We start from the raw sequence: 44,271 nt of genomic DNA, 5'->3' as shown, positions 1-44,271 counted from the left end.
CATGTAGATGAGTATCAAGATACAAATAAAGCACAATATACACTTGTTAAATTACTTGCAAGTAAATTTAAAAATTTATGTGTTGTAGGTGATTCTGATCAATCAATATATGGATGGCGTGGTGCAGATATTCAAAATATATTATCTTTCGAGGAAGACTATCCTGAAGCAAAGACTATTTTCCTAGAACAAAATTATCGATCAACAAAAACCATTTTAACAGCTGCAAATGAAGTGATTAAACATAATACTGAACGGAAGCCTAAAGGGTTATGGACCGCAAATAATGGTGGAGAAAAAATTAAATATTATGAAGCGATAACTGAACGTGACGAAGCAGAATATGTAGTTCGTGAAATTATTAAACATCGTAAATCTGGAAAAGACTATAATGATATGGCAATTTTGTATCGAACAAATGCACAATCACGTGTGTTAGAAGAAACATTTATGAAATCAAATATTCCTTATACGATGGTTGGAGGTCAAAAGTTCTATGATCGTAAAGAAATCAAAGATCTGTTAAGTTATTTAAGAATAGTGGCAAATAGTAATGATGATATTAGTCTTCAAAGAATTATTAATGTTCCTAAAAGAGGGATAGGGCCATCATCAGTTGATAAAATTCAACGATATGCGCTAGATAACAATATTAGTATGTTTGATGCATTAGGAGAAGTGGATTTTATAGGGCTCTCTAAAAAAGTAACTCAAGAATGTATACAATTTTATGAAATGGTTCAAAACTTAATTAAAGAACAAGAATTTTTAGAAATTAGTGAGATTGTTGAGGAAATACTTGAAAAATCAGGTTATCGTCAAATGTTAGAACGTGAACAAACAATTGAATCACGTAGTCGTCTTGAAAATATTGATGAATTTATGTCTGTACCTAAAGACTATGAAAAAGATACACCTTTAGAAGAACAATCATTGATTAACTTTTTAACTGATTTATCACTTGTTGCAGATATTGATGAAGCACAAATTGATAGTGGTGTAACGTTAATGACCATGCATTCTGCTAAAGGATTAGAGTTCCCAATTGTATTCTTAATGGGTATGGAAGAATCACTTTTCCCTCATATTAGAGCAATTAAAAGTGATGATGACCATGAGATGGAAGAAGAAAGACGAATTTGTTATGTAGCCATCACACGTGCAGAAGAAGTGTTATATATTACACATGCGACTTCTCGTATGTTATTTGGACGTTCACAAGCAAATATACCATCACGCTTCTTAAAAGAAATCCCTGAAGAATTATTAGAAACACCAGCAAGATCAAAACGACAAACAATCACTTCTAAGTCAACTACACCGTCAAAACGTGGTTTTAGTAAACGTACGACTTCTACTAAAAAACAAGTATCTGCTTCAGATTGGAAGGTAGGAGATAAAGTGACACATAAATCATGGGGCGAAGGTATGGTGAGCAATGTAAGTGAAAAAAATGGCTCTGTTGAACTAGATATTATATTTAAATCTGAAGGTCCTAAGCGTTTATTAGCTCAATTTGCGCCCATCGAAAAAAAGGAGGATTAGTAAATGGATAACATTCAAAATCGTGTCAATGAACTGCATGATTTATTAAATCAATATAGTTACGAATATTATGTGAAAGATAATCCTTCTGTACCTGATAGTGAATATGATAAATTATTACGTGAATTAATTGATATTGAAAATGCACATCCTGAACTAAAAACTGACGATTCTCCAACGGTTAGGGTTGGTGGAGAAGCTCAATCATCATTTGAAAAAGTAAATCACGAAACACCTATGCTTAGTTTAGGTAATGCTTTTAATGAGGAAGAACTAAGACGTTTTGATGAACGTATTCGAGAACATATTGGTAACGTGGAATATATGTGTGAGCTAAAAATTGATGGTTTAGCAGTCTCTTTAAAGTATGAAGATGGACGATTTGTGCAGGGATTAACGCGAGGAGATGGGACCACAGGAGAAGATATTACAGAAAATCTACGTACTATTCATGCGATTCCTCTTAAAATTAAAGAACCTTTAAATGTTGAAGTTCGTGGAGAAGCATATATGCCACGTCGTTCCTTTATGAGATTGAATGATGAGAGAGAAAAAAATGAAGAACAACCATTTGCTAATCCACGTAATGCAGCAGCAGGTTCTTTAAGACAATTAGATCCTAAATTAGCTGCTAAACGTAAACTAAGTGTCTTTTTATATAGTGTAAATGATTTTACAGATTTTAGCGCTACTACTCAAAGTGATGCATTAGATGAATTAGATCGTTTAGGGTTTAAAACTAATCATGAACGTGCACGCGTAGAAGATATAGAGGGTGTACTAGAATATATTAAAAAGTGGACTAAACAACGTGAACAGCTATCTTATGATATTGATGGAATTGTTATTAAAGTGAATGATCTTGATCAACAAGATGAAATGGGATTTACTCAAAAATCTCCACGTTGGGCAATAGCTTATAAGTTTCCAGCTGAAGAGGTTGTCACAGAACTTAAAGATATTGAATTAAGTATAGGACGTACTGGCGTCGTTACACCGACAGCCATTTTAGAACCTATTCGTGTTGCGGGTACTACAGTTTCAAGAGCATCGCTTCATAATGAAGATTTAATTAAAGAACGTGATATTAGAATCGGTGATAGCGTTATAGTGAAAAAGGCTGGAGATATTATTCCTGAAGTCGTAAGAAGTATTATTGACCGTCGTCCAAATGATGCAAAACCATACCATATGCCAACGCATTGTCCAAGTTGTGGTCATGAATTAGTGCGTATTGAAGGAGAGGTTGCACTTAGATGTATCAATCCAAAATGCCAAGCTCAACTTGTGGAAGGATTGATTCATTTTGTTTCTCGACAAGCGATGAATATAGACGGACTAGGAAATAAAATTATTCAGCAACTGTATCATCATCAGCTTATTAAAGATGTAGGTGACATTTTCTATTTAACTAAAGCAGATTTATTGCCTTTAGAACGAATGGGCACAAAAAAAGTAGAAAACTTATTAAGCGCTATTGAACATGCAAAACAAAATTCTTTAGAACATTTATTATTTGGCTTAGGTATACGACATCTTGGCGCCAAAGCAAGTCAAATTTTAGCAGAGAAATTTGAAACCATGGATCGTTTACTTAAAGTAACAGAAGAAGAACTGGTAGCGATTCATGATATTGGAGATAAATTAGCACAATCTGTAGTAACGTATCTAGATAATGAGGATATTAAAGCACTTATTGAAAAATTAAAAGATAAAAATGTCAACATGACATATAAAGGTGTTAAATCCTCTGAAATTGAAGGACATCCAGAATTTCAAAATAAGACTATTGTTCTTACTGGAAAATTACAACAAATGACACGTAAAGAAGCAACAACATGGTTAGAAATGCAAGGTGCTAAAGTAACAAGTAGTGTAACTAGAAGTACAGATTTAGTAATAGCTGGTGAAGATGCTGGCTCAAAATTGTCTAAAGCTGAACAATTTGGTACAGAAATATGGTCCGAATCACAATTTATTGAAAAACAAAATGAAATAACAGAATAGAGGAGAACGTAATGAAGCGGTTATTATTGTTAGTTATAACGTCGCTTATGATATTGACAGCGTGTGGCAATGGGAATGATAAAAATAGTCAGTCAAATAATAAGCAACAAGAACAAAATTCAAATAATGTGAAAACAGTTGCCACTGATCAAGAAGTTCAAGGAGATAATTATCGTACAATCTTACCATTTAAAGAAAGCCAAGCTCGTGGAGTATTACAAGATAATATGGCTAATAGCTATAACGGTGAAGATTTCGAAAATGGTTTATTACATCTAAGTAAGTCTGTATTTCCAACTGATAATTTTTTATATCAAGATGGGCAGTATTTAGACAAAGATACAGTTAACGCATATTTAAATCCCAAGTATTCTAAAGACGAAATTGATAACATGAGTGAAAGTGAAAAGGAATCAAAAAAAGCTACTGAAAATTTAGGTCTTAATCCATCACATGATGGCGAAACTAAACCAGAAAAAATAGCAGAAAGCTCTCCTGCTTATTTATCTAATATCTTAGAACAAGATTTTTATGATACAAATGATACAAAAGGAAAAAAAATTAAAGGCATAACAATTGGTCTTGCTATGAATAGTGTCTATTATTATCAAAAAGAAAAAGATGGAGAAACATATAGCAAATCGCTAGATAATAAGGAAATTGAAAAACAAGGTAAAGCAATGGCTCAAGAGTTACTTACACGCCTTAGAGCAAATAAAGATTTGAAAAATATTCCAATTCACTTTGCAATATACGTTCAATCGAGTCAAGATGCAATTACGCCAGGACACTTTATTGCTAATACTACTGTTGATGACAAACAAACTAAAATTAATAAATGGAATAAAATTGATGAGATTTCAGCACTTTTACCTTCAACAGAAGCAGAAAAATATGACAAAAATCTAAATAATAACTTTAAGCAATTTAATGACGATCTTCAATCTTATTTCTCTAATTTTACTCAAGCAATTGGAAAAGTGAAATTTGTTGATAAGAAACCTAATAGACTAGTGATTGATTTGCCAATCGATTACTATGGTCAAGCTGAAACAATAGGAATTACACAATATGTAACAGAACAAGCTAAAAAATATTTTGATAATATAGATAGTTACGAAATTCGTATAAAAGATGGTAACAATTCAAGAGCACTTATTAGTAAAACAAAAGATGACAAAGACCCACAAGTCCATATTTATAGTAATTAATTAAAAAGAGGTTGTGACACGTTGTGTCATAGCCTCTTTTTAATTTTCAATAAATTAATTTATTTTTCGCGAATAATTGTTTTAACTTGATTTAACTGTTGTTCAATAGAATAGTCTGATTTATAGGTGAAGATGCTAACAAGGTATGTAACGATCACACTACTAATAAAACCAGGTATAATTTCATACATGCCAAATAGTTCATTAATATTAGCAAGTGGTTTAACCCAGACAATCCAAATAATGACTACGAGAGCTCCAGCAATCATACCACTTATCGCACCTTCACGTGTTAGTTTTTTCCAATATAAAGAAAAAAGAACAAGTGGACTAAACGCTGCACCAAAACTTGCCCAAGCATTTCCGACTAGGTTTAATATGGTGTCATTAGGAGACCATGCAATAGCAAGAGCTACAATGGCCACAGCTAACACAGACAATCTGCCTACCAGTACAAATTCTTTTTGATGTGATTGAGCATGTTCTTCATCGCGAATGAGCTTATAGAAATCTTCTGTAAGTGAGCTTGAAGTCACTAATAGTTGTGAAGAAATTGTACTCATAATAGCAGCTAGAATGGCGGCAAGTAAGAATCCACCTACTAAAGGATGGAAAAGAACTTGGCTCATGATAATAAATAATGTTTCTGGATCGTCCATTTTAATATGATTTTTCGAAATAAAAGCAATTCCAGTTAACCCTATACCCACAGCTCCAAGTAAACCTACAGTCATCCAACTTATTCCTAAGCGTCGTGCTTTAGGTAAAAGTTTGTGAGATTTAATAGACATAAATCGTACAATAATATGAGGCTGACCAAAATAACCTAATCCCCATGCAAATAATGAAATCATACCTAAAAAAGTAGTACCTCTAAATAAATCCATATTAGTTGGTTTCATTTCAGCTACTTGATGGAATGTATCCCATCCACTAAGTTGCATCAAAGCAACTATTGGTACCATTACCATTGCGATAAGCATGATAACCCCTTGGAAAAAGTCAGTAATAGAAACAGCTAAATATCCTCCGAAAAAGGTATATAAAATAACGATAATTGCGACTGAAATCAGTCCCAAATGATAATTTAATCCAAATGCGCTTTCGAATAATTTACCTCCAGAAACAAAGCCAGAGTGCGTATACAAAGTGAAAAAAATAACAATAATAAGACCAGAAATAATTTTAATGATATTATGTTTATCATTAAGACGGTTTTTGAAAAAATCAGGGAGCGTAATTGCATCTCCAGCAACTTCTGTATATACTCTAAGCCTTGGTGCAACAACGAGATAGTTAACATAGGCACCAATAGTTAAACCAATCGTAATCCATATTGCCGATAAACCTGTGCTATAAACTGACCCTGGAAGTCCCATAATCATCCAACCACTCATATCTGAAGCACCGGCTGATAAAGCAGTAATATATGGGCCTATATTTCTCCCACCTAACATATACTCACTTAAATTGCCAGTTGCCTGTTTATAACCATAGTAACCAATCACCAGCAGAATAATAAAATAGATTGCAATCATAATATAAGTCTGCCAGCTTGTGTTAGCATGAGTACCTAAATTTGCACCTAATACAAACATTGTAATTACCCCCTTTAAAACTTTTAAATTTATGTTTTTCAACAACATTGTACTGAGAAAAAGAAGTGACGACTTTTAAATTAGTTACATGTAATATTATACAATGATATTTATAGATTAGAGAAGTAAAATTTTATCTATAAATAACAGTTTATTTCAATGTAATTATAAGCGTTAACAAGAATTAGAGTATAGATAAAAAATAATTCATTTTATTATATAACGTTAATATTAATAAATTATTAATAGAAATTAATGTATATTTATAGGTAACTATGTAAATGAGTTACATAAGAAAGTTGTTTTAATTCTTAACTTTGCTAAGAATAGTTAATACACCGAGTATCATAATAAATATTTAGATTTTTAACTGAAAATTTGATACAATTTTATGATGAATGAGTAATAAGGAGGCTTTTTTAATAATGACTAAAGTTACACGTGAAGAAGTTGAACATATAGCACATTTAGCAAGACTTCAAATTTCTCCTGAAGAAACTGAAGAAATGGCTAATACACTTGAAAGTATCTTAGATTTTGCAAAGCAAAATGATTCAGCAGATACTGAAGGTGTGGAACCAACATATCATGTCTTAGATTTACAAAATGTGTTACGTGATGATAAAGCAATCGAGGGTATTCCTCAAGAACTTGCATTAAAAAATGCGAAAGAAACAGAAGATGGTCAATTTAAAGTACCAGCTATCATGAATGAGGAGGACGCTTAAGATGAGTATTCGCTATGAATCTGTTGAAACACTTTCAGAAATGATTAAGAATAAAGAAATTAAACCTTCTGAAGTAGTTAAAGATATTTATGATGCTATTGAAGAAACAGATCCAACAATTAAATCATTTTTAGCTTTAGATAAAGAAAATGCAATTAAAAAAGCTAAAGAATTAGATGAGTTACAAGCTAAAGATCAATTTGAAGGTAAATTATTTGGAATTCCAATGGGAATTAAAGATAATATTATCACTAAAGATGTCGAGACAACTTGTGCAAGTAAAATGTTAGAAGGTTTTGTACCGATTTATGAATCAACAGTGATGGATAAATTACATCAAGAAAATGCAGTATTAATTGGTAAATTAAATATGGATGAATTTGCAATGGGTGGTTCTACCGAAACATCTTATTTCAAAAAAACTGTAAATCCATTTGATCATCAAGCAGTGCCAGGGGGATCTTCTGGAGGTTCAGCTGCAGCAGTGGCAGCAGGATTAGTACCATTTAGTTTAGGTTCTGATACTGGTGGATCAATCAGACAACCAGCTGCATATTGTGGTGTAGTAGGTATGAAACCTACATATGGCCGTGTATCACGTTTTGGTTTAGTTGCTTTTGCATCTTCATTAGATCAAATTGGACCAATTACTCGTAATGTTAAAGACAATGCGATGGTATTAGAAGCAATTGCAGGCGTAGACAAAAATGACTCTACAAGTGCACCGGTTGAAGATGTTGATTTTACTTCTGAAATTGGTAAAGACATCAAAGGTCTTAAAATTGCACTTCCTAAAGAATACTTAGGAGAAGGTGTTAACGAGGAAGTAAAAACTTCTGTAAAACAAGCAGTAGAAACATTAAAGTCACTTGGTGCAGAAGTTGATGAAGTGTCATTACCAAATACTAAATATGGTATTCCTTCTTATTATGTAATTGCATCATCTGAAGCATCTGCAAACTTAGCACGTTTCGATGGTATTCGTTATGGCTACCATTCAAAAGAAGCGCAAACGTTAGAAGAATTATACAAAATGTCTCGTTCGGAAGGCTTTGGAGACGAAGTTAAACGTCGTATCTTCTTAGGTACATTCGCATTAAGTTCTGGTTATTATGATGCATTTTATAATAAATCTCAAAAAGTTAGAACATTAATTAAAAATGACTTCGATAAAGTATTCGAAAATTATGATGTTGTTGTAGGGCCTACAGCTCCAACAACGGCGTTTAATTTAGGCGAAGAAATTGATGATCCTTTAACAATGTATGCAAATGACTTATTAACTACGCCTGTTAACTTAGCTGGTTTACCTGGCATTTCTGTGCCATGTGGCCAATCAAACGGACGTCCAATCGGTTTACAATTTATTGGTAAACCATTTGATGAGAAAACATTATATCGTGTGGCATATCAATATGAAACACAATTTAACTTACACGACGCATACGAAAAATTATAAGGAGTGGAAATAATGCATTTTGAAACAGTTATCGGACTTGAAGTTCACGTTGAATTAAAAACAGACTCAAAAATGTTCTCTCCATCACCAGCACATTTTGGGGCTGAACCTAACTCAAACACTAATGTTATTGATTTAGCTTATCCGGGTGTTTTACCTGTTGTAAATAGAAGAGCAGTAGATTGGGCGATGCGTGCGTCAATGGCTCTAAATATGGACATTGCTACAAATTCTAAATTTGATCGCAAAAACTATTTTTATCCAGATAATCCGAAAGCATATCAAATTTCTCAATTTGATCAACCAATCGGTGAAAATGGATATATTGATATTGAAGTTGATGGTGAAACGAAACGTATTGGTATTACTCGTCTTCATATGGAAGAAGATGCAGGTAAATCAACTCATAAAGATGGTTACTCTTTAGTAGACTTAAACCGTCAAGGTACACCATTAATAGAGATTGTATCTGAACCAGATATTCGTTCTCCTAAAGAGGCATATGCTTATTTAGAAAAATTACGTTCAATTATCCAATATACTGGTGTATCTGATTGTAAAATGGAAGAAGGTTCACTACGTTGTGATGCTAATATTTCATTACGTTCTTACGGTCAAAAAGAATTCGGTACTAAAACTGAATTAAAAAACTTAAACTCATTTAACTATGTGAGAAAAGGTTTAGAATATGAAGAAAAACGTCAAGAAGAAGAATTATTAAACGGTGGTACGATTGGTCAAGAAACACGTCGTTTTGATGAATCAACTGGTAAAACTATTTTAATGCGTGTTAAAGAAGGTTCTGATGATTATCGTTACTTCCCGGAACCAGATATTGTACCTTTATATGTCGATGATGAGTGGAAAGAACGTGTGCGACAAACTATTCCAGAATTGCCTGACGAACGTAAAGCTAAATATGTTAATGAATTAGGCTTACCTGAATATGATGCGCATGTATTAACACTTACTAAAGAAATGTCTGATTTCTTTGAAGGTGCGATTGAACATGGCGCAGATGTTAAACTAACATCTAACTGGTTGATGGGTGGCGTTAATGAATATCTTAATAAACATCAAGTAGATTTAGCAGATACAAAATTAACTCCTGAAAATCTTGCTGGAATGATTAAGCTTATTGAAGATGGAACAATGAGTAGTAAAATTGCCAAAAAAGTATTCCCAGAATTAGCTGAAAATGGTGGAGATGCTAAACAAATTATGGAAGATAAAGGTTTAGTTCAAATCTCAGATGAAGCTACATTATTAAAATTTGTTAATGAAGCTTTAGATAATAATCCACAATCTGTTGAAGATTATAAAAATGGTAAAGGTAAAGCTATGGGCTTCTTAGTGGGTCAAATTATGAAAGCTTCAAAAGGTCAAGCTAATCCTCAAAAAGTCAATCAATTATTAAAACAAGAATTGGATAAAAGATAATAGCTCATCTCATATGAGGTATTAAATATAAGTTTAAGCTAAACTGTTCACAAAGCGTTTAAGATTGTGAACAGTTTTTTATTCATATTTCTAGAGAAAAAGCTATTGGATTTCAATAGGATAGATAAGCACAGTATTTAGTTTGTTCCTAGTGTCAAAAGAATGAGATATGCTTTACTTCGGTTAGTTTCTTACAACAAATGATGCCCACAAAAATTTAAAAGAATTGGTATAAATACTTTTAACTCATTCATAAATCATTTAATATAGTGTTATGTAAAAAAAGTAGAGGGATAACTTATGAGAAAACGAGCAAGAATCATTTATAATCCAACTTCTGGAAAGGAGCTATTTAAACGTACTTTACCAGATGTTTTAATAAAATTAGAACGTGCAGGTTATGAAACAAGTGCTTATGCAACTGAACGAGAAGGAGATGCTACACTTGAAGCGGAACGTGCACTTGAACAAAACTATGATATTATTATAGCCGCTGGCGGTGATGGCACTTTAAATGAAGTTGTAAATGGAATTGCTGAACAACCCAATAGACCTAAATTAGGTATTATACCTATGGGTACAGTGAATGATTTTGGACGAGCTTTACATTTACCAAATGATATTATGGGTGCAGTAGATGTTATTATTAAAGGTCATACGACAAAAGTAGATATCGGAAAAATGAATAACCGATATTTTATAAATTTAGCTGCTGGAGGTAAGCTCACACAGGTATCCTATGAAACACCTAGTCGCTTAAAATCTATTGTTGGACCTTTTGCTTATTATATAAAAGGGTTCGAAATGTTGCCGCAAATGAAGGCAGTCGATTTGAGAATTGAATATGATAATGAAGTATTCCAAGGGGAAGCACTGTTATTCTTACTAGGGCTTACCAATTCAATGGCAGGCTTTGAAAAACTCGTACCTGATGCTAAGTTAGATGATGGGTATTATACTTTAATTATCGTTGAGAAAGCAAACTTAGCTGAATTAGGCCATATCATGACATTAGCTTCTAGAGGTGAACATACCAAACATCCTAAAGTAATATATAAAAAAGCAAAATCAATTAATATTTCATCATTTACAGATATGCAATTAAATGTAGATGGAGAATATGGTGGTAAATTACCTGCAAACTTTTTAAATTTAAAACAGCATATTGAAGTTTGTACGCCTAAAGATATTTATAATAGTGAGCTCTCAGAAAATAATTAAAGTATTTAAGAAATAAACGGATTAGGGAAAATGAAATAAGAAGTTAAAAAGAGGTTATCTATAATTTCGGGTTTGAAAAGGTAAGAAGTTATACGTACCTCTTTTTCATATGGAGTGAAAAAATAATTGTGATGATTAATAAAAATGATGTAATAAAAGGAAAAGTGATCGATTTAACACATGAAGGACATGGTGTGATTAAATTAGATCGTTATCCTATTTTTGTTCCTAATGTGTTAATTGATGAAGAAGTAGAATTTAAGGTAATTAAAGTAAAGAAAAACTTTGCTATTGGTAAACTAATAAAAGTACTAAAACAAAGTGAGCAAAGAGTAATACCTCCTTGTATATATTATGAGAAATGTGGAGGATGCCAGTTACAACATATGTCTTATGAATCTCAGCTAAAAATGAAAAAACAACAAGTTGTGAATTTATTTCATAAAAAGGCGAAATTAGAGGAAACAGTGATTCACGATACTATTGGTATGGACCATCCATGGCGATATAGAAATAAATCCCAGCTTCCTGTAGGTAAAGATAAAAATAATAAAACGATAATGGGATATTACCGTCAAAGAAGTCATGACATCATTGATATGGATAGTTGCTTAATTCAAGATGAAAAACAACAAGAACTAATGAATGATATAAAACAGTGGTTAAATGAATTGAATGTAAGCATTTATAATGAAAAAAATAAAAAAGGGTTATTACGTCATGTAGTCATTCGAACAAGTCATTATACAAATGAAGTTATGATTATATTTGTAACAAATGGTTCTAAATTTAAAGAAGCTGAAACCCTAGTACATAGACTAACAGAGGTATATCCTAACATAACAAGTATTAAACAAAATATTAATAATTCACATTCAAATGTCATAATGGGTAAGCAATCGATGACTTTATATGGAAAAGATAAAATTACAGATCAGTTAAGTGAAACTATTTTTGAAATTAGTGATCAATCGTTTTATCAAATTAATTCTGTTCAAACAGAAAAATTATATCAGAAAGCGATTGACTATGCTCAATTAAGTGGAAATGAAATTGTTTTAGATACATATTGTGGTATAGGAACGATTGGGCTTTACATGGCACCAGTGGCTAAACATGTATATGGTGTCGAAATTGTGCCATCAGCCATTCAAGATGCTAAACAAAATGCTTTAATTAATCATTTTGATAATACAACGTTCGAATGTGGTAAAGCAGAAGAAGTGATAATTGAATGGAAACAAAAAGGAATAGAACCTGATGTTATCATGGTCGATCCTCCACGAAAAGGATGCGATCAAGTCTTTATAGAAACATTATTAGAGTTAGCCCCTAAACGTATTATCTATATTTCATGTAATCCTTCAACACAACAAAGAGATGCTCAGCTTTTAGCTAATCTATATCATTTAAAAGAAATAACACCAGTCGATATGTTTCCACATACAACACATATTGAAACTGTGGCCTTATTCGAAAGAAAAACATTGTAATTAAATTAAAGTAAATGAGGAGAAGTTTATTAAAATAAGATTACAAAGGGTTTAAGTTATGTATAATCGCTTTCATTCTAACACTTCTACATGTATACTATGGAAGAGTTTTAGCGAAATGGGTGGAGGTTGACAGATGCACAAAATTGATTTATCACACAATCGAATCAAAATATCAAAATTACTTACCATTCAAGTTGTTATGATGTTATTTGCAATTTTAGTTACATATAAGTGGGCAATTAATTATGTTGATATTATTGAACAACGTTTTTTGACAAATGTCATTTATGGAATACTTGGTTTTATTGGAGTATTAATTATTCACGAATTAATACATAAATGTTTATTTTTTATTTTTTCTAAAGGGCAGAAACCACAACTTAAATATAAAAATGGAATTTTGCTCATTTATTTGTCATCTAAATACTTTAATAAATGGCAATTTTGTGCAGTCATGCTTGCGCCATTAGTGATCATTACAATAGGGTTAATGATTTCATTTTATCACTTTGCTTACTCTTCTATTATATTTATATCAAGCATACACATCGGGTATTGTTTGATTGATATTTATCTAACAGCTATAACAATTATTAACAAATTTAAATATATTCGTTCTACTGATGAAGGTATCTTTATGTATCATCATTTGCCTATATCTATAAATAATGACTATGAATAAACATCTGCATAAGTCTTAATATTATTATAAATGCATTTATAAAGTGTTTTCTTTTAGGGTGCAGTATAATAGTATTGAGGCTTATTTTATTTAAAAAGGAGTGAGACAATGACAGAAAGGAGAATCGTTCATATTGATATGGATTGTTTCTACGCTCAGGTAGAAATGAGAGATAATCCTAAATTACAAGGAAAACCTGTCATTGTAGGTGGAAAAGCAAGTCATCGAGGAGTCGTTTCAACCGCTTCATATGAAGCACGTAAATATGGAGTTCATTCAGCAATGCCTATGTCGCAAGCACATAAACTATGTCCGAATGGGTACTATGTTAGAGCAAGATTTGATGTATATCGGGAAGTTTCAAGTAAGATAATGGAAATTTTTAAACAGTATACTGAGATTGTAGAGCCTTTAGCACTAGATGAAGCGTATTTAGATATTACCCATTTAGTTAAACCTCATCGATCAGCATCAAAAATTGCTTCAAACATACGTAAAGATATCTTCAATAAAACAGGTTTAACGTCTTCTGCTGGTGTTTCTTATAATAAATATTTAGCTAAATTAGCTAGTGGAATGAATAAGCCTAATGGAATGATGGTTATTCATTATCAGAATGTGCATGACATACTAATGAACTTAGATATAGGCGATTTTCCAGGCGTTGGAAAAGCTTCTAAAAAAATCATGCATGAACATGATATTTATACTGGTAAAGATTTATATAGCAAATCGGAATTTGAATTGATTCGCTGGTTTGGAAAAAAAGGACGAGGACTTTATCAAAAAGTAAGAGGAATTGATGATAGTGAAGTAAAGGCAAGTAGGATTCGTAAGTCAGTAGGAACAGAACGTACTTTTTCAACAGATATTAATGATGATGAAGAGATTCTACAAAAAATATGGGAACTTTCTGGTAAAACATCTGAACGATTAACTCAATTGCAAAAGTCTGGCACAACAGTTACTGTCAAAATTAAAACGCATCGCTTTGAAACATATTCTAAACAAAGAAGTTTGAGAGAAGCGGTAAGTAAAGACATCGATATTTATAATATAGCTTATGATTTATATCATGAATTAAAAGACCCTGATGTACCTATCAGATTAATTGGTGTTACAGTAGGTCATCTAGAGCAATCAACATATCAAAATATGACCATTTATGATTTCATTTAAAGATAGAGATAGATAAGACGTTTTAAATTACCTATTTCTATCTTTTAAATTTTTACCATGAAATTGAAGCACACTTTGTAAGCTATCATAGTGTTTTAATAATCTATAAGTAATCATTGCGCAAGCTTTTGCGTCATTTAGGGCATCATGATGACCATGAAAATTTAAGTTGTAATGGTTCATTAGATGTTTTAATCCATATCGATAAGCTTTGATCGTACGTCTAGCAAGTTGATACGAGCAGAAATAGGTAAGTGAGGGAACAGCTATGTTTAAATGTTTTAAGCTTTGATATAATACACCCATATCAAAAGCAGCATTATGTGCCACTACGGGTAATTGATTTATAAATTGCAACATATATGGAAAGACTTCTTTAAAATCTGGCGCATCTTTAACGTCCTTAGGATGAATACCATGAACATGAATATGTGTTTCTGAAAAATAGTCATGAGGATTAACAAGCGTGTAAAACGTTTCGACTATTTCGTTATCTACTACTTTTACCATGCCAACAGAACAAATACTTGTTCTTTTTTTATTTGCAGTTTCAAAATCCAAAGCTATAAATGAATTTTTAACCATTCTATATTCCTTTCTAAATACTTAAATTGAATTATTCACAGTTTAACAGAAAGTACGGTTTAAATATAAATAATTGCTTTTTTTCATAATCTATAAATAACAAAGTAAAAAAATAAATACGGAATTTAAAGTGAAAAAGTTATAATTAGAAGTGTATTTAGTTACTTTTAATTGAGAATATTTTTTGTTACTTTAGATACATGGTATAATTACTCGAGTGAATTATGCGAGGAGGAAAGACATGAGACAATGGACAGCAACACACTTGGCTAAATTAGCACGCAAGATAAGTATCGTAGCAGGAAAAAAAGGAACTGATTTACCAGGTCAAATTGCTCGCAAAGTAGATCAAAATATTTTACGAAAGTTAGCTTCACAAGTTGATGATATTGTTTTTATCAGTGGAACAAATGGAAAAACAACAACTTCCAATTTGATTGGGCACACTTTAAAAGCAAATAGTATTGAAATTATACATAATAATGAAGGTGCTAACATGGCTGCTGGAATTACCTCGGCATTCATCATGAAAAATGTAAAAGGTATTAAAGTAGCGGTTATTGAAATTGATGAGGGTTCAATTCCAAAAGTATTAAAAGAAGTTACACCTTCAATGATGGTATTTACTAATTTCTTTCGCGACCAAATGGATCGATTTGGTGAAATTGATATTATGGTTAATAATATTGCAAAATCAATTAGTAATAAAGGGATTAAATTAATTTTAAATGCCGATGATCCATTTGTAAGTCGTTTGAAAATAGCGAGTGATACAATTGTATATTACGGAATGAAAGCCCATGCACATGAATTTGAACAAAGTACTATGAATGAAAGTAAATATTGTCCGAATTGTGGTAGATTATTAACTTATGATTATACCCATTATAATCAATTAGGACATTATCATTGTGAATGTGGATTTAAGCGTGAAACACCTAAATATGAGGTTTCACAATTTGAGGTACAGCCATTTATTGATATGGATGTGAACGATGCACACTTTGAAATGAAAATTGCTGGTGATTTTAATGCTTTTAATGCACTTGCTGCATATTCAGTATTAAAAGAATTAGGCTTAAATAATGATGCAATTCGTAAAGGATTTAAAACATACACTTCAAATAATGGCCGAATGCAATACTTTAAACGTGGTCAAAAAGAAGCAATGATTAATTTAGCTAAAAATCCTGCTGGCATGAATGTGAGTCTATCAGTCGGAGATCAACTTAAAGAAAAAAAAGTATATGTTATCAGTCTGAATGATAATGCAGCTGATGGCAGAGATACATCTTGGATTTACGATGCAGATTTTGAAAAGTTACGTAATCAAAATATAGAAAAAATTATTGTAACGGGTACAAGAGCAGAAGAATTACAACTTAGACTGAAATTAGCTGAAGTAGATGTTCCAATTATTTTAGAGAAAGATATTTATAAAGCTACAGCTTTAACTATGAATTATGCAGGCTTTACAGTAGCGATTCCAAATTATACGTCACTTTCACCTATGTTAGAACAACTTAATCGCTCATTTGCAGGAGGACGTTAGATATGTACGAATTAACAGTTTTTCATTTTATGTCGGACAAATTAAATTTATATAGTGATATAGGAAATATTATTGCTTTAAAACAGAGAGCAAAAAAACGCAATATTAATTTAAAAGTTATCGAAATTAATGAAACTGAGGGAGTTACATTAGAAAATTGCGATATTTTCTTTATTGGTGGGGGTAGTGATAGAGAACAAAGTATCGCTACTAAAGAGTTAAGTAAAATTAAAACAATATTAAAAGATGCAATAGAAGATGGAATGCCAGGTTTAACCATTTGTGGTGGATATCAATTTTTAGGTACTAAATATATTACTCCTGATGGTACAGAGTTAGAAGGACTTGGAATTTTAGACTTTTATACAAAATCAAAAACAGATCGTTTAACAGGGGATATCGTAATTAAAAGTGATACATTTGGAACAATAGTAGGTTTTGAAAATCACGGTGGTCGTACATATCATAACTTTGATACATTAGGTCATGTGGTAACTGGGTATGGAAATAATGATGATGATAAAAAAGAAGGTATTCATTATAAAAACTTATTAGGAACTTACCTGCATGGCCCTATATTACCGAAAAATCATGAACTTACTGATTATTTATTAGAGAAGGCATGTGAACGTAAAGGGATTCCATTTGCACCTAAACAGTTAGATAATACTGAAGAAGAAGCTGCGAAATATGTTATTATTGAACGTTCAGAAAAATAAAAAAACGTTGGATGAATTATTTCAATTCATCCAACGTTTTTTTTTTATGCTTTAACAAATCGATTATCTAGTAAATTATAGATAAGTAAAATTTCATAAATAACATGACTCTTAATTTGATTCTTATCGAATTCTTCTAATATTTTGACTGAAGATTTTAAAGTAGATACAGACTTAGATTCTCTTTTAAAAACTCCATCTAAAGGAATATTGTTGATACTATTACTAATTTTTATAATTGCCATTTTTTCCTCAGTAGTAAAACAAATATTTACATTTTTTGGTAAATAAATAATATTTGATAAATGTGTAGCAAGGAGTCTATCAATATACGCTCTATTTGACATATCTTTTAATTGTTTCCATTTATCTTCGTTATTTTTATGATAGTGTAATTCATCTCGTTGATAATTCATTAACGTATCTGTTTTTTTATTCATATTAGATAAGGTTGCTAATGAAGTATTACTATCATCTGAATCAAATTTTCCTAATAATAATTCATAACATCTAGAAGCGAATAGTTCATACAATTTATTTTCTGAATGAATTAAGTTCTCTTCGATTTGATGATAATATTTAGGCGGTAATACGAAAAAATTTACTAATCCAGCAGTTACTAGACCAATTAAAGCTGTTAAGAGTCTTGAGAAAAAATTAAAAAGATAGGCTTCATGAATACCAGGTATCATAGCAACTGAAGTTAATACTGCAACAGTTGTACCAACTTGGAGATTTAATTTCGTACACGCTAAAATAGTAAAAATAGCACTAAAGGTGTAAGTAAATGGAGATTGATCGCCGAAGATATACGTAAAAATAACTGCAAACAATGCACCAATGACGGTAGCAGGAAGTCGACGATAACCTTTTCGTAAAGAAGCTTTAGCAGTTGGTTCGATCGAAACAATTGCTGTTAAAATTGCAAATATAGGAGTTAAGTTTAATAGTAAACAAAATAAAGTTGTTAGAAAAGTAGCTAGCCCCGTTTTTATTGTTCTAGCGCCTATAATATGTTTATACCATTGATTCATATTGTTAAATCCTCTCAAAGAACGAACGTGATGATTATAATATTAGAATAAGTTTAATATCAAGTTTGATGTAGTGAGACATCAAGTCAGTAGATATTACATTTCTTATTTAGTATATCAAAAAATTTTTGGTATAATAAGGTGGAATATTTTTTAAAAAGGAACGGGATAATATGATTGTAAAAACAGATGAAGAATTACAAGCGTTAAAAGAAATAGGATATATATGTGCAAAAGTGCGAGATACAATGCAAGAAGCAACTAAACCTGGTATTACTACAAAAGAATTAGACAATATCGCTAAAGAATTATTTGAAGAACATGGTGCAATCTCAGCACCTATTCATGATGAAAAATTCCCAGGTCAAACTTGTATTAGTGTTAATGAAGAAGTCGCTCATGGAATACCTGGTAAACGTGTTATTCGTGAAGGGGACTTAGTTAATATAGATGTTTCAGCATTAAAAAATGGATATTATGCAGATACTGGCATTTCTTTTGTAGTAGGAGAAGCGGATAACCCTTTAAAACAAAAAGTATGTGATGTAGCACTTGAATCATTTGATGCAGCAATGGCTAAAGTAAAACCAGGTACAAAATTAAGTAATATTGGTAAAGCAGTACATGCTACAGCACGTAAAAATGATTTAACTGTCATTAAAAATTTAACAGGTCATGGTGTAGGACAATCTTTACATGAAGCGCCAAGTCATGTTATGAATTATTATGACCCTAAAGATAAGACGCTTTTAAAAGAAGGCGTAGTCATTGCAGTAGAACCTTTTATTTCATCTAAAGCAACATTTGTTACTGAAGGCAAAAATGACTGGGCATTTGAAACTAAAGATAAAAGCTTTGTGGCCCAAATTGAGCATACTGTCATTGTTACGAAAGATGGTCCGATTTTAACAACAAAAATTGATTAAGAAAAATGAAGTTGAAAAGAAGTCATTTTGATGTCGTCGTCCCACACTGACAATGATTCCCCAACATAGAAATGTTCCATAAAGAACATTTCTATGTTGGGATTTGGAGTCTCTGATGTTGAAAAAACTTGTGACAAAATGTATTTTCAAGAACTGGTAGCATATTAAAAAAGAATCCGGGACATAAAGTTTCTGAATAAGTGAAAAAAGATAATTTCTATGCCTAAGACAACAATGATGTCTTAGGCTTTTTTATGACCGACGTTGTTCTACTTTGCCAAATTTCCAAATAAGAGCGGACATAAAACATGTAATCAAAAATAAAGCTACCAAGAATATAGCTTAATTAGTCAAAATGAATCAACTGAACAATATTACAGAACACTCATTTTACTGAAACATCTAAAGGAACAGACTTTAAAAAACACAACACCAAATAATAAATAGTTAGTATCAGCGATAAATGAAAAACTAAATTCGAACATGTGAAGTGAAATAATGTTTAATATATATGGATATCACCTTAAATCACTCTTTTTAATGGTATTCAACTCATATGTCCTATTTTTAAATTAAAATTAATCGTACTTAAGTATGAGAAGAAAATGGTTCCTAGGACTATATTAAGTAAGCTTCCACTCATTTATAATAAAGTTTAGTAAACAACGAGGTGGTTCTATGAATTATTTAGATTTATATTTACAACACTTTTTAAAAATAATTATAAAAAATAATATTAATGATTATCGTTCATTATTAGATGATAAGCTTCAGAGTATGGAACGATATATAAAATATTTAAAAAATAAAAAAGAAAAAATCAATACATTAATTGACAGTTTATCTGCTACACTAGAGAATAAGTATATTGATATGATAAATATGTATAATATAAAGAATGCTCAGGAAGTTCATAATTATGAAATAGATTTATTAAAACAACGTTTAGATAAATTTGAAGCATATTATGCCAAAATTGAAGCTAATATTCATCGTTGTACGAAAGAACGTATTGCTGCAGAAGAACAATATGTAATAATTGAACAAATGAGTTATGTAGCTTAATTAAAATCAGGAGGGACACATTGACACGTAAATATATATCTACTGAATTATTAATTATTTTTACAGCGCTAATGATTATCGCTAACTTTTATTACATCTTTTTTGAAAAAATTGGATATTTATTTATTTTATTATTAGGGTGTATATTAATTTATGTAGGATACCTTTACTTTCATAAAGTAAGAGGGTTATTAGCATTTTGGATAGGAGCACTACTCATAGCGTTTACCTTGTTATCCAACAAATATACGATTATTATTTTATTTATATTTTTAGTAATAATCATTATTAGATACTTAGTTTTTAAATTTAAACCCTTGAAGATTGTGGCGTCGGAAGAAGAAGTGACCTCTCCTCAATTTATTAAACAACGTTGGCTAGGTGAACAACGTACTCCAGTATATGTATATAAATGGGAAGATGTGCAAATTCAACATGGGGTTGGAGATATTCATATTGATATGACAAAAGCAGCAAATATCAAAGAAAATAATACGATTGTAGTTAGACATATTTTAGGTAAAGTACAACTGATTGTTCCAGTTAATTATAATATTAATCTTCACATGGCAGCATTTTATGGTACAGCTTATATAAATGGAGAAGCATATAAAGTAGAAAATAATCATGTTCAAGTAGAAGAAAAACCTAAAGAAGAAAATTATAGTGTAAATATATATGTATCAACATTTATTGGTGATGTTGAGGTGATTTATCGATGAATCACTATTTAAGAGCAATAGGATCCATGCTTATTTTAGTGTATAGCATGCTAACTGTGTTTTTATTTATAGATAAAGTTTTTGTAAATATTATATATTTTCAAGGAATGTTCTATACTCAAATATTTGGTATACCTGTGTTTCTATTTCTTAATTTAGTGATTATTTTACTTTGTATTATCGTTGGCTCTGTATTAGCTTATAAAATAAATCAGCAAAATGATTGGATAAAGAATCAAATTGAACATGCCATTGAAGGTGAAACGGTAGGGATTAATGATAAAAACATAGAACTATATAATGAAACGATTGATATTTATCAAATGTTAGTGCCTTTAAATCAAGAATTACAGAGATTAAGAATTAAAACTCAAAATTTAACAAATGAAAACTACAATATGAATGACATTAAAGTTAAAAAAATCATAGAAGATGAGCGTCAGCGTTTAGCAAGGGAACTACACGATTCAGTAAGTCAACAACTTTTCGCAGCAAGTATGATGCTATCAGCGATAAAAGAAACAGAACTAGCACCACCTCTTAATCAACAAATTCCAGTACTTGAGAAAATGATACAAGAATCTCAATTAGAGATGCGAGCGCTATTACTACATTTGCGACCTTTAGGACTCAAAGATAAATCATTAGGGGAAGGTATTAAAGATTTAGTCATTGATTTACAAAAGAAAGTACCTATGAAAGTCATTTATGATATACAAGATTTTAAAGTTCCTAAAGGAATTGAAGATCATCTATTTCGAATTACACAAGAGGCAATTTCAAATACATTAAGACATTCTAATGGAACTAAAGTGACAGTAGAATTATTTAATCATCAAGATTATTTATTATTAAGAATTCAGGATAATGGTAAAGGTTTTAACGTAGATGAAAAAGTAGAACAAAGTTATGGATTGAAAAATATGAGAGAACGTGCATTAGAAATAGGTGCAACGTTTCATATCGTATCTCTACCAGATTCAGGAACTAGAATAGAGGTAAAAGCACCTTTAACGAAAGAGGAGGGTTAATATGACGATTAAAGTATTATTTGTAGATGATCATGAAATGGTTAGAATTGGTATTTCAAGTTATTTATCTACTCAATCTGATATTGAAGTAGTAGGAGAAGGATCATCAGGAAAAGAGGCAATTGAAAAAGCACATACGTTAAATCCTGATTTAATTTTAATGGATTTGTTAATGAATGATATGGACGGTGTAGAAGCGACGACACAAATAAAAAAAGATTTGCCTCATATCAAAGTAGTCATGTTAACAAGTTTTATAGAAGATAAAGAAGTATATAGGGCACTTGATGCAGGGGTTGATAGTTATATATTAAAAACGACAAGTGCAAGTGATATTGCAGAAGCAGTTAGAAAAACATATCGTGGAGAATCTGTATTTGAGCCAGAAGTTTTAGTAAAAATGAGAAATAGAATGAAGAAGAAAGCAGAATTATATGAAATGCTCACTGAACGTGAAATGGAAATATTGTTATTAATTGCTAAAGGCTATTCTAATCAAGAAATTGCCAGTGCTTCACATATTACAATTAAAACAGTAAAAACACATGTGAGTAATATTTTAAGTAAACTAGAGGTACAAGATAGAACACAAGCGGTTATTTATGCATTCCAACATAATTTAATTCAATAATAAAAAAGCTCCTTATAAAGAGGTCTAAAAATGACTATCTCATAAGGAGTTTTTTTGTTAGATATTTTCTTTTCTATAGCTATTTATTATTATCTTTATCAAATTTATCTTTAATTTTATCAACAAAAGATTCTTGTTTACTATGTGTGTCATTTGGTGTAGGATCCACATCATAATTTTTTTCATATTTAGATGATGCTGTAGAATCGTATTCATATTTTGTATTTTCATTGTAGTGATTTTCATTATTATCATCATGTTTTAAGGCAGCTTCTTCAGGTGTAGAACCTTTAATCACATGTCTTTGGTGGATAATTGCATTAATTTCAGCACCAATAATAATAATAAAACATGTAATATAAATCCATAGTAATAAAATGATGATTCCAGCAAGACTACCATATGTTTTAGAATAGTTGCCAAAGTTAGATAAATACCAACCAAATGCAAATGATCCTAATAACCATACAATAGAAGTAAAGATTGCACCAGGATATACAGATTTAAACTTAGTTTTAACGTTAGGTGCTACTGAATATAATGTTAAGAATAAAATAATAATAACGATAAGTGGTAACAATATACGCACTAAATCAAATATCCAAGCGACTTGTTGATCTAAACCTAACGGACCAAATAGATGATCTTTAATAAAATTACCAAATGTAGGTAATGTTAGAGCTATAGCTAATACAATAGCCATAACAATTGTAAACAAAATGCTTAATAATTTAAGAACAATAGGATTACGAGCATCTTCAACATCATAAGCAACATTAAATGAATTCATAATTGCTGTCATACCATTTGATGCTGACCAAATAGCTAAAATCAAACCAACTGATAATAAGCTGCCACTAGAGTTACTTGTAATATCTTTAAAAATTTTAGTAACAACGTCAGCAGTCTCAGCAGGAGCATTTTGACTAACTAAGTCTTTAATTTGCTGAGGATCAATTTGGAATAATGGTAATAAAGTTAATAAAAAGATTAACATTGGGAATAAAGCTAATACAAAGTGATACGTCATTTGAGCCGCTAAACCTGAAGCATCATCTTTACCAATACGATAAATAAGATAAGATAAAAAATTAGAATCTTTAGTGTATTTTGCAGGTTTATTCAATCTAGAAACGAAAAAAACTTGTTTATCTTTTTTAGGCTTCTTTGATTGAAATTCCTGAGGTTCTACGTATGTACGATCAACCTTTATTTTCTCTTTATTTTCTGTCTCTTTTTCCTTAATAGAGTTAAGGTACTTAGAGTTTGATTGATTTTTTTTTGACATAGACGTCTCCTTAAAAATTAATTCTAAAATAAAGGCAAAACTACCTAAGTAAAAAGGAATTTTGCCTTTATTTTCTGTCAATTATATTTGATTAGCTAAGACGATTGTTTTTACGATTTACAAATGTATCTTTAGCATCTTTAATTGATTTTTCTAATTCTGGATTATTACGACGAATTTCTTCGATCGTATCTTTCCAATACAATACTTCATTTTTAATTGAAGTAATTTTAGAAGGTTTACGAGAACGATTACCTTCTTTAATGTCTTTGAATGATTGTACTAATGCATTGCGTGTTGATTTATCTGCTAAAGTAGCAGCTCCACCAACGATAGCACCAATAATAATACCTGGAACAAATTTGTTTTCCATTTTAGTTACCCCTCTTTCAAATTAGCATCTTTAACGATGAAATCTATTAAATTGTCACAAGATGATTGTACCATGTCATATACACCTTCAAAATTATTTGTGTAATAAGGATCAGGCACATCAGTCTCTTCCATGTTACTAAATTCTAGCAATTTGAACAATTGACCTTTAAGATTGGGATTAATTGATTTAATATTATCCACATTACTTTGGTCCATAGCGATAATATAATCAAAATCATCATCAGGTTCAAATAATTCACTAATAATACCATCAAAAGGGATATGGTGTTGTTTCAGAATTTTTTGAGTACCTTGATGAGGAGGTTCACCTAAATTCCAACGTCCAGTACCCCTAGAATGTACAATAACATCAGAAATACCGCGTTCTTTTAATCGTTGACGCATGATTGCTTCAGCCATTGTAGAACGACAAATATTTCCAAGACATACAAAAGCTACATCTACCATCTTGTACTCCTCCAAACTTTAATATATAAACTATTTTATAGTTATTTTTAACATTTATAAAGTCATAATTTTACTAATTTCTATAAAAGTTTAATAAATTTTTATACTTTGATAAAATATGATCATAAAGAGGTGAAACAAATGGCACAGAATAATGAACAAATGATTAAAAATATTCGAAAAAAATTAAATATTGTAAATCAATCTTTAATTAATCCAGAAAAATTTAAAGATACAGATACAAAGGATATTAAAGATATTCATGATTTTGTTATGTCTAAAGATTCATTTTCACCAAGTGAAATTACAGCAATTGCTGATGAATTAGGTAATTTACGTCACGAGTAAGGAGAATTTAAATGGCCAATCAAGATTATCAAGACAAATTAAAACAATATGCAGAATTATTAGTAAAAGTAGGTATGAACGTTCAACAAAATCAGCCTGTATTTATCAGAACATCTGTAGAAACTATAGATTTAACGCGCTTAATTGTCGAAGTAGCCTATCAAGAAGGCGCTTCAGATGTAAGAGTGGTATATTCAGATCCTATTTTAGAACGCTTAAAATATGAAAATGAAGCTGTTGATTATTTTGAAAATCATGCTGTTAAAGCTTATGATGTTGAAGAGCGTATGGATTATGCTCGTAGAGGAGCAGCGAATTTAGCACTTATTTCCGGTGATCCAGATTTATTAAATGGCATTGATGCAGAAAAATTAAAAGCGTCTCAGTTTAATTATGGACAAGCATTCAAAGGGTATATGGAAGGTAGCCAAAAAAATGCATTTCCATGGGTAGTAGCTGCATTTCCATCTAAAGCATGGGCAAAAAGTGTATATCCTAATTTGCCTGAAGAAGAAGCATACAGTCAATTTATCGATGAAGTATTCGAAATTGTACGTGTGGATGGAAATGACCCAATAACAAATTGGGAGCAACATGTGAAATCTCTAAGTGTACATGCAAATAAACTTCAAGAAAAAAATTATAAGGCATTACATTATATGTCTGAAGGCACTGATTTAACAGTAGGACTACCAAAAGGACATATTTGGGAAGATGCAACAAGCTATGTAAATGGAAATCAACAACCATTTATTGCTAACATCCCAACGGAAGAAGTATTTACTGCACCAGATAGAAATCATGTAGATGGCTATGTAACTAATAAATTACCATTAAGTTATAATGGTAATATTATTGATGGATTCACTTTAACATTTAAAAATGGTGAAATTATCGATGTTAAAGCAGAAAAAGGTGAAGAAGTTTTAAAAGATTTAATTAGCACAGATGAAGGCTCTAAGCGATTAGGAGAAGTTGCTCTAGTTCCAGATGATTCGCCAATTTCAAATCGTAATACTATCTTTTATAATACTTTATTTGATGAAAATGCATCTTGTCATCTTGCTATTGGTTCAGCCTACGGGTTTAATATTAAAGGTGGCACAGAAATGTCTACTGAAGAAAAAATAGCAAGTGGGTTAAATGATTCTAATGTTCATGTGGATTTTATGATTGGAAGTTCAGATCTAACGATATATGGTATTTTACAAGACGGCTCTAAAGAATTAGTTTTCGAAAATGGGAATTGGGCACAATAACTCATTTAAATTAGGAATAGGAGAAATAAAGTATGTCAAATTCTCAAGTTAATAAAAAATCTATGTCTGAATCAAAAAGTATTAAAACACGACAAGTATTTCCTCAAGATACTAACCATCACCATACAATGTTTGGTGGATCATTGATGGCTAATATTGATGAAATAGCTGCAATTACAGCTATGAAACATGCGAATGCACAAGTGGTTACTGCTTCTACCGACTCGGTGGATTTTTTAAGGCCTATAAAAACAGGGGATATTACGTCTTATGAAGCAATGGTAAGTTACGCAGGGTCAAGTTCAATGGAAATTTGTGTGCAAATTATTATTGAAGATGTGATAAATAAGGAAAGGCATTTAGCAGCATTGAGCTTTTTAACATTTGTTGCCCTAGATAAAAATGGAAAACCAACACGTATTCCTAAGGTGTACCCTGAAACAAAAATAGAAAAGTGGTTCTATGAAGGGGCACCAAAACGTGTTCAACGAAGAAAAGAACGACGCGAAGACAGTAAAAGAACGATTGAATTTTTATCTGAAGCGCAGCACATAGAAAATATTTAGGATTTATAATAAATGTCAATACATATGATATAAATTATATGTATTGGCATTAAATGATACGAAAGAGCCTTAGGGCCTTGTTTTTTTTAAAATATTTCAACGTAAAATTACATATAAATACAAAGTATTTTGGCAAGATTCTTGAGACAATAGGATAAGCTGAAGACTACAGGCTGAAGCTATCCCCTAAGAAAGCGAGCCAATAATACGCAGTATTATAAAGAAAGAAGCCAGTAAATGAATTTATAATAAACTCATTTACTGGCTATTTTGCTAGAAATTATGTCCTAGTTTCTTTTAATTTTATTGAAAACGATGTTCAGTGTGCATTTCGATTTCATTTTCTCTAAAGTTTGTATTTGGATAATACATATTTTTAACTAATACATTTGGTCCTAAACATTGGAAAGCTTCACAATGACAATTTAAAGATTTTGCTAAATCTGTTGATAACCAAGCATCAAATACATCTGTGAGCTTATCATTTTTAATATTAGAAATTGTTCCGTTTTCATCACCAAAATCTGTTACAATAACGTCCCCACTAAATACATTTACATTTAAGCGACTACGGCCATCTGGGTCATTTCGAACAGTAACATTTTTTTCATTTCTTAATCGTTCAAGTAAAAGTTGGTCATTTTCATCGTTTATGCAAGGATAGATTGGGAGAGTACCAAATAACATCCAAGTGTTTTTATCACGAATGTCTAATAAATGATGAATAGCTTGTTTCATGTCTTTTAATGATAATACATTGAGTTGACTTGCAAAATCTGCTGGATACATAGGATGAACTTCATGACGACTACACTTCATATCATTAACAATTTCTTTATGTATGTTTTCTAAATGTGGTAGGGTATTTTGATTTAACATTGTTTCTGCTGAAACAAACATCCCTTGGTCAGATAATGTACTAGCGTTATCTAGCATTTGTTCATATAATTTTAACTTTGCTTTTAAAGGAGGTTGTTTTTTCATTGCGCCAAAGCCCACCTCTGCAAATTCTTGGATGGTACCCCAATTATGAGAAATGTGCATGACATCAATATATTCAGCAATTTCTAGATATCGATCTTGAGGTAACGTTAAATTAGAATTCATTTGCACATATATGCCTCTTTGATGCGCATATTTTAATAATGGTTTAACAACATTATTTATAGATTTCTTTGAAAACATAGGTTCTCCACCTGTAATCGACATAGTACGTAAATTGGGAATTTCATCTAAACGTTGATAAATAAGATTCATAGGTAATGGATCAGGATCTTTTGTTTGTAATGTATAACCAACTGCACAGTGACTACATCTCATATTACATAAATTTGTTGTAGTAAATTCTACATTACTCAAAGTGAGTTGATCGAATTGTTTAATATCATTATAAGCTTCCCATGGATCATTATAAATTGAGATTGCTTGTTTAATTTTTGATGTTGTCATTATAAAAACTCCTAAACTTTTAAAACATTCTTCTTTATAAAATTACAATAAATATTATTAGAATTATATCTCTTTTTGTCAAATTTTGTTAGGATAGTTATGAATAAAAGCTAAAAATATTATATATAAGGAGTTAAATTCCGATGGATGAAAAACAAACTATTGAACAAATTAAAACAAGATTGTCTAAATTTTTAGAAGATATTGACCACGTTAATCCTGATGAAGTAAGTGTAAAAGATATTGATGAATGGATTGGATTATTAGATCAATTAGAAGAAAAAGTTAAGTTAGTTTCTAAGTAATTGTGGAGTATGAAAAAGTTTTTAACTAAATTTAATATTTATGTTTAAACCATCTTAAATTTGTCTATATATTAAATATAATAAAACGAAAGAAAAGGTGATTTTGGTTATGACTAAAAAAGTAGCAATTATTTTAGCTGATGAATTTGAAGATATAGAATTAACAAGTCCTAAAGAAGCATTAGAAGAAGCAGGATTTGAAACTGAAGTTATTGGAGATACTGCGAACGCTGAAGTTGTTGGGAAACATGGCGAAAAAGTTACAGTAAATGTAAGTATTGCTGATGCTAAACCAGAAAATTATGATGCATTATTAATTCCTGGTGGTTTCTCTCCAGATAATTTACGTGGAGATGCAGAAGGACGTTATGGAACATTTGCAAAATACTTTACTAAAAATGATGTTCCAACATTTGCTATTTGTCACGGACCTCAAGTTTTAATTGATACTGATGATTTAAATGGTCGCACTTTAACTGCAGTATTAAATGTTCGTAAAGATTTATCAAATGCAGGTGCCAATGTTGTTGATGAATCAGTAGTAGTCGATAATAATATTGTAACAAGTCGTGTACCTGATGATTTAGATGATTTCAATAGAGAAATCGTTAAAAAATTAAATGATTAATTTAAAATAACTTTTTGAAAGTTATATTTGAGCCTGAGACATATGTAATTGTCTCAGGCATTTTTAATGTGTTGATAGTCGATGATTGAATTACAATGTAACTGTATTCTGGATAGGCTTCAATGAAACTGAGAATGTATCATTATAAATCGTGTCAATTCATAAGCATCTGATTGATTTGTTTTCCTTGTTTTCTAGAAATGGAGAAAATATGTTTTAAATGTTACTTTTAAGAATGTATATATTGATGAACTTAATATCGTTTTTTAAATCTTCTTATCCAAATTTAAATAATTCCTCTCTATCTTCTTCAAAGTAACTTGGAAATTTCAGCGATATAAAATCAATGATACACCTTGAGACTGATTTTTGATTGTTTATATAGATAAAAATAACACTTATTGTTAAACTCTCAATTATAGAGTGACCTTTAAGTAAAGGAGCAAACCCATGAAAAGAAGACAAAGAGATAACTATCCAAAAGAGAAAACAACTTATGATCAAAATGAGCCTCATTATAATACCTATTATCAACCTGTGGGTTCACCACCGAAAAAGAAGAAAAGTAAACGGTTCTTTCTAAGAATGCTTATTATATTTATTATTATAGTTGCTTTGTTTACTGGATTAATGTATTTTTTATCATCTAGAGCGAATGTCGATGATTTACAAACGATTGAAAATAAGAGTAATTTTGTATCATCAGACAATATGCCGAATTATGTTAAGGGCGCCTTTATATCTATGGAAGATGAACGTTTTTCTAAACATCATGGATTCGATATAAAAGGGACAACACGTGCATTATTTTCAACGATTAGTGAACAAGATGTACAAGGTGGGAGCACCATTACTCAACAAACTGTAAAAAATTATTATTACAATAATGAACGTTCATTTACACGTAAATTAAAAGAATTATTTGTCGCGCATAAAGTTGAACAGCAATACAGTAAAAATCAGATATTAAGTTTTTATTTGAATAATATTTACTATGGTAATAATCAATATGATATTGAAAGTGCAGCAAATTACTATTTTGGTGCAACTACAAATCAAAATAATAGTAGTTATCCGATTATTACTGTATTACAAAGTGCAATGCTAGCAAGTAAAGTTAATGCCCCAAGTGTATATGATATTAATAACGTATCAAATAATTTCAAGAATCGAATTAAAGTGAATTTAGAAAAAATGAGACAACAGAATTATATTTCTGACAGTCAATATCAAGAAGCCTTATCGCAACTTAATAATTATTAATATAGTAATATAACAATTTAATTGAATATAAACTAAGAGTGAGAATGAGAATAAATAAACTTCCATTTCGCTCTTTTTTAATATCAAATACTATATGTGTTAGATTTTCTGTTATAAAATAAATATATTATTAAAATACAATTTTTAATTAGTATGAGGAGAATAATGATGCCGAAAATTACTAAAATAGAAGTTCAAAAAAATAATAAAGAACGATTTAATCTCTTTCTTGATGAAGCATTTGAAATGGGAATTGATATAGATACACTCGTTAAATTCAATTTGAAAAAGAACCAAATGATAGATGCTGCAGAAATGGAAAAAATTCAAAAATACGAACACTATCGTCTAGGGATTAATATGGCAATACAATATTTATCATATAAAAAACGAACTGAAAAAGAAGTTAGTGATTATTTGAAAAAGAATGGTATTAATGAAATGGCAGTACAAAAAGTGATTGAATATTGTTATAAAGAGCAATATATTAATCATGAAGATTACGCTGAAAGTTTAAAAAATACAATGATTAACACAACAGATAAAGGACCTGAAGTATTTAAACAAAAACTATACCAAGTTGGAGTAGAACCTAATATTATAGATAGATATGTTAAACGATATGAAGAAGAGCAACCTATAGAATCTATCATTCATGTTGCTAAAAAAATAATGAAAACTAAAAAAGGTCCTGTTGTTAAAGTAAAGCAAAAAGTAATGCATAGCTTAATCCAAAAAGGATATACAATAGAAACTGCACAATATGTACTTAATGAGTTAGACTTTGCTCAAGACGAAGAAGTGCTAGATGACTTATTACAAAAGGATTTAGAAAAAGTTTATAATAAACAACGTCGTAAACATGACGGTAATACTTTAAAAATGAAAACAATAGAAGCACTTATGAGAAAAGGATATAATTATGATAAAATAAAAATTAAATTAGCAGAAAGTGGTATTTTAGATGAGTGACAAAAGATTAAGTGAAATGTCTGAACAGGAATTGAGACATGCAATACAATTATGTAAAGAAAAAATGCGTAAAGCTGAAATGAATGGCATAATGAATGAATATGATGTTTATGAAAGCAAAGTCATTGTAGCTGAGAGTTATTTAGTCGATCGTTCTAAAATTAACATAGGTAGAATATATAAATTAAATGATGGTAGTGAACAATACTTTAAAGTTGAACGTTTAAAAGGGGTTTTTGCTTGGGGTTATAGAATAAATAGTACGAATCCTGAAGAGGGTTTACCCATTGCATTATTAAAAATTTAGAAGGATGTAACACAAATGGGAAGTTCAATCGTTTTAAAATTATTAAATGTTACACAATACTATAGAAACCAAAAGAATAGAAAGTGGTATCTGCCGTTTGGATATGGCGCGGAAGACATAGAATTAAATAAAATATCTTTACACATTTATCAAGGAGAAGCCCTTGCACTCATAGGAGAACCTGGTTCATCCAAAACATTGATTGGAAGAATTATGGCCCAAGATATTGCACCTGATAGAGGGAAAGTTGTACAATCAGCAAGTATTTATTATGGAGATATAAAAAACAAACATTTATTAAATATGTCTGTTAAAAGTTATATTGAAGAAACACAATGCTTATTTAATTACAAGACGTCTTCACATATTGTCGATCAAATTATTAAATATGCGCATTTAGATGATAAATCTTCGATTCAAGTGAATAAACTTAGTCACTCTGAGTATGCGCAATTGATTTTAAGTGTTGCAAGAGTTTGTAAAACAGAAATTATTATTTTAAGTCATATTCTCGAATATCTTGATGAAGCGTTTTTAAATAAGGCAAAACAACTTTCAAAAGACTATGTGTCTAATGACTTATCAATTATATTTGTAGACGATGATATTTCTAAAATATCTCAAGTGAGTAACTATGTTACTTGGATTTCTCACGGACAAGTGCGTATGGAAGGGTCTTTAAATGACGTTTTACCGGTATTTAATGATCATGAAAGAGATAGATTAAGTATCGACGATGAAGAAACACTTAAGAATTTTGATTTAGATTGGAAGAAAAGTAGAAGTAGATTGCCGGAAATGAGTTATAACTTTAAAAGAGTCGAACGATACAAACATGTTAAAGTTCCGGATTTTATAGTTAAATTTTGGACGCTTTTAGTTTCAACGTTAATCGTCTTAGTGTTACTTGGCACACTAGTAGTGAATAATATAGGAAAAATTGAAATTCCTATCAACGAATCTCAGAAGAAAGTTCAAAATCAAGACACGGATCCTTTTGAAAATAAACTTTCTTATGGAATTGTTTTACATGATGAAGTGACATTATCAAATCATCAAGATATTGAAATGCCAAAATATTCTTTTGTGACGATTACTGGAGAAAGTGCTTCAAAATATCGCTTAATTGTCGATGATGATACATATGAAGTAGGTAAGAACAAAATTTATTATTTTAATCCTGCTGCATTATATGAAACGCATAAATTTAGTACTTTAGCGCCTTATATGAAGTCAAACTACAGTAAGTATGTTGATTATTTTAATACTCAATTACATAAACCACATAAGCAAGTGAAAAAGACACTTGTTCCTGAAAAAGATCAACGATTTGTGGTGCCTATTACACAACAACCTATTAAAATGTTATTTAATGATGAGGATAAGTTAACTGGTTTTGTATTTCCTATAGTAGATAAATCAAAATTAGAGCGTAAATTTAATATTAAAGGTAATGTATGGATTTCAAAATTAAATAATGGATATTTAATTGCAGATATGAAAAATAGTAAATGGATTTATATCGAATTGTAGGTGTAAACATGATAGATAAGTTAATATTATATTTTAAACATTTTCCATCTCTTTTACATTTAGCTAAAGCAAAAGTAAAAGAGACTTGGAAATATGATGTGATTTTATTTTTAATACAATTAATTATCATTAGTATCATAATTGGAGTGATGTATTTTTTTAATACAGAAGAAATTGAAAAAGCCCAATGGATATATCGAATAATTGCGTTCTATACTTTTGTAACTATTGCTTATATTATATATAAATCATTCAAATTATATAATTATGATTATCTTATTGCTAAATCATTTCAACTCACACCTATTATTACGCCCATCCTTAATGCACTGATAGGGGCTATAATTATCTGTGTTTTATCATTGATTACGTCAATCTTTAAGCCAGTAAACCTTGAAACATCGGTGATCTCTTTTGTTTATTTTATACTAATGTCGATTATATTTATTGTTTTTATATCAATAACATTAGGTTTATTGACTTTAATAAGTAAAAAAGTATTTAAATTTTATGTGATAGCAATAATTGTGTTATTCTTTTTAGTACCTATCATTTTTATACCTAATAATAAGGCAAATATGATTGATCAAATATTAAAAATTAATCCATTGTATTATTTGATTGACGGATTATCATCTTCAATTGTTTTTGGATCTGTAAATATGTACAATATTGTGTATCATATTTATTTTATTGCTTTTTTAGTATTAATTGGAGTTATCAATTTTATTTTAACTCGACTTGTTGCCCACAAGAAATATGAATATATTTAATATATGAGTGAATCACTATAAATAACATATATTTTTTATGATGTTATAATAATAACCCCTAAATGACTGTCAATCAGTCATCTAGGGGTTGTTTAAATTATAGTTAAAGTTAATGAATTAATGAGAGTACAATTTTTTTTGAAGTTTTTCTTCTGTAAATACCCATCCAATATAGGAATGGTCAATTTTTTGATCTTGAGTAAGATGTGCAATTGCTGCAAAAGAATAATGTCCTTTATTTAGATAACGTAAATCTATCAATCGTATCTCAGTTGTTTGATCATCAAGTTTACGTATTTGCCAACGATAGATAGAAGAGAATTTTAGAAACGTTCTTATTTCAGGATTACTTTTTATTTGCCATAAAAGTGTATCGGGTGAAAATTGTTGACGTTTTACTTTATCACTAAACGTTATATTACGACCATAAGCTCTACCTACATAATCATAGTTTTCAGTTTGAATCGCTACACGCCATTCCATAAATTTCATAGTAGGTGCAACAAAAATTTTCACAGGATGATGTTCATCATGAATGTGTTTCAACGCTTGAGATTTGATTATTGATTGCATTTTAAATCTAACAATATAATAAATAATTAAAATACCAATAATTGGAAAGAACACTAGATATGGATGAACGCCTAATAACCATAGCGTGATTCCTATACATAATATTAAAAAAATAATTGGATCGAATGTATTGATTACACCGAGTTGTATCCACTTATTTGATATAGGTCTAAGTGCTTGTGTACCATATGAATTAAAGATATCTACAAAAACATGTAAAAAGACCGCTAACTGAGCCCACATCCATATATGAGTCACATCTACATGCGGAAAGATAACATATATTATAAAAGCAAGTAATATTGGCCATAAAATCGTAAAGGGTATGGAATGTGTAATACCACGATGATGTGAAATATAAGTTGCATTATTTTTTAATTTTAAAACCGTATCGCCATCAGGTATTAAAGAACCTGCAATTAAAGTTGTTGCAGTAGCTGTCATAGAATGTGACATTGCTGGGTCTTGTGTAGCTAAAGCAGTTAGTCCAATGCCGATAGCAATATGAGTGGCTGTATCCATAAAAGTTCACTCTTTTCATCTTGATTTAATATATATTATAATCTAAAAATTAGAATAACAAAATTAAGATACTTATCAAATATTAGAAAGTATTATAACTTATACATTTTTTTATGTAAGAGAAAGGATAATTTAATGTTAAATGAAACGACATTTAAAAATAATATTGTGACATGGTTTGAGAAAAATCAACGAGAAATGCCTTGGAGGGAAACAACTAATCCATATTATATATGGCTAAGTGAAGTTATGCTTCAACAAACACAAGTTAAAACGGTCATTGATTATTACAATAAATTTATTCATCGATTTCCTACAATTGAAGCGTTAAGTGAAGCAAAAGAAGATGAAGTATTAAAGTATTGGGAAGGTCTTGGATATTATAGCCGTGCCCGCAATTTTCATACAGCAATTAAAGAAGTACACCATAATTATAATGGGGAAGTACCATCATCCCCTAAAGTTTTTGGTGAATTAAAGGGAGTAGGTCCATATACTCAAGCAGCTGTAATGAGTATTGCTTTTAATCGCCCTTTAGCTACTGTAGATGGAAATGTCTTTAGAGTATGGACTCGACTTAATAATGACCATCGTGATATCAAATTACAATCTACTAGAAAATCATTTGAAAAAGAGCTTGAACCTTTTGTACAAGAAGAAGCGGGTACATTTAATCAATCAATGATGGAATTAGGTGCAACAATATGTACACCTAAGAATCCGTTATGCCTATTTTGTCCAGTACAGGAAAATTGTGAAGCGTTTCGAAAAGGAACTACGTTAGATTTACCTATCAAAACTAAAAAACAAGCTAAGAAAATAATTAATCAGGAGGTTTTTTTAGTCAGAAATCAGAAAGGTCAATATCTGATTGAAAAACGTCAAGAAAAGCTACTTAATGGTATGTGGCAATTTCCAATGTTTGAAAGCCCGAATGGGATTCAAAAACTAGAAAATAAGTTAAACCATTCATTAACTTTATCTGAGAACATAATATTTCAATTAAAGCATCAGTTTACACATAAAACTTGGAATTTAAATGTTTATAGTGTGATTGAAGATATAAATATTGACTCAGCACAATTACCAGACTTTATGGAATGGTTTGATTTAGAAAATCGAGATGATTATTCTTTCCCAGTATCAATGAGTAAAATTTATGAGTTTATTGTTGGTAAATAGAAAAATATAATATCTCTCTATATCTCTTTAAAGAAGTTTAAAAAAATATGGTATAATTCGAATTGTAAAAACTTTAAAAGGTGGTGTGGAGTATGGTCAAAGAATCCATACCTAAAGAAGGCGAAAATATAAAAATCCAAAGCTATAAACATGATGGAAATATTCATAGAGTATGGTCTGAAACAACGATTTTAAAAGGAACAGATCACGTCATCATTGGTGGAAATGATCATACCTTAGTAACTGAAAGTGATGGACGTACATGGATTACTAGAGAGCCTGCAATCGTGTACTTTCATGCTGAGTATTGGTTTAATGTAATTTGCATGTTTAGAGAAGATGGTATTTACTATTATTGTAATTTATCTTCGCCTTTTGTATGTGATGAAGAAGCTTTAAAATATATTGATTATGATTTAGATATTAAAGTTTATCCAAATGGTAAATATCATTTGTTAGATGAGGATGAATATGAACAACATATGAAACAAATGAATTATCCTCATGAAATAGACGTAATACTAAGAAGAAATGTAGACATTTTACAACAATGGATAGAACAGAAAAAAGGTCCTTTTGCTCCTGACTTTATAAAAGTATGGAAACAAAGATATAAAAAAATTCGTAATTACTAAGCATAATTGAGGCAAATAGTAATTAATTAGTTTATAGTACTTGAGTAATAAATAAGAGGTTGAAACTACTTGCCTATTCTTAAATAAATGAGTTTATGAATAGAGGGTTCAACCTCTATTAATTTTTGATAATAAAATTAAGGAGGAGTCAGTGTGATTCGACGATATTTAGAATTTGTCAAACCATATAAATATCGTATTTTCGCAACGATTATTATTGGGATTATAAAATTTGGTATTCCAATGTTAATCCCATTATTAATTAAATATGCGATTGATGGTGTAATTAATAATGGTACATTAACCACCAATGAAAAATTCCATCATCTTGCTATAGCGATAGGTATTACTCTATTTATATTTTTAATTGTGCGCCCGCCAATTGAATACCTTCGACAATATTTAGCACAATGGACGAGTAATAAAATTTTATATGATATTCGTAAGCAATTGTATGACCATTTACAAGCCTTAAGTGCCCGATTTTATGCAAATAATCAAGTGGGACAAGTTATATCGAGAGTAATTAATGACGTAGAACAAACGAAAGACTTTATTTTAACTGGGTTAATGAATATTTGGTTAGACTGTGTAACGATTATTATTGCGCTTTCTATTATGTTCTTCTTAGATATTAAATTAACACTTGCAGCAATTATTATTTTTCCTTTTTATATCTTTACAGTATATTTTTTCTTTGGACGTTTAAGAAAATTAACACGTAAACGTTCACAAGCATTAGCGGAAGTACAAGGATTTTTACATGAACGTGTTCAAGGTATGTCTGTAATAAAAAGCTTTGCAATTGAAGATAATGAAGCGAAAAACTTTGATAAAAAAAATAAAAACTTTTTAAGTAGAGCGTTTCAACATACTTCATGGAATGCCTATTCATTTGCAGCTATTAATACAGTCACAGATTTAGGTCCTATCATTGTTATTGGCGTAGGGTCATATTTAGCAATTACTGGTTCAATTACAGTAGGTACCTTAGCAGCTTTTGTAGGATATTTAGAACAATTATTCGGACCATTAAGACGTTTAGTTTCTTCATTCACAACTTTAACGCAAAGTTTCGCCTCTATGGATCGTATTTTTCAATTAATAGATGAAGACTATGACATTAAAAATAAAAAAGGTGCACAACCTATTGAAATAAAAGAAGGACATATTGAATTAAAAAATGTAAGCTTTAAATATAATGAAGATGAATCTTTAGTTTTAAAAAATATAAATTTAAATATAAATAAAGGTGAAACAGTAGCATTCGTTGGTATGAGCGGGGGAGGTAAATCTACGCTTATTAATCTTATTCCACGTTTCTATGATGTAAGTGAAGGTGAAATTTTGATCGATAGTCGTAATATTAAAGATTATTTAACAGGAAGCTTGAGAAATCAAATTGGACTTGTTCAACAAGACAATATTTTATTTTCTGATACAGTAAGAGAGAATATTTTATTAGGACGTCCTGATGCTACTGAAGAAGAAATAATCGAAGCAGCTAAAATGGCAAATGCGCACGACTTTATCATGAATTTACCGAATGGCTATGATACTGAAGTTGGAGAACGTGGCGTAAAATTATCTGGTGGTCAAAAGCAACGTTTATCTATTGCGCGTATTTTCTTAAATAATCCACCTATATTAATTTTAGATGAAGCGACAAGCGCACTTGATTTAGAAAGTGAAGCAATTATTCAAGATGCATTAGATGTTTTAAGTAAAGATAGAACTACACTTATTGTAGCTCATAGATTATCAACAATCACACATGCAGATAAAATTATTGTTATGCAGCATGGTCAAATCGTTGAAACTGGTACACATAAAGAACTGATTGCTAAAAAAGGTGAATACGAACATCTATATAGCATTCAAGATTTATAACTAAATAATGAATACTAAAAAAGACAAACTTAACTTTGATAGTTAAGTTTGTCTTTTTTAGTATTGATATTTAATTTTTATAAATCAAAATCTTCATCTTGAATTTCAATATCTGTGTCATTACGATGATACGTAAAGAAACTTAATCTTAGTCTATCTAAATGCTCTAAATGATATCGATATTCTTCAATAGCTGCGATAATTTGCATGATATTCGAATATGAATATTCTACTTGATATGGATTTTGAATTAATTGATATTGAAAAGCATCCATAAGATTTTTCTTTTGAGGATTTAAAATCTGATTATCAAAATCATCTACATTATAACGCGCCTTTTTTGATAAACTTTTTAAAATTTGTTCGTGATACGCTGTTAACGAATCTAACTCTAATTTAATTTGAAATAATAAATGATGATTTGTATTATGCAAATCATTTTGATATCTAGCCATACGGTTTAATACTTCGTAAGCTTGTCGAGTTGTTCCAACGACCTCTTTAAATAATATCTTTTTACGATTTTGTTGGAAAGCAGCTTTTCTTGTAAACGTACGTTCTTCGTGATAATAATCATAGATTTGTTCTAATTTTATAATGCGAGATTCTAACTGTTCACCATCTTCTTTTATCTGATGATATTCAGAAGTATCATTAATCACAAGTTTAAACCATATAAATATGTCGGAAGAAATATTAACCGCATTATGATAAATTTTAGTTTCGAATTTTGGAGGTAAGAATACTAGGTTTACAAGTGAAGCACTTAAAACTCCAATCATTACTAAAATAAATCTAAATGTAGCTACAAGATAAAACGATCCTGTATGTTGCCCCATAATGATTAACGCAGTGACACCTGCTAATGTTGCTACATGCGCCAAGTTTAATTTATATAAAATGGCGATTAATAAAATGACTGTGATACCCATAATCACAATGTTTTTACCAAAAATGGTTACCATAATCACTGCTAATATAGCACCGATTAAATTACCTGTAGCTTGTTCAGATATCGTTTTCATTGAACGATATATATTAGGTTGCATTGCAAAAATAGCACTTATTCCTGCTACAGATTTCAAACCAACATTATCAGGTAAAAAAGAAGCGATAAAAAGGGCGAGAATGATAGCAATTCCAGTTTTAAGTATACGTGCGCCTAATTTCAAATACAACGCTCCTTTAAATAACAAGTTTATAGTTTAATGTATTTTTAAATTAGTATACACTCAACAAATAAAATTATACAAGTATACGCATATATAAAAACCTAAGAATGTATATTTGCGAAATGACATTCTTAGGTTCGTTAAATTTTAAATATTATTTCATTTGACTGAAGGCATAGTCAGCCGCTTCTAATGTTTGATCAATATCTTCTTCAGTGTGTTCAGTAGTTAAGAACCATGCTTCAAATTTAGAAGGTGCTAAATTAATATCTTGGTTAAGCATAAGTTTAAAGAATTTTGCAAATGCCTCACCATCAGAATTTTCTACTTGTTCGTAGTGTGTTACTTTTTCATCTGTAAAATAGAGTGTTAGAGATCCATAAATACGATTAATTGTCGCAGTAATATGATGTTTTTCAATAAGTTTATTTAAACCATCTTCTAAACGTTTACCTAAAGCATCTAATTTTTCATATACACCATCTTGCTCTAAAACTTCAAGTAATGCAATACCTGCCCTCATTGAAAGTGGGTTACCTGCCATTGTTCCTGCTTGGTATGCTGGGCCTAATGGAGCGACATGTTCCATGATATCTTGACGGCCGCCGTAGCCACCGATTGGTAATCCACCACCAACAATTTTACCAAATGCTGTTAAATCTGGATAAACATTTAATAAATCTTGTGCAGCGCCATAATGGAAGCGGAAAGCAGTGATGACTTCATCGTAAATCACTAAAGCTCCATGCTCATGAGTGATGTTGTTAACTTCTTCTAAAAAGCCTGGTTGAGGTTTTACCATACCAAAATTACCTACAATAGGTTCTACTAATACAGCCGCTACTTCATCTCCCCAATGTGCCATGGCTTCTTTATAAGATTCAATGTCATTGAAAGGTACAGTAATGACTTCTCTAGCAACACTTTCAGGTACACCAGCTGAATCCGGAGAACCTAATTGAGAAGGTCCGCTTCCTGCAGCAACTAATACTAAATCAGAATGGCCATGATAAGAACCCGCAAATTTAATGATTTTATTTCTTTTAGTATAAGCTCTAGCAACTCGAATTGTAGTCATTACTGCTTCTGTTCCAGAATTAACAAAACGAATTTTTTCTAATGAAGGAATAGCTGCTCGTAATTTTTTACTAAAATCAATTTCAAGTTCAGTAGGTGTACCATATAAAACCCCTTTAGCCGCTTGATCTTGGATAGCCTCAGTAATATGAGGATGAGCATGGCCAGTAATTATGGGACCATATGCTTGTAAATAATCAATGTACTTATTTCCATCGACATCGTAAAGATAAGCGCCATGACCTTCACGCATAACTACGGGAGCACCTCCGCCAACAGCTTTATAAGAGCGTGAAGGAGAATTAACTCCACCTAAAATATATTCATTTGATAACTTTTGAAGACGTTCACTTTCAGTGAAATTCATAGAGTATCAACCTTTCTTATTTAATAATATTCGTTACTATCGTAACATAATAATTATAATATGAAGAAATGAGTGATACGATGTTAAAAATAGGAGATCTTTTTCCAAAATTTGAATTAGAGAATCAAAATGGAGAATTAATTACTAATGAAAACATTATGGGAGAAAAAACAATATTATATTTCTACCCACGAGATAATACACCAACGTGTACAACAGAAGCATGTGACTTTAGAGATAATATACAATACTTTAATGATATGAAAGTTAAAGTTTATGGTATTAGCGGGGATTCTAGAAAAAAACACGAAAACTTTATTAAGAAGCATCATTTGAATTTTGATTTATTAGTTGATGATGAATTTAAGTTATCGAATGCAGTAGGAATATATCGTTTGAAGAAAAGTTTTGGAAAAGAAAATATGGGAATAGTGAGAACAACGTTTGTAATAGATGAAGCGGGATATATTACAAATATCATTGAAAAAGTAAAAGTTAAAACACAAATAGATGAATTAAAACAAATACTGGAGTGAGATAAATGAAAATCGTAAGCTTGAAACGTTTAGGTAATATAGAAAATGAATTAATAGAAAAGTATCCTGATATTTCATTTTCGTTTTATGATAAAGCAGATAATATTCCAGATAATGATAAAAAAGAACTCGAGGTATTGATAGGATATGACGGGGAGATTAATGAAAGATTTATAAAGTCTTGTCCGAATTTAAAGTGGATTGCATGGTATGCAACAGGCGTAAACAATCTACCATTAGAGTACATTAAGAATAAAGGAATAATTTTAACCAATACTAGAGGAATACAATCAAAGCAACTTTCAGAATATATACTAACTTTTATATTAAATGATCATAAAAAAATGGAAACATCATTTATTAATCAACAAAAGCATATTTATGATAGTACTTTGACAGGTAAACGTTTAAAGGATGAAACAATTTTATTTTTAGGTACTGGAGCTATTGCTCAAGATACTGTAAAGTTATTGACACCTTTCGAATTGAAAATAATAGGTGTAAGTAAAACAGGAAAACAAAAAGAAGGATTTAATCAAACATATGAGATAAATGAATTAGACAAGTTATTAGGAGAAGCGGATATAATAATTAATACGTTACCAGAAACCAAAGAAACATATCATTTATTAAACAAACATCATTTCCAATTAATGAAGGAAGATACTTTATTTATTAATGTAGGAAGAGGAACTATAGTAGAAGAACACGATTTAATTGAAATACTTAAAGAAAAATTAATACGTCATGCTTACTTGGATGTATTCGAAAATGAACCACTAGAATCAGAACATCCACTTTATGATTTAGATAACGTGACAATTACTGCACATATAACTGGTAATGATAAAGAAAATAAAAAGGAAGCAACGAAAATATTTGAAAGAAATCTAACTCGTTTTCTCAATAAAGAAGAAATAAGTGAGAACGTAGTAGACTTAAAAGATGGCTATTAATATAAAACTTATGGAATAATTGACAATGCCGTATGATAGTAGTTATATTATTAATAAGATAATAATAATTATAAAGTAGAAAGATGGTGAAAATGATGAGTGCAGAAATAGAATCAATTGAACATGAGCTTGAACAAGCTATAATAGCATTAAGAAAGTCAGGCGTTCGTATCACGCCTCAAAGACAAGCTATTGTTAGATTTTTAATTAGCTCACATACACATCCTACAGCGGATGAAATTTATCAAGCACTTTCACCTGATTTTCCTAATATAAGTGTTGCGACAATTTACAATAATTTAAGAGTATTTAAGAAGATAGGTATTGTAAAAGAATTGACTTATGGAGATGCATCAAGTAGGTTCGACTTTAATACTCATAATCATTATCATGTTATTTGTGAACGATGCGGTAAAATAGTAGATTTCCACTATCCTCAATTGGATGAAATTGAACAATTAGCTCAACACGTTACAAACTTTGACGTAACACATCATCGAATGGAAATTTATGGATTGTGTGAAGAATGTAAAAACAAAGAATAAAGTTAGGCAATGACTTTAATGTCATTGCTTTTTTGTTTATAAGTAATTAAAGAATTTAAAAGATAAATATTAAATAAAACATATCATAGAATTTTGGTATAAAAAATACTCATTAAAGATAATGAATACATTTGATGTGAAATATTAAACGATTTTATATTATAAAATCCATTGACGTTCAATAATAATCTTGCTATTATATAAAAGTCGTCAAAAACAAAAGATATTGTTTGAAAACGCAAAGTAAATTAGATTAAAACAATGTTAAAAAAGTGTAATTTTGACCATTGATTATAAAAACAATTTATTATAAGATATTATTTGTTGAAATATTAATTAACTTCAAGAAAAGAAAAAATAAAAAAGTTCTTGACAAGGATAATTAGTATTTGATATAATAAATAAATGTAATTGTTAAAAATGAACATTGAAAACTGAATGACAATATGTC

43 protein-coding genes are annotated in these 44,271 nt (G+C 30.2%); 33 read left to right on the top strand and 10 right to left on the bottom strand.

From position 1 onward, the window contains the following. The 3 genes from HMPREF2953_RS04560 to HMPREF2953_RS04550 all read left to right on the top strand — a co-directional run. Positions 1-1,545: 3'-5' exonuclease (locus tag HMPREF2953_RS04560; RefSeq protein WP_070672029.1), on the top strand; the 1,545-nt coding region annotated here is incomplete at its 5' end. 3 nt (positions 1,546-1,548) lie between these two features. Continuing rightward, positions 1,549-3,552, top strand: coding sequence for an NAD-dependent DNA ligase LigA (gene ligA, locus HMPREF2953_RS04555; protein WP_070672028.1), 2,004 nt, complete (start codon positions 1,549-1,551; stop codon positions 3,550-3,552). An 11-nt stretch (positions 3,553-3,563) separates the two neighbouring features. After that, complete coding sequence (locus HMPREF2953_RS04550) at positions 3,564-4,763, top strand: CamS family sex pheromone protein (RefSeq protein WP_049335650.1); 1,200 nt, start codon at positions 3,564-3,566, stop codon at positions 4,761-4,763. A gap of 59 nt (positions 4,764-4,822) precedes the next feature. Here HMPREF2953_RS04550 and putP read toward each other — a convergent pair whose 3' ends face one another. Next, entirely contained in the window at positions 4,823-6,361 is a 1,539-nt protein-coding gene (gene putP, locus HMPREF2953_RS04545; protein WP_070672026.1) for a sodium/proline symporter PutP, read from the bottom strand. A gap of 425 nt (positions 6,362-6,786) precedes the next feature. Here putP and gatC point away from each other — a divergent pair, with 425 nt between their 5' ends. From gatC to dinB, 7 genes are all read left to right on the top strand, one after another. Continuing rightward, entirely contained in the window at positions 6,787-7,089 is a 303-nt protein-coding gene (gene gatC, locus HMPREF2953_RS04540) for an Asp-tRNA(Asn)/Glu-tRNA(Gln) amidotransferase subunit GatC (protein WP_002450027.1), read from the top strand. Between the two features lies 1 nt (position 7,090). Then, on the top strand, positions 7,091-8,548 hold the full coding sequence (gatA, locus tag HMPREF2953_RS04535; protein ID WP_070672024.1) for an Asp-tRNA(Asn)/Glu-tRNA(Gln) amidotransferase subunit GatA: 1,458 nt from the start codon (positions 7,091-7,093) through the stop codon (positions 8,546-8,548). A 12-nt stretch (positions 8,549-8,560) separates the two neighbouring features. Continuing rightward, on the top strand, positions 8,561-9,988 hold the full coding sequence (gene gatB, locus HMPREF2953_RS04530) for an Asp-tRNA(Asn)/Glu-tRNA(Gln) amidotransferase subunit GatB (RefSeq protein WP_070672022.1): 1,428 nt from the start codon (positions 8,561-8,563) through the stop codon (positions 9,986-9,988). A gap of 300 nt (positions 9,989-10,288) precedes the next feature. Further along, complete coding sequence (locus HMPREF2953_RS04525) at positions 10,289-11,209, top strand: diacylglycerol kinase (protein ID WP_002450025.1); 921 nt, start codon at positions 10,289-10,291, stop codon at positions 11,207-11,209. Between the two features lie 131 nt (positions 11,210-11,340). After that, positions 11,341-12,702, top strand: a complete 1,362-nt coding sequence (gene rlmD, locus HMPREF2953_RS04520) for a 23S rRNA (uracil(1939)-C(5))-methyltransferase RlmD (RefSeq protein ID WP_049335643.1) — start codon at positions 11,341-11,343, stop codon at positions 12,700-12,702. Positions 12,703-12,838: 136 nt separating this feature from the next. Then, the gene (locus HMPREF2953_RS04515) at positions 12,839-13,387 is read left to right on the top strand and encodes a DUF3267 domain-containing protein (RefSeq protein WP_049335641.1); all 549 of its coding nucleotides are present in this window, start codon (positions 12,839-12,841) and stop codon (positions 13,385-13,387) included. A gap of 108 nt (positions 13,388-13,495) precedes the next feature. Then, a complete protein-coding gene (gene dinB, locus HMPREF2953_RS04510) occupies positions 13,496-14,566 on the top strand; it encodes a DNA polymerase IV (RefSeq protein WP_049335637.1) in 1,071 nt (356 codons plus the stop codon). A gap of 27 nt (positions 14,567-14,593) precedes the next feature. On the opposite strand, the gene HMPREF2953_RS04505 is transcribed toward dinB, so the two are convergent. After that, positions 14,594-15,151 (bottom strand): 3'-5' exonuclease, encoded by a 558-nt coding sequence (locus HMPREF2953_RS04505; RefSeq protein WP_070672019.1) that lies wholly within the window; start codon positions 15,149-15,151, stop codon positions 14,594-14,596. 241 nt (positions 15,152-15,392) lie between these two features. Between HMPREF2953_RS04505 and HMPREF2953_RS04500 the strand changes: the two genes are divergently transcribed. Next, on the top strand, positions 15,393-16,703 hold the full coding sequence (locus HMPREF2953_RS04500) for a lipid II isoglutaminyl synthase subunit MurT (RefSeq protein ID WP_070672017.1): 1,311 nt from the start codon (positions 15,393-15,395) through the stop codon (positions 16,701-16,703). 2 nt (positions 16,704-16,705) lie between these two features. Further along, entirely contained in the window at positions 16,706-17,422 is a 717-nt protein-coding gene (locus HMPREF2953_RS04495; protein ID WP_049335630.1) for a lipid II isoglutaminyl synthase subunit GatD, read from the top strand. 44 nt (positions 17,423-17,466) lie between these two features. Here HMPREF2953_RS04495 and HMPREF2953_RS04490 read toward each other — a convergent pair whose 3' ends face one another. After that, positions 17,467-18,456 (bottom strand): FUSC family protein, encoded by a 990-nt coding sequence (locus HMPREF2953_RS04490; RefSeq protein WP_049335627.1) that lies wholly within the window; start codon positions 18,454-18,456, stop codon positions 17,467-17,469. A 173-nt stretch (positions 18,457-18,629) separates the two neighbouring features. Here HMPREF2953_RS04490 and map point away from each other — a divergent pair, with 173 nt between their 5' ends. The 5 genes from map (at position 18,630) to vraR (ending at position 22,831) form a co-directional block, all read left to right on the top strand. Beyond that, complete coding sequence (gene map / locus HMPREF2953_RS04485) at positions 18,630-19,382, top strand: type I methionyl aminopeptidase (RefSeq protein WP_002450057.1); 753 nt, start codon at positions 18,630-18,632, stop codon at positions 19,380-19,382. A gap of 678 nt (positions 19,383-20,060) precedes the next feature. After that, the gene (locus tag HMPREF2953_RS04480; RefSeq protein ID WP_070672016.1) at positions 20,061-20,447 is read left to right on the top strand and encodes a hypothetical protein; all 387 of its coding nucleotides are present in this window, start codon (positions 20,061-20,063) and stop codon (positions 20,445-20,447) included. A gap of 20 nt (positions 20,448-20,467) precedes the next feature. After that, positions 20,468-21,169, top strand: a complete 702-nt coding sequence (liaF, locus tag HMPREF2953_RS04475; RefSeq protein ID WP_070672015.1) for a cell wall-active antibiotics response protein VraT — start codon at positions 20,468-20,470, stop codon at positions 21,167-21,169. Next, positions 21,166-22,200 (top strand): sensor histidine kinase VraS, encoded by a 1,035-nt coding sequence (locus HMPREF2953_RS04470; protein WP_070672013.1) that lies wholly within the window; start codon positions 21,166-21,168, stop codon positions 22,198-22,200. Before liaF ends, HMPREF2953_RS04470 begins: the two co-directional genes overlap by 4 nt. A 1-nt stretch (position 22,201) precedes the next feature. Continuing rightward, complete coding sequence (gene vraR / locus HMPREF2953_RS04465; protein ID WP_002450048.1) at positions 22,202-22,831, top strand: response regulator transcription factor VraR; 630 nt, start codon at positions 22,202-22,204, stop codon at positions 22,829-22,831. A 79-nt stretch (positions 22,832-22,910) separates the two neighbouring features. On the opposite strand, the gene HMPREF2953_RS04460 is transcribed toward vraR, so the two are convergent. The 3 genes from HMPREF2953_RS04460 to HMPREF2953_RS04450 form a co-directional block, all read right to left on the bottom strand. Further along, a complete protein-coding gene (locus HMPREF2953_RS04460) occupies positions 22,911-24,119 on the bottom strand; it encodes a YihY/virulence factor BrkB family protein (RefSeq protein WP_049335621.1) in 1,209 nt (402 codons plus the stop codon). Between the two features lie 91 nt (positions 24,120-24,210). After that, complete coding sequence (locus HMPREF2953_RS04455; protein WP_002450075.1) at positions 24,211-24,492, bottom strand: hypothetical protein; 282 nt, start codon at positions 24,490-24,492, stop codon at positions 24,211-24,213. A 5-nt stretch (positions 24,493-24,497) separates the two neighbouring features. Then, on the bottom strand, positions 24,498-24,962 hold the full coding sequence (locus HMPREF2953_RS04450; protein WP_070672011.1) for a low molecular weight protein-tyrosine-phosphatase: 465 nt from the start codon (positions 24,960-24,962) through the stop codon (positions 24,498-24,500). Positions 24,963-25,103: 141 nt separating this feature from the next. Between HMPREF2953_RS04450 and HMPREF2953_RS04445 the strand changes: the two genes are divergently transcribed. From HMPREF2953_RS04445 to HMPREF2953_RS04435, 3 genes are read left to right on the top strand one after another with little or no spacing between them, the layout of a single operon-like run. Continuing rightward, positions 25,104-25,310 carry a DUF1128 domain-containing protein gene (locus tag HMPREF2953_RS04445; protein WP_002450082.1) on the top strand — a complete coding sequence of 69 codons (207 nt, stop codon included), beginning with the start codon at positions 25,104-25,106 and terminating at the stop codon, positions 25,308-25,310. An 11-nt stretch (positions 25,311-25,321) separates the two neighbouring features. Continuing rightward, positions 25,322-26,569 (top strand): aminopeptidase, encoded by a 1,248-nt coding sequence (locus HMPREF2953_RS04440; RefSeq protein ID WP_070672009.1) that lies wholly within the window; start codon positions 25,322-25,324, stop codon positions 26,567-26,569. A 32-nt stretch (positions 26,570-26,601) separates the two neighbouring features. Then, positions 26,602-27,135, top strand: a complete 534-nt coding sequence (locus HMPREF2953_RS04435) for an acyl-CoA thioesterase (RefSeq protein WP_070672006.1) — start codon at positions 26,602-26,604, stop codon at positions 27,133-27,135. A 303-nt stretch (positions 27,136-27,438) separates the two neighbouring features. Here HMPREF2953_RS04435 and yfkAB read toward each other — a convergent pair whose 3' ends face one another. Next, positions 27,439-28,584 carry a radical SAM/CxCxxxxC motif protein YfkAB gene (yfkAB, locus tag HMPREF2953_RS04430; RefSeq protein ID WP_070672005.1) on the bottom strand — a complete coding sequence of 382 codons (1,146 nt, stop codon included), beginning with the start codon at positions 28,582-28,584 and terminating at the stop codon, positions 27,439-27,441. A 143-nt stretch (positions 28,585-28,727) separates the two neighbouring features. Between yfkAB and HMPREF2953_RS11240 the strand changes: the two genes are divergently transcribed. From HMPREF2953_RS11240 to HMPREF2953_RS04400, 7 genes are all read left to right on the top strand, one after another. After that, on the top strand, positions 28,728-28,889 hold the full coding sequence (locus HMPREF2953_RS11240; protein ID WP_002450046.1) for an SE1561 family protein: 162 nt from the start codon (positions 28,728-28,730) through the stop codon (positions 28,887-28,889). 109 nt (positions 28,890-28,998) lie between these two features. Continuing rightward, positions 28,999-29,517 (top strand): type 1 glutamine amidotransferase domain-containing protein, encoded by a 519-nt coding sequence (locus tag HMPREF2953_RS04425; protein ID WP_002450071.1) that lies wholly within the window; start codon positions 28,999-29,001, stop codon positions 29,515-29,517. 450 nt (positions 29,518-29,967) lie between these two features. Further along, positions 29,968-30,780: a monofunctional peptidoglycan glycosyltransferase SgtB gene (gene sgtB, locus HMPREF2953_RS04420; RefSeq protein WP_070672003.1), complete on the top strand. Its 813-nt coding sequence runs from the start codon at positions 29,968-29,970 to the stop codon at positions 30,778-30,780. 168 nt (positions 30,781-30,948) lie between these two features. After that, positions 30,949-31,752, top strand: coding sequence for a recombination regulator RecX (gene recX, locus HMPREF2953_RS04415; protein WP_070672001.1), 804 nt, complete (start codon positions 30,949-30,951; stop codon positions 31,750-31,752). Further along, entirely contained in the window at positions 31,745-32,059 is a 315-nt protein-coding gene (locus HMPREF2953_RS04410; RefSeq protein WP_049335608.1) for a YfhH family protein, read from the top strand. Before recX ends, HMPREF2953_RS04410 begins: the two co-directional genes overlap by 8 nt. A gap of 15 nt (positions 32,060-32,074) precedes the next feature. Further along, entirely contained in the window at positions 32,075-33,592 is a 1,518-nt protein-coding gene (locus tag HMPREF2953_RS04405) for an ATP-binding cassette domain-containing protein (RefSeq protein ID WP_070671999.1), read from the top strand. A gap of 8 nt (positions 33,593-33,600) precedes the next feature. Continuing rightward, on the top strand, positions 33,601-34,365 hold the full coding sequence (locus HMPREF2953_RS04400; protein WP_049335693.1) for a teichoic acid transporter: 765 nt from the start codon (positions 33,601-33,603) through the stop codon (positions 34,363-34,365). A gap of 117 nt (positions 34,366-34,482) precedes the next feature. Here HMPREF2953_RS04400 and HMPREF2953_RS04395 read toward each other — a convergent pair whose 3' ends face one another. Next, a complete protein-coding gene (locus HMPREF2953_RS04395; RefSeq protein WP_049335604.1) occupies positions 34,483-35,460 on the bottom strand; it encodes a metal-dependent hydrolase in 978 nt (325 codons plus the stop codon). A 135-nt stretch (positions 35,461-35,595) separates the two neighbouring features. On the opposite strand from HMPREF2953_RS04395, the gene mutY reads away from it, so the two are divergent. From mutY to HMPREF2953_RS04380, 3 genes are all read left to right on the top strand, one after another. Next, entirely contained in the window at positions 35,596-36,642 is a 1,047-nt protein-coding gene (gene mutY, locus HMPREF2953_RS04390; RefSeq protein WP_049335603.1) for an A/G-specific adenine glycosylase, read from the top strand. 92 nt (positions 36,643-36,734) lie between these two features. Beyond that, positions 36,735-37,277: a nucleoside tri-diphosphate phosphatase gene (locus HMPREF2953_RS04385; RefSeq protein WP_002450077.1), complete on the top strand. Its 543-nt coding sequence runs from the start codon at positions 36,735-36,737 to the stop codon at positions 37,275-37,277. A gap of 153 nt (positions 37,278-37,430) precedes the next feature. After that, positions 37,431-39,167 carry an ABC transporter ATP-binding protein gene (locus HMPREF2953_RS04380; protein ID WP_070671997.1) on the top strand — a complete coding sequence of 579 codons (1,737 nt, stop codon included), beginning with the start codon at positions 37,431-37,433 and terminating at the stop codon, positions 39,165-39,167. 77 nt (positions 39,168-39,244) lie between these two features. On the opposite strand, the gene HMPREF2953_RS04375 is transcribed toward HMPREF2953_RS04380, so the two are convergent. Next, a complete protein-coding gene (locus HMPREF2953_RS04375; RefSeq protein ID WP_002448314.1) occupies positions 39,245-40,339 on the bottom strand; it encodes an FUSC family protein in 1,095 nt (364 codons plus the stop codon). A gap of 154 nt (positions 40,340-40,493) precedes the next feature. Next, positions 40,494-41,783: a glutamate-1-semialdehyde 2,1-aminomutase gene (locus HMPREF2953_RS04370; protein WP_070671995.1), complete on the bottom strand. Its 1,290-nt coding sequence runs from the start codon at positions 41,781-41,783 to the stop codon at positions 40,494-40,496. An 80-nt stretch (positions 41,784-41,863) separates the two neighbouring features. Between HMPREF2953_RS04370 and HMPREF2953_RS04365 the strand changes: the two genes are divergently transcribed. The 3 genes from HMPREF2953_RS04365 (at position 41,864) to perR (ending at position 43,820) form a co-directional block, all read left to right on the top strand. Beyond that, a complete protein-coding gene (locus HMPREF2953_RS04365; protein ID WP_002455139.1) occupies positions 41,864-42,319 on the top strand; it encodes a peroxiredoxin in 456 nt (151 codons plus the stop codon). Positions 42,320-42,324: 5 nt separating this feature from the next. Then, a complete protein-coding gene (locus HMPREF2953_RS04360) occupies positions 42,325-43,275 on the top strand; it encodes a phosphoglycerate dehydrogenase (protein WP_002455140.1) in 951 nt (316 codons plus the stop codon). 95 nt (positions 43,276-43,370) lie between these two features. Continuing rightward, the gene (gene perR / locus HMPREF2953_RS04355; RefSeq protein ID WP_017175209.1) at positions 43,371-43,820 is read left to right on the top strand and encodes a peroxide-responsive transcriptional repressor PerR; all 450 of its coding nucleotides are present in this window, start codon (positions 43,371-43,373) and stop codon (positions 43,818-43,820) included. Positions 43,821-44,271: the final 451 nt, after the last annotated feature.

The sequence above is a fragment of the Staphylococcus sp. HMSC072E01 genome (assembly GCF_001814125.1).
In the GTDB taxonomy this organism is placed as follows: Bacteria; Bacillota; Bacilli; order Staphylococcales; family Staphylococcaceae; genus Staphylococcus; species Staphylococcus hominis.
Note: the sequence above shows the minus strand (reverse complement) of the source record. Positions and strands in the feature narration are given on the sequence as shown.

Coding starts and splice junctions, on each gene's coding strand:
- yfkAB (WP_070672005.1), bottom strand. CDS start 28,584: ATGACAACATCAAAAATTAAACAAGCAATCTCAATTTATAATGATCCA.
- gatC (WP_002450027.1), top strand. CDS start 6,787: ATGACTAAAGTTACACGTGAAGAAGTTGAACATATAGCACATTTAGCA.
- HMPREF2953_RS04450 (WP_070672011.1), bottom strand. CDS start 24,962: ATGGTAGATGTAGCTTTTGTATGTCTTGGAAATATTTGTCGTTCTACA.
- HMPREF2953_RS04500 (WP_070672017.1), top strand. CDS start 15,393: ATGAGACAATGGACAGCAACACACTTGGCTAAATTAGCACGCAAGATA.
- HMPREF2953_RS04550 (WP_049335650.1), top strand. CDS start 3,564: ATGAAGCGGTTATTATTGTTAGTTATAACGTCGCTTATGATATTGACA.
- HMPREF2953_RS04405 (WP_070671999.1), top strand. CDS start 32,075: ATGGGAAGTTCAATCGTTTTAAAATTATTAAATGTTACACAATACTAT.
- HMPREF2953_RS04445 (WP_002450082.1), top strand. CDS start 25,104: ATGGCACAGAATAATGAACAAATGATTAAAAATATTCGAAAAAAATTA.
- HMPREF2953_RS04365 (WP_002455139.1), top strand. CDS start 41,864: ATGTTAAAAATAGGAGATCTTTTTCCAAAATTTGAATTAGAGAATCAA.
- HMPREF2953_RS04455 (WP_002450075.1), bottom strand. CDS start 24,492: ATGGAAAACAAATTTGTTCCAGGTATTATTATTGGTGCTATCGTTGGT.
- HMPREF2953_RS04370 (WP_070671995.1), bottom strand. CDS start 41,783: ATGAATTTCACTGAAAGTGAACGTCTTCAAAAGTTATCAAATGAATAT.
- dinB (WP_049335637.1), top strand. CDS start 13,496: ATGACAGAAAGGAGAATCGTTCATATTGATATGGATTGTTTCTACGCT.
- HMPREF2953_RS04425 (WP_002450071.1), top strand. CDS start 28,999: ATGACTAAAAAAGTAGCAATTATTTTAGCTGATGAATTTGAAGATATA.
- HMPREF2953_RS04470 (WP_070672013.1), top strand. CDS start 21,166: ATGAATCACTATTTAAGAGCAATAGGATCCATGCTTATTTTAGTGTAT.
- rlmD (WP_049335643.1), top strand. CDS start 11,341: ATGATTAATAAAAATGATGTAATAAAAGGAAAAGTGATCGATTTAACA.
- HMPREF2953_RS04435 (WP_070672006.1), top strand. CDS start 26,602: ATGTCAAATTCTCAAGTTAATAAAAAATCTATGTCTGAATCAAAAAGT.
- HMPREF2953_RS04395 (WP_049335604.1), bottom strand. CDS start 35,460: ATGGATACAGCCACTCATATTGCTATCGGCATTGGACTAACTGCTTTA.
- HMPREF2953_RS04400 (WP_049335693.1), top strand. CDS start 33,601: ATGATAGATAAGTTAATATTATATTTTAAACATTTTCCATCTCTTTTA.
- HMPREF2953_RS04360 (WP_002455140.1), top strand. CDS start 42,325: ATGAAAATCGTAAGCTTGAAACGTTTAGGTAATATAGAAAATGAATTA.
- HMPREF2953_RS04480 (WP_070672016.1), top strand. CDS start 20,061: ATGAATTATTTAGATTTATATTTACAACACTTTTTAAAAATAATTATA.
- HMPREF2953_RS04385 (WP_002450077.1), top strand. CDS start 36,735: ATGGTCAAAGAATCCATACCTAAAGAAGGCGAAAATATAAAAATCCAA.
- vraR (WP_002450048.1), top strand. CDS start 22,202: ATGACGATTAAAGTATTATTTGTAGATGATCATGAAATGGTTAGAATT.
- HMPREF2953_RS04515 (WP_049335641.1), top strand. CDS start 12,839: ATGCACAAAATTGATTTATCACACAATCGAATCAAAATATCAAAATTA.
- HMPREF2953_RS04440 (WP_070672009.1), top strand. CDS start 25,322: ATGGCCAATCAAGATTATCAAGACAAATTAAAACAATATGCAGAATTA.
- HMPREF2953_RS11240 (WP_002450046.1), top strand. CDS start 28,728: ATGGATGAAAAACAAACTATTGAACAAATTAAAACAAGATTGTCTAAA.
- gatB (WP_070672022.1), top strand. CDS start 8,561: ATGCATTTTGAAACAGTTATCGGACTTGAAGTTCACGTTGAATTAAAA.
- ligA (WP_070672028.1), top strand. CDS start 1,549: ATGGATAACATTCAAAATCGTGTCAATGAACTGCATGATTTATTAAAT.
- map (WP_002450057.1), top strand. CDS start 18,630: ATGATTGTAAAAACAGATGAAGAATTACAAGCGTTAAAAGAAATAGGA.
- mutY (WP_049335603.1), top strand. CDS start 35,596: ATGTTAAATGAAACGACATTTAAAAATAATATTGTGACATGGTTTGAG.
- putP (WP_070672026.1), bottom strand. CDS start 6,361: ATGTTTGTATTAGGTGCAAATTTAGGTACTCATGCTAACACAAGCTGG.
- sgtB (WP_070672003.1), top strand. CDS start 29,968: ATGAAAAGAAGACAAAGAGATAACTATCCAAAAGAGAAAACAACTTAT.
- gatA (WP_070672024.1), top strand. CDS start 7,091: ATGAGTATTCGCTATGAATCTGTTGAAACACTTTCAGAAATGATTAAG.
- HMPREF2953_RS04525 (WP_002450025.1), top strand. CDS start 10,289: ATGAGAAAACGAGCAAGAATCATTTATAATCCAACTTCTGGAAAGGAG.
- HMPREF2953_RS04410 (WP_049335608.1), top strand. CDS start 31,745: ATGAGTGACAAAAGATTAAGTGAAATGTCTGAACAGGAATTGAGACAT.
- HMPREF2953_RS04495 (WP_049335630.1), top strand. CDS start 16,706: ATGTACGAATTAACAGTTTTTCATTTTATGTCGGACAAATTAAATTTA.
- recX (WP_070672001.1), top strand. CDS start 30,949: ATGCCGAAAATTACTAAAATAGAAGTTCAAAAAAATAATAAAGAACGA.
- HMPREF2953_RS04490 (WP_049335627.1), bottom strand. CDS start 18,456: ATGAATCAATGGTATAAACATATTATAGGCGCTAGAACAATAAAAACG.
- perR (WP_017175209.1), top strand. CDS start 43,371: ATGAGTGCAGAAATAGAATCAATTGAACATGAGCTTGAACAAGCTATA.
- HMPREF2953_RS04505 (WP_070672019.1), bottom strand. CDS start 15,151: ATGGTTAAAAATTCATTTATAGCTTTGGATTTTGAAACTGCAAATAAA.
- HMPREF2953_RS04460 (WP_049335621.1), bottom strand. CDS start 24,119: ATGTCAAAAAAAAATCAATCAAACTCTAAGTACCTTAACTCTATTAAG.